At 43.1% G+C, this 57,671-nt stretch carries 41 protein-coding genes and 3 pseudogenes (2 of these 44 only partly in view); 23 read left to right on the top strand and 21 right to left on the bottom strand.

Annotated features, from left to right (window positions below; translation table 11 throughout):
* Window positions 1-799, top strand: the 3' portion of a protein-coding gene (locus tag MAS10914_RS0109585; protein WP_017314084.1) for an IS5/IS1182 family transposase. The gene continues 122 nt to the left of window position 1, outside the view; the window shows 799 of its 921 coding nt (coding positions 123-921); the start codon falls outside the window, past its left edge; the stop codon is at window positions 797-799.
* A gap of 204 nt (window positions 800-1,003) precedes the next feature.
* Here the strand turns inward: MAS10914_RS0109585 and MAS10914_RS0109580 are convergent, their stop codons facing one another.
* Window positions 1,004-2,263 (bottom strand): FAD-dependent hydroxylase, encoded by a 1,260-nt coding sequence (locus MAS10914_RS0109580; RefSeq protein WP_017315711.1) that lies wholly within the window; start codon window positions 2,261-2,263, stop codon window positions 1,004-1,006.
* A gap of 133 nt (window positions 2,264-2,396) precedes the next feature.
* A complete protein-coding gene (locus tag MAS10914_RS0109575) occupies window positions 2,397-3,152 on the bottom strand; it encodes a YebC/PmpR family DNA-binding transcriptional regulator (protein WP_017315710.1) in 756 nt (251 codons plus the stop codon).
* Window positions 3,153-3,375: 223 nt separating this feature from the next.
* Between MAS10914_RS0109575 and MAS10914_RS0109570 the strand changes: the two genes are divergently transcribed.
* From MAS10914_RS0109570 to MAS10914_RS29880, 3 genes are all read left to right on the top strand, one after another.
* Window positions 3,376-4,701, top strand: a complete 1,326-nt coding sequence (locus tag MAS10914_RS0109570) for an ABC transporter substrate-binding protein (RefSeq protein WP_017315709.1) — start codon at window positions 3,376-3,378, stop codon at window positions 4,699-4,701.
* A gap of 406 nt (window positions 4,702-5,107) precedes the next feature.
* The gene (locus tag MAS10914_RS0109565) at window positions 5,108-5,407 is read left to right on the top strand and encodes an RNA recognition motif domain-containing protein (RefSeq protein ID WP_017315708.1); all 300 of its coding nucleotides are present in this window, start codon (window positions 5,108-5,110) and stop codon (window positions 5,405-5,407) included.
* Between the two features lie 661 nt (window positions 5,408-6,068).
* Window positions 6,069-6,851: a carbonic anhydrase gene (locus MAS10914_RS29880; RefSeq protein WP_017315707.1), complete on the top strand. Its 783-nt coding sequence runs from the start codon at window positions 6,069-6,071 to the stop codon at window positions 6,849-6,851.
* 116 nt (window positions 6,852-6,967) lie between these two features.
* Here MAS10914_RS29880 and MAS10914_RS0109555 read toward each other — a convergent pair whose 3' ends face one another.
* From MAS10914_RS0109555 to MAS10914_RS0109530, 6 genes are all read right to left on the bottom strand, one after another.
* Window positions 6,968-7,570, bottom strand: a complete 603-nt coding sequence (locus MAS10914_RS0109555; protein ID WP_017315706.1) for a hypothetical protein — start codon at window positions 7,568-7,570, stop codon at window positions 6,968-6,970.
* Between the two features lie 44 nt (window positions 7,571-7,614).
* Window positions 7,615-8,670: a glucokinase gene (locus tag MAS10914_RS0109550; RefSeq protein ID WP_017315705.1), complete on the bottom strand. Its 1,056-nt coding sequence runs from the start codon at window positions 8,668-8,670 to the stop codon at window positions 7,615-7,617.
* 11 nt (window positions 8,671-8,681) lie between these two features.
* Entirely contained in the window at window positions 8,682-9,329 is a 648-nt protein-coding gene (locus tag MAS10914_RS0109545; RefSeq protein ID WP_017315704.1) for a histidine phosphatase family protein, read from the bottom strand.
* A gap of 262 nt (window positions 9,330-9,591) precedes the next feature.
* Window positions 9,592-10,764, bottom strand: coding sequence for a peptidoglycan-binding protein (locus MAS10914_RS0109540; protein WP_017315703.1), 1,173 nt, complete (start codon window positions 10,762-10,764; stop codon window positions 9,592-9,594).
* A 226-nt stretch (window positions 10,765-10,990) separates the two neighbouring features.
* Window positions 10,991-12,070: a DMT family transporter gene (locus MAS10914_RS0109535; RefSeq protein ID WP_017315702.1), complete on the bottom strand. Its 1,080-nt coding sequence runs from the start codon at window positions 12,068-12,070 to the stop codon at window positions 10,991-10,993.
* A 1,450-nt stretch (window positions 12,071-13,520) separates the two neighbouring features.
* Complete coding sequence (locus MAS10914_RS0109530; RefSeq protein WP_017315701.1) at window positions 13,521-15,170, bottom strand: Ppx/GppA phosphatase family protein; 1,650 nt, start codon at window positions 15,168-15,170, stop codon at window positions 13,521-13,523.
* Window positions 15,171-15,446: 276 nt separating this feature from the next.
* Here MAS10914_RS0109530 and MAS10914_RS0109525 point away from each other — a divergent pair, with 276 nt between their 5' ends.
* Entirely contained in the window at window positions 15,447-16,328 is an 882-nt protein-coding gene (locus tag MAS10914_RS0109525) for a 4-hydroxybenzoate solanesyltransferase (RefSeq protein WP_026082446.1), read from the top strand.
* Window positions 16,329-16,432: 104 nt separating this feature from the next.
* Here MAS10914_RS0109525 and nuoB read toward each other — a convergent pair whose 3' ends face one another.
* A complete protein-coding gene (gene nuoB / locus MAS10914_RS0109520; RefSeq protein WP_017315699.1) occupies window positions 16,433-17,140 on the bottom strand; it encodes an NADH-quinone oxidoreductase subunit NuoB in 708 nt (235 codons plus the stop codon).
* Between the two features lie 477 nt (window positions 17,141-17,617).
* On the opposite strand from nuoB, the gene MAS10914_RS0109515 reads away from it, so the two are divergent.
* The 7 genes and pseudogenes from MAS10914_RS0109515 to MAS10914_RS36625 form a co-directional block, all read left to right on the top strand.
* Window positions 17,618-17,914 (top strand): transposase, encoded by a 297-nt coding sequence (locus MAS10914_RS0109515; protein WP_017314682.1) that lies wholly within the window; start codon window positions 17,618-17,620, stop codon window positions 17,912-17,914.
* On the top strand, window positions 17,911-18,456 hold the full coding sequence (locus tag MAS10914_RS0109510; RefSeq protein ID WP_026082314.1) for a transposase: 546 nt from the start codon (window positions 17,911-17,913) through the stop codon (window positions 18,454-18,456). Before MAS10914_RS0109515 ends, MAS10914_RS0109510 begins: the two co-directional genes overlap by 4 nt.
* Before the next feature lie 305 nt (window positions 18,457-18,761).
* On the top strand, window positions 18,762-24,290 hold the full coding sequence (locus MAS10914_RS0109505; protein WP_026082445.1) for an AAA family ATPase: 5,529 nt from the start codon (window positions 18,762-18,764) through the stop codon (window positions 24,288-24,290).
* Between the two features lie 427 nt (window positions 24,291-24,717).
* Window positions 24,718-30,405 (top strand): trifunctional serine/threonine-protein kinase/ATP-binding protein/sensor histidine kinase, encoded by a 5,688-nt coding sequence (locus MAS10914_RS0109500; protein ID WP_017315697.1) that lies wholly within the window; start codon window positions 24,718-24,720, stop codon window positions 30,403-30,405.
* Window positions 30,406-30,415: 10 nt separating this feature from the next.
* Window positions 30,416-30,811, top strand: coding sequence for a response regulator (locus MAS10914_RS0109495; RefSeq protein ID WP_017315696.1), 396 nt, complete (start codon window positions 30,416-30,418; stop codon window positions 30,809-30,811).
* Window positions 30,808-31,635, top strand: a pseudogene (locus tag MAS10914_RS36630) (response regulator); the annotation flags it as partial. The gene MAS10914_RS0109495 and the pseudogene MAS10914_RS36630, both read left to right, overlap by 4 nt.
* 15 nt (window positions 31,636-31,650) lie before the next feature.
* A pseudogene (locus MAS10914_RS36625) lies at window positions 31,651-33,054 on the top strand (AAA-like domain-containing protein); the annotation flags it as partial.
* 98 nt (window positions 33,055-33,152) lie between these two features.
* On the opposite strand, the gene MAS10914_RS0109485 reads toward MAS10914_RS36625, so the two are convergent.
* The 8 genes and pseudogenes from MAS10914_RS0109485 to MAS10914_RS0109460 form a co-directional block, all read right to left on the bottom strand.
* Entirely contained in the window at window positions 33,153-35,213 is a 2,061-nt protein-coding gene (locus MAS10914_RS0109485; RefSeq protein ID WP_017315694.1) for a ribonuclease catalytic domain-containing protein, read from the bottom strand.
* Window positions 35,214-35,323: 110 nt separating this feature from the next.
* Entirely contained in the window at window positions 35,324-35,539 is a 216-nt protein-coding gene (gene rpsR / locus MAS10914_RS0109480; protein WP_017315693.1) for a 30S ribosomal protein S18, read from the bottom strand.
* A gap of 2 nt (window positions 35,540-35,541) precedes the next feature.
* Window positions 35,542-35,736, bottom strand: coding sequence for a 50S ribosomal protein L33 (gene rpmG / locus MAS10914_RS32690; protein ID WP_071599811.1), 195 nt, complete (start codon window positions 35,734-35,736; stop codon window positions 35,542-35,544).
* A 43-nt stretch (window positions 35,737-35,779) separates the two neighbouring features.
* Window positions 35,780-36,325, bottom strand: coding sequence for an RDD family protein (locus tag MAS10914_RS0109475; protein ID WP_017315692.1), 546 nt, complete (start codon window positions 36,323-36,325; stop codon window positions 35,780-35,782).
* A 209-nt stretch (window positions 36,326-36,534) separates the two neighbouring features.
* Window positions 36,535-38,094 (bottom strand): hybrid sensor histidine kinase/response regulator, encoded by a 1,560-nt coding sequence (locus tag MAS10914_RS0109470; RefSeq protein WP_017315691.1) that lies wholly within the window; start codon window positions 38,092-38,094, stop codon window positions 36,535-36,537.
* Between the two features lie 9 nt (window positions 38,095-38,103).
* Window positions 38,104-38,550, bottom strand: a complete 447-nt coding sequence (locus MAS10914_RS0109465; RefSeq protein ID WP_017315690.1) for a response regulator — start codon at window positions 38,548-38,550, stop codon at window positions 38,104-38,106.
* A 39-nt stretch (window positions 38,551-38,589) separates the two neighbouring features.
* A pseudogene (locus tag MAS10914_RS36620) lies at window positions 38,590-38,689 on the bottom strand (ATP-binding protein); the annotation flags it as partial.
* Complete coding sequence (locus MAS10914_RS0109460) at window positions 38,658-38,861, bottom strand: hypothetical protein (RefSeq protein WP_017315689.1); 204 nt, start codon at window positions 38,859-38,861, stop codon at window positions 38,658-38,660. The pseudogene MAS10914_RS36620 and the gene MAS10914_RS0109460, both read right to left, overlap by 32 nt.
* 104 nt (window positions 38,862-38,965) lie before the next feature.
* On the opposite strand from MAS10914_RS0109460, the gene MAS10914_RS0109455 reads away from it, so the two are divergent.
* The 3 genes from MAS10914_RS0109455 to MAS10914_RS0109445 all read left to right on the top strand — a co-directional run bounded on the left by MAS10914_RS0109455 (window position 38,966) and on the right by MAS10914_RS0109445 (window position 42,687).
* Window positions 38,966-40,207 (top strand): molybdopterin molybdotransferase MoeA, encoded by a 1,242-nt coding sequence (locus tag MAS10914_RS0109455; protein WP_017315688.1) that lies wholly within the window; start codon window positions 38,966-38,968, stop codon window positions 40,205-40,207.
* A 189-nt stretch (window positions 40,208-40,396) separates the two neighbouring features.
* Window positions 40,397-40,828: an arsenate reductase ArsC gene (locus MAS10914_RS0109450; protein WP_017315687.1), complete on the top strand. Its 432-nt coding sequence runs from the start codon at window positions 40,397-40,399 to the stop codon at window positions 40,826-40,828.
* A 23-nt stretch (window positions 40,829-40,851) separates the two neighbouring features.
* Window positions 40,852-42,687: a PAS domain-containing sensor histidine kinase gene (locus tag MAS10914_RS0109445; RefSeq protein WP_017315686.1), complete on the top strand. Its 1,836-nt coding sequence runs from the start codon at window positions 40,852-40,854 to the stop codon at window positions 42,685-42,687.
* A gap of 47 nt (window positions 42,688-42,734) precedes the next feature.
* Here the strand turns inward: MAS10914_RS0109445 and MAS10914_RS0109440 are convergent, their stop codons facing one another.
* Window positions 42,735-43,253, bottom strand: coding sequence for a phosphoribosyltransferase (locus tag MAS10914_RS0109440; protein WP_017315685.1), 519 nt, complete (start codon window positions 43,251-43,253; stop codon window positions 42,735-42,737).
* A 69-nt stretch (window positions 43,254-43,322) separates the two neighbouring features.
* Here MAS10914_RS0109440 and MAS10914_RS0109435 point away from each other — a divergent pair, with 69 nt between their 5' ends.
* Together MAS10914_RS0109435 and MAS10914_RS36140 are read left to right on the top strand one after the other, a co-directional pair.
* Window positions 43,323-44,783 carry an MFS transporter gene (locus tag MAS10914_RS0109435; RefSeq protein WP_017315684.1) on the top strand — a complete coding sequence of 487 codons (1,461 nt, stop codon included), beginning with the start codon at window positions 43,323-43,325 and terminating at the stop codon, window positions 44,781-44,783.
* Between the two features lie 171 nt (window positions 44,784-44,954).
* Complete coding sequence (locus MAS10914_RS36140; protein ID WP_017315683.1) at window positions 44,955-45,080, top strand: hypothetical protein; 126 nt, start codon at window positions 44,955-44,957, stop codon at window positions 45,078-45,080.
* Between the two features lie 172 nt (window positions 45,081-45,252).
* Here the strand turns inward: MAS10914_RS36140 and MAS10914_RS0109425 are convergent, their stop codons facing one another.
* Entirely contained in the window at window positions 45,253-45,822 is a 570-nt protein-coding gene (locus tag MAS10914_RS0109425; protein ID WP_017315682.1) for a fasciclin domain-containing protein, read from the bottom strand.
* A gap of 313 nt (window positions 45,823-46,135) precedes the next feature.
* Here MAS10914_RS0109425 and MAS10914_RS0109420 point away from each other — a divergent pair, with 313 nt between their 5' ends.
* The 4 genes from MAS10914_RS0109420 to MAS10914_RS0109405 all read left to right on the top strand — a co-directional run bounded on the left by MAS10914_RS0109420 (window position 46,136) and on the right by MAS10914_RS0109405 (window position 52,803).
* Window positions 46,136-46,810 carry a HEAT repeat domain-containing protein gene (locus MAS10914_RS0109420; protein ID WP_017315681.1) on the top strand — a complete coding sequence of 225 codons (675 nt, stop codon included), beginning with the start codon at window positions 46,136-46,138 and terminating at the stop codon, window positions 46,808-46,810.
* Between the two features lie 117 nt (window positions 46,811-46,927).
* Window positions 46,928-47,491 (top strand): phycobiliprotein lyase, encoded by a 564-nt coding sequence (locus tag MAS10914_RS0109415; protein WP_017315680.1) that lies wholly within the window; start codon window positions 46,928-46,930, stop codon window positions 47,489-47,491.
* A 690-nt stretch (window positions 47,492-48,181) separates the two neighbouring features.
* Window positions 48,182-51,166 carry a peptidase domain-containing ABC transporter gene (locus tag MAS10914_RS0109410; RefSeq protein WP_017315679.1) on the top strand — a complete coding sequence of 995 codons (2,985 nt, stop codon included), beginning with the start codon at window positions 48,182-48,184 and terminating at the stop codon, window positions 51,164-51,166.
* Window positions 51,167-51,240: 74 nt separating this feature from the next.
* A complete protein-coding gene (locus tag MAS10914_RS0109405; protein WP_232224137.1) occupies window positions 51,241-52,803 on the top strand; it encodes an HlyD family efflux transporter periplasmic adaptor subunit in 1,563 nt (520 codons plus the stop codon).
* 186 nt (window positions 52,804-52,989) lie between these two features.
* Here the strand turns inward: MAS10914_RS0109405 and MAS10914_RS0109400 are convergent, their stop codons facing one another.
* Window positions 52,990-54,468 carry a site-2 protease family protein gene (locus MAS10914_RS0109400; RefSeq protein ID WP_017315677.1) on the bottom strand — a complete coding sequence of 493 codons (1,479 nt, stop codon included), beginning with the start codon at window positions 54,466-54,468 and terminating at the stop codon, window positions 52,990-52,992.
* 196 nt (window positions 54,469-54,664) lie between these two features.
* Between MAS10914_RS0109400 and MAS10914_RS0109395 the strand changes: the two genes are divergently transcribed.
* Window positions 54,665-55,399: an MBL fold metallo-hydrolase gene (locus MAS10914_RS0109395; protein WP_017315676.1), complete on the top strand. Its 735-nt coding sequence runs from the start codon at window positions 54,665-54,667 to the stop codon at window positions 55,397-55,399.
* Window positions 55,400-55,468: 69 nt separating this feature from the next.
* On the opposite strand, the gene ctpA is transcribed toward MAS10914_RS0109395, so the two are convergent.
* Entirely contained in the window at window positions 55,469-56,713 is a 1,245-nt protein-coding gene (ctpA, locus tag MAS10914_RS0109390; RefSeq protein WP_026082444.1) for a carboxyl-terminal processing protease CtpA, read from the bottom strand.
* Window positions 56,714-57,127: 414 nt separating this feature from the next.
* Here ctpA and petB point away from each other — a divergent pair, with 414 nt between their 5' ends.
* A protein-coding gene (petB, locus tag MAS10914_RS0109385) for a cytochrome b6 (protein ID WP_017315674.1) crosses the window boundary here: on the top strand, window positions 57,128-57,671 show its 5' portion. It continues 104 nt past the right edge of the window; only the first 544 of its 648 coding nucleotides appear in the window; it begins with the start codon at window positions 57,128-57,130; its stop codon lies beyond the right edge, outside the window.

The raw sequence follows: 57,671 nt of genomic DNA, 5'->3' as shown, positions 1-57,671 counted from the left end.
AGAGGTGCATAACCAAAAACAAGTATCATCTGAGTCTAAAAAGGTAAGAATTATTGCGGGTGGAGGAGGTCGCAGACCTAAACTGTCGTTGGAAGAGCAAATAATTTTAACTTTGACATATCTCAGACATTTAACAACATTTCAATTGCTGGGCATCCAATTTGGGGTAAGTGAGACAACTGCAAACGATACATTCAATTATTGGTTTCCAATTCTAGGAGAATTATTACCACCAAGCCTACTTGAGCAGGTAAAAAAAAACTCAAGTGACTACCAAGTTGTTCAAGAAATTTTAACCGAGTTTGAGCTAATAGTAGATAGCTATGAACAGCCAAGAGAGCGGCCTGGGGAATATGAAGAGCAAAAAGAATATTACTCTGGCAAAAAGAAAAACCATACTATGAAAAATCAAATTATCGTTTTACCTGAGGGGAAAGATATTATTGATGTAGTAGCAGGAAAACCAGGAACAAAAAGTGACATCAATTTATTTCGGGAACATCAAAAAGGATTTGACCCCAATCAGAGGTTTCATGGTGACAAAGCATACGCAGGAGAAGAATCAATCAAGACCCCAACGAAAAAGCCAAAAAAACAAGAATTAACTCCGGAACAAAAAGAACGAAATAAAGAATTGGCCAAGGAACGAATATTTGTTGAACATTTAATTCGTGTCGTGAAAATATTCCGAGTAGCCCAAGAACGGTTTCGGTTAAATCCTAATAAATATGAACAAATAATTATGACTATTTGTGGACTTGTAAGACTCCGACTTGGAACCTTAGTTTTCTCATCATAAAAGAGCGGAATAATTCTCAAGTACAATTCCTGTACATAGCCACTTATTTTTGCCCTCTTCTTAATAAGAAACATCTCAAACCCTTATTGTTACGTGTTGTCTAGCTCACTTTTGGAATTGGCGATTGCGCGAAGCGCAGTGCCCCTTGGGCAATCGCACGCTAAAAGTCACTTCGGCAAACAATTTGAGTATTTTCGGAGATGTCTAATGCTGTGCTAATTTGGGAGTCCGCCCCTTCAAGCCAATCATCAGTTTGAGAGCAAATGTTTTGACCACAGGTATTCTTTGCATCATCCATAACCCGAGACGACGAACTAGCACAACTGGCAAGATGTTATTAGAAAATATCCGGTCTAACAAATCGGTGAAACCTAAAATTGTCAGGTTCTCCCGCTTACGCCAGCGTTCGTAGCCTTTGAGGATTTGAATGTTGCCGATATCTTCACCTTGAGCATGGGCTTCTTGCAGCACTTGCGCCAAAGCAGCAACATCCCGAATGCCTAAATTTAAACCTTGTCCGCCTACAGGATGGCAATTATGGGCTGCATCTCCAACTAAAGCTAGTCGGGGGAGAACATAGCGATCGCTTTGCATGAGTTGTACTTGAAAAACAAAGCGATCGCCCAGTAATTCCAACTTGCCCATCTGATTGCCATAACGCGCTTGTAATTCTACCAAAAATTGCTCATCATCCAAGGCACATAAGGCTTTTGCTTCTTCATGAGGCGCAGTCCACACAATCCGGCAACGATTCCCAGGTAAAGGTAAAATCGCAAATGGACCACTTGACCAAAATTTTTCGTATGCTGTGTTGTTGTGGGATTTTTCTGGTTGGACGAAAGCAACAATACAAGACTGCCAATATTTCCAGCCATGGGTTTTAATTCCAGCAGCTTCACGGATACGGGAACGCGAACCATCTGCGGCTACCAGTAATTTAGTGTAAACCGTCTGCATCTGGTCTGTCACTTTGATATCCATTGTCACTGTGTCCTGTTGATACTGGATATTAACCACTTCGGCAGGACACAGATATGTCACATTGGGACAATTTTTGACAAATTCTTGCAAGGGATGCAACAGTGCTTGGTGTTCTGCTACGTAACCTAAATCTTGTGTGCCTATATCCCCGGTTTCCCATTCCACCACATTAGGATAATCAGCATCCGAAAGACGCACACGACGGTAAGTCTCAATGTTGGGCAATATTTTGTCCCAAACTCCTATTCCCTGATAAATCAGCGCCGAAAGCATATGCACGGCATAGGCTTGCCCTTTGGCTACTGCTGCTGATTCTACTTTTGCTTCCACCAGCAGCACACTTAACCCAGAATTTTTCAATGCGGAGGCTAGGGTTAAGCCAACAATCCCGCCGCCGACGATGACCAAATCATAATCGTATTCCCGCTTCTGTGTCGATGTTTGGGGAGGGTAAAGGGTTTGAGAAAGCTGCGCTTGCGCCATTGTTAAGAGAGATTACAACAATTTAATTATTATTGTGACGCAAGCAAGCTCTGGAGGGCAAGTTGTGAAGGAGAGTGGGGGAGTAGGGGAAGTAGGGGGAGATAGGAAAATAATTTTTGACTATTGACTACCTTCAAGCCATCGCAGCCATCAGTTGTTCTGCCATTTCAAAATTGGCAGTGACATTTTGCACATCATCTAAACCTTCTAGAGTATCAACTAACTTGAGAAGCGATCGCGCCTGATCTGGATCACTTACTTCTACACTATTGCTGGGAAGCCAGCGCAGTTCGGCATCACTCACCTTGAAGCCCTTTTCTTTCAGGGTTTGGCTCAGGTTTTCTAAATCAACTACTTCGGTCAACACCTCAGCAGTCTGGTCTTCAATCATCTCATAAGACTCAGCACCGCCTTCTAGGGATGCTTCTAAAAGCTGTTCTTCATCAACGACTCCCTCAACAGTACAAACACCTTTTTGGGAAAACATCCAGCTGACACAACCTGTCTCACCAAGATTACCACCGTTTTTACTAAAGGCAGCACGCAAGTCAGCAGCGGTACGATTGCGATTATCTGTCAAGGCTTCAACAAGGATAGCAACTCCTCCAGGACCATAACCTTCGTAACGAATGGCTTCTAAACTAGAGGACTCGCCTGTGAGTGTCCCTGCACCTTTGGCGATCGCCCTTTCTATATTTTCATTAGGAAGACCCGCCTCCTTTGCTTTTTCAATTGCTGTGCGAAGTTGAAAATTTCCTGCTGGATCTGGAACTCCACTTCTGGCTGCTACGATAATCGCACGCGACCATTGGGTGAAAGTCTTACCCTTTTTTGCATCAACTACCGCTTTTTGGCGTTTAATATTTGCCCATTTACTATGTCCTGCCATATTCGGAAATTATTAGTACTTATCTACTCACCAGCTACGGTATAGCCAGATTCTAGCTTTTGCATACTCATCTTTAAGTTTCGCAAAAAGTGGTAACTCAATGTTGAACCATAGATGCACACAGATGGAATCATTAGTGGTGAAGAATGAGATATAGGATAATTATTTCGCGTCTTTGCGTGAGATTCAAAAATAATTCAGATAGGACTGCTATAGCGGACTAATGAAATTCATCAAATTCCCTACCTACCGTTTCCTTAGAGCAAGGTTATTGATTTTACTTATAGTAGGCATCCTGACTTTGACTGGATGTCAGGCAATATCTCGGAGTACGAACCAAGATAAAATCATTCATCTAACCCTATGGCAGGGGGTCAATCCGCCACCAAATAGGGATGTGTTCCAAAAGCTGGTAGACCGATTTAATCAAACCCACCGCACTATCCAGGTGGAATCGCTTTATGTAGGACAACCAGACCAGCAAATGCCAAAAATTTTATCAGCGGTGGTAGGAAATGCGCCTCCCGATTTGTTGTGGTATAACCCAACAATTGGCGGTCAACTAGTGGAACTGAGTGCGCTGATACCTTTAGATGAAAGGTTGGCAACCTCACCAGTAAAAGACGAAATTGACCCTACTTTGTTTGAGTCAATGGAATATCAGGGTAAGATTTGGTCGGTACCTTTTGCAACAAATAATGTTGGTATTTATTACAGACCTAGTTTGTTTAAAGCAGCAGGAATTACTGAATTACCGCGAACTTGGGAAGAGTTGCGCCAAGTTGCTAAAAAATTGACTCGTGATACAAATGGTGACGGAAAAATAGACCAACATGGCATCTTTTTGCCTTTGGGGAAGGGAGAATTCTCCGTGTTTATCTGGTTACCGTTTATGTGGAGTGGCGGCGGCGAGTTGGTCAGTGGTCATGTACAGCAAGCAGCAGCCGTAAAATTAAAAGATAATAAAGGCGCTATTGCCGCTTTGCAATTCTGGCGCAATTTAATAACAGATGGTTCAGTGGTTTTATCGGGACCGGAACGAGGTTATGAGACAGATAATTTCATTGCTGGTAAGGTGGCAATGCAAATAACAGGTCCTTGGACACTTGGATATTTGCAACAAGATATTCCTAATGGAGATTTTGCTGTTTTTCCGATTCCCGTTGGTGAACGTCCTGCTACCAGCATTGGCGGTGAAAATCTGTTTCTATTTAAAACCACACCAGAACGGGAAAAAGCAGCATTTACTTTTGCTGAATATGTTTTGAGTGAGGAGTTTCAGACAGAATGGGCGTTGGGGACTGGCTACTTACCTGCAAACATGAAGTCGCGACAAAATGCGAAATATATAGAATATGTTAAGGAACAACCAGCAGTGAAAGTGTTTTTAGACCAGGCAATGTATGGGCGATCGCGTCCAATTTTTCCGGGTTATAATCGGATTTCAGAAAATATAGGGCGAGCGTTGGAATCTGTCATGCTGGGGAAAAGTTCGCCCGCACAAGCACTAACACAATCCCAGCAGCGCTTGGATTTGATTTTTAAATAGAGTTAAGACGATACTTCCTTAGTGTGCCTCAGGCATTACGACAGCCTCTACGTGTTTACGAAGCAACTCTGCTGTAGCGTGACCATTGTCCTGCACTTAGTACGTCACGGCGTAAATAGGGCAACCATTTAAAATCCCTAAAAAGCCTATTCCATAATACTTTTGACTTTTGACTTTTGACTTTTGACTTCCGCCTTGCGGTACTTAGTGCGTCAACAACTTCCTGATCTTCCCTGACAAACGACTATAAATTTTTATAACAGTTTTTTCAACCTGCCCTTTTCAGGTTGCCTGTCTATGTCATCATGGGAGATGAGAATTAATTCGGTGACAGTGTGTTTTTAGTATTTACAGACTTCTCTCCGAAATCTCAATCTCTACACACTTACGATTTTGGAGATAATGTATGTCACTTTATGTAGGTAACCTCTCTTACGAAGTAACACAAGAGGATCTGAATGCTGTTTTTTCAGAATATGGTACTGTAAAACGGATTCAGCTACCTACCGATCGTGAAACAGGTCGTCTACGCGGCTTTGGTTTTGTGGAAATGGGTTCAGATGCTGAAGAAGCAGCTGCCATTGAAGCGCTGGATGGGGCTGAGTGGATGGGTCGTGACCTTAAAGTGAATAAGGCTAGACCTCGGGAAGACAGAGGTTCGTTTAATGCTAAGCGAGGCAACAACAACTTCCGTAACCGCTACTAAGTTTCAAGAATTCAACTCTTTTGCTTCTCAAGCCTAGAGGCAAAAGCTATAAGAGCATTCGACTACTTTATTACAGTTCAAATAAGCCCCAATCCAGAACCCGGTTTCTTTAAGAAGCCGGGTTTCTGTTTCGTCCGCAACGTTTAACCGAACTATATCAATTGGTTATCAATTGGTTGCACTCTACTTTTTGCAGTTGTTTTAGGAATGTTGATTTGGGGAGAGGATAAAATTTGGCAATCTTACAAAAATAGCAAGCTTTAAGCATAAACCTTATGTACTGGAGTTTAGTGGGTCATGAAAATAAGTACACTTCAAGTAAGACGGAATTAACGAACTGAGGTCGGTTTTAGTAGGCGTGCTGAGAGCGTGTGTTTAGTGGGATCTGGGATATTGGCGGTAGTACCAACTGTCGCTCCTTTTGGGAAATTTCGTGGAGTAGCTTATTCCTACCTTAATGGTGTTGGAATGTGGGAGCTTGAGGGGACTTCTCAGGTTACACAATGGAGTTTCAAGCCGATTTCACTCCTAAGTGCATAAGTTAATTTCACTAACAACTAATAAGTCATAAGAAAAGGTTAAACGTCTTCAACAAGAGCCTAAATTAAAAAGTTTATTGCTGAAGATGGATAAAAACATAGCCAAAGAAAAATAGAACTCAATGGTTACTACATCAGATCAACAATCTATCTTTTGCGACCCCAACTATTCTGAACCTATCTGGAGTTATGACGATTCTAGCGGACCAGATAATTGGGCTGAGTTAAATCCAGATTATCAAAAATGTGACCAAGGTCAGAAACAATCTCCCATTAATATCAACACAAAAGAGATAGTGAGAACTCCATGGAATGGAACACTACAGTTTCAATATAGTTGCCCTGACCTCAAATTGAAGAATACTGGTCGCGAAATAGAAATTGAATGCTGTGACCGCAGTAACAAACTGGTGATAGCTCAGCAAGAGTACGAGTTGAAAGAGTTTCACTTCCACACCCCGTCAGAACACGCAGTCGATCTCCACGCTTATCCAGTAGAGATACATTTAGTCCACGAGAAAGTAGGCAACCCCAGTAAACTAGTTGTGGTAGCGGTTTTCATTAATCAGGGTGAAGAAAACTCTTTCTTAGAACTGATTGCTTCTAATTTACCTGAGCAACCAGGATGTGAGATAAAGGTGAGCAATAGTGACGTTAGTGTTTTGAATTTACTACCTAAAACTCACGGCTTATACTACTACTCTGGCTCATTGACTACACCTCCTTGTAGTGAAAATGTTCACTGGATTGTATTCAAAGAAACAGTTTTTGCATCTGTGTCACAAATTTCTCGGCTCAGTTCAGTTTTCCCATTTTTCAATACCAGACCAGTTCAACCCACCAATAGTCGTTTGGTGAGGTTAATAGTGAGCAATGAACAATCAGGTGACAACAATGGCAATTGAGATTAGACTGATTGATTGAGATTCTCACAGTCAATCGCTTGTTGGTCACAACTGACTTGTACCTGTTAGCCTCACTTTTGCAGGCTCCTTTCTTATAAGTTGGACTAGTGCGGTTGTCAGTTTCTCAAAATAACTTGGAAAGAATTGAGATATCCTGTCATCGTTTTATTTAAAGTTTTTTCCTGTTTTTTCGTCGTCATAACCATGACTTGATACAAGCGCCCTTCTGCAAAATACATCCTGTTTTTAGTGATTTTGCCACCAGGATTTATGTACTCAATCTCTCTCCCAGGGTGACCATTAGAACTCCGAATATTTCGTTGCTTTACTAAATAACTTTGTGTAGTTCTTAAAGCCATATTTTGTGCATTATTAAATATTTCTTGAGGAGTTACCATTTGCCCGTAACTATCAGGAAAGTCATTATATGTCACTAAATATGCCACGTCCTGCTTGGGAGGTTGAGCCACAAATATCTGTAATTGAATTTCTCCCATCTGGGTTTTTTGAATTTGAGTTTCTGTTTTTGGTATTCCTGGCATTAAAACAGTAAAGCGCTTGTCTGGAGGTGTGAAGACCTTCCATTTTGGCTGCACAGGTTGACTCACCTTTGGTTTGCTTTGAGAAACTCGGTTTTTGGCTGGACGTGCTTCGACTCCTGTAGAAACACTTAATACTAAAATGGCTGCCATCAGTGGCAGCAATCTTCTAATTGTCATAGTTTGTGATTTTATGATGCTGATATCATATGTACTGCTAGTTGTTATAACCTAGCAGCAGCGATCGCAGCACCTATTAGTCCCACTTCTTGATTGAGGATAATATGCACGGGTATGTCTTCGAGTAGCTGACGCATCCTGCCTTTTTGGGTAAAGTTGAGTAAGAATCTGTCTTCTTGAATCAAGGGCAGTATTTTAGGAGCAATTCCACCAGCAACATACAAACCGCCGTAGGGTAGAAGTTTCAGCGCAAGATTACCTGCTTCTGCACCGTAAGCTTCTACAAATAATTGCATCGTCTGTTCACACAGGCGATCGCTTTTTTGCAATGCAGCTTTACCAATCACAGCACCTGGATCAACGCTTTTTTCTTGCCTTCCCGCCTCTTGTTCCCAGCTTCTGACAACTTGGGCAATTTCTGGTGATTCAGCAGCAATTTTGCGTTCGCCGCTTGCGGCGCCGTGCAAAGCGCGATCGCGTAGAAATTGATAAATTGCGACAATTCCCATACCAGAAACCACCCGTTCCACAGAAACCCGTTGGATATCATGTTTATCCAATAAGTATTTCAAAAGCTGAAACTCTAACTCAGTACGAGGGGCAAAGTCAGCGTGTCCACCTTCAGAAGGGAAGACTTGATAGTTGTCTCCTTGCTTGATTAAAAATCCTTGCCCTAAGCCAGTACCAGCACCAAGAATGGCAATGGGGGCTTCGGGGTTGAGTTTCCCCGGTTGCAATGTCAGCACTTCTTGCTTGTCTAAACCCAAAACACCATAACCAACAGCGGCAAAATCATTGATGAGAGAAATTTGGGGGATACCCAATTCTTGTTGTAAACGTTCCGTATCAAGGAACCAAACTAAATTGGTCAACTTAGCGGTATTTTTCACCACTGGTCCTGCAATGGCAAAACAGGCTTTTTGTGGTGTCGATGTGTCAGCTTTTAACAAAAACTGTTGTACCATCGGCACCAAATCGAGAAAATCTCCACTACGATAGGTTGCCTCATAGACAGTGCGTAATAGAGGCTGATCTGATGCCTCAACTAGACGCAAAATGGTTTTCGTGCCGCCGATGTCTCCTGCCAATAGTAATGTCATGTGAGTTATTCTTAATTAAACCGAATGACTTCTTCGACTTGGGTTAAATGGGAAATATCTCCCTTTAGTTCTAGCAACCACTCAGGTTCTTGACGCACAACTTTTACTAAGCAACATAGATTTGCCTTCACTTGTGTTCTGGCAATCTCACCTACTAACCCTATTGTCGTTCCCAGTACGGATGCTCCGTGTCCCACTAAAAGAATATCCTCTGGAGAGAATTCTTTAGTCAAACATTGAGCAGTTTGCGCTGAACGTTCCAGCATTTGTTCGTAGGTTTCAGGGTATCTCGCAGCAATGCGCGAAGTGTAACTAATGTCAATTCTGGGAAATAATTCTGCTAAAGCTGGGGTTGAGAGTCGCTGTGGTTCTTCTGTCATCCAAGCAGGATTAAGCCATTCACTCAAGCCTGTTTCCAGTTTTATGGGCAAATCAAGAACTTCTGCTACGGCGATCGCAGTTTGTACTGTCCGCAGGAAGGGGGAAGCAAAAATGTGGGCAATGTTTTCTCCCTTGAGGCGGTTCGCCAACTGCTGCGCTTGCACCATACCATCTTCAGAAAGCGGTGGATCATAGCGTCGTTCTGCTGTGAGAAACCAATCAGGGTTGACGAAATCGAGGCGGTTAGCGTGTCTTGCGATCCAGACTATTTGACTCATTGTATGGTGGTTATATTTCCCGTAGGCTAAAGCCTGTGGCTATAGGTGGTACAAAGCCACGCCTGCGCGGGCTGTAATTTAAATAATATGACAGACTAGGTAATAATTCGTAATAGGGGAATTTATTTAGTATCTCTGTAGAGTATAGAAGTGAAGTGGCTCAACAAGAGTGTCATCAACGGTAAATAGCACAACAGCAAGCAGCAGGCATGACACACTGACTTAAGCGATATCGTCAACTTTTTGGTAAATAACCAGCAACTTAATAATTCTCTGATTCCTTGTTCTCTTCCTCTGTGTCTGCATCCTTCTCCCCTGTTGTTGCATCACCAGGCAAGGCACGGATACGATTCATCTGAGAAAGAGCATACTTTGCTGATGCTTGCACGTCGGCATCAGGATCTTGCACGGCATGAGATAACATTTGGCTAGTTTGAGCCATCATATCATAGACGCGGGTTAAGTCCCGGATGGCATTTTGTCGCACTTGTGGACTTTCATCTTGTAGTGAGACTGCCAAAGCGCGGTTCATTGGTTTGAGTGTACGTGTGCCAATTTCTGATATGGCAGCTAAAATCAAGCTGCGTTGCTGAGAATCTGCATCCATCATCAGGTCAACCAACGGTTGAATTGCCCGCGAGTCTCCTTTCTGACCTAAATCCCAAATCGCCTTGCGTCGCTGTGTTGGATCAGGGCTATGTAAGTCTTCAATCAGTTGGTCAATAATATTAACTTTAGCAAGGCGAGAAGTTGTTTCCATAGGTAACAATTGTGTTGAAGGTGATACTGTTGTTTCTTGTGGACTGATGACACCAGCACCATGAGAATGCACATCCTTCCCCGTGTGGAACTCTTCCATGGTTGGCGGAACTAAACTGGTATTCACCTGACTATAACTTTCTGGGTATTTTGCAACTTTTTTACCCTGATCAAGCCATTTCACCACATACAGCAATGCCCCAACACCTCCCAAAACACCAATACCCACAAGTGACCACCAAAGTATGCCTCTTTGAGGCTCTTTGTTGGTGGTATTTTCAGGGGTAGAACTAATAGCAAGGGAAGAAGTCTGTAACTTTTTGTTGATTGTTGTCTGAAGATTCTGCCTGGTGGTGGTACCAAAAATCCCGTCTACTGTCAAACCTTTTGCTTGTTGAAATTGAGTTACAGCAAGGCGTGTATCGATGCCAAAACGTCCATCTATCTCGCCATCATAGTATCCTAACTTTTTGAGTAGGGTTTGCAGAGACTTCACTTCTGCACCTGTGCTACCAAGTCTCAGAATGGATTGATTGGTAGTGTCCTTGGAACCGGCTTGAGCAAGTTCTAAATTTCTGAAAACTGGGTCAGGTGTAAGTGTGCTTGCTGGACGTTGGTCAAATCCTAAGCAAGCAAGGCAGGCAATGAAAACAATTGAGGAATAGCGTAGCCTCATATAGCAAGTCTCAGCCAGAACGTGCATTGGAAGCCATTGATACCACGATAACTGTAAAGTTTAGATAAATATTAAATTTTTTTTCTTGGCTTCAGCATATTAAAAACACCCTGACCCATACTAAAATTCAAGCACATTACTGACGCTTATTATCCCTGAGTCAGTTATCTATTTTTTAGATATGTGTCTGTATTTTTAGAGGTTTTGTTTCGTTGCCCTTTGTTACTCAAGGCAGCATCTCTGGTTCAGATTTTCTCACACGTAGGGTAACTTGGTTCAGCTTCTTTGTATTTGCTTCTAAAACTTGTTGTTGCTGTGTCAGAGTTTTCTCACTTGTAGCACTCTTGTTGCTTGTTCCTGAGAGGGTTTCGCGCTGGTTAATGAGATAGATACTAACCAAAGTTAGGCTGACTCCTCCCCACTGCAACGGACTGAGAACTTCTTTGAGTAACAAATTGCCAAATAGCAAAGCAAAGACAGGTGTGAGGAAGGTCAGGGAACTGAGACTGGTGAGATTGCCGCTAGAGGCAAAATAGAAAAACAATCCGTAGGCGATCGCACTGCCAAACACTGTAGCGTAACTCAACGCTAACCAATCAGATGGGACAATGTTCTGCAACTGCCCAGATTCTGCAACTGATGAAATCCACCATAATGGCAAGCCACCTATAATCATGTGCCATCCCGTAGCCATGACAGGGTCAGCATGGCGGCTTACGAACCGGATCAACACAGTTCCCACTGCCATACTCAGCGCCGCTAACAGCATCAACCACTCGCCACTGGCAAACAACTGTTGGAGAGACATTGCTTGCAACGTTTCTACAATCGTACCTGACTCTAGAAAATGGAAAATCCACTCCTGCGGCAAGCCAATTAAACTAATGCCTATGACTCCCAAGGCGAGTCCCAACCATCCCCAAAATCCAATGTGTTCTTGGAATAACCACAAAGACAGCAATGCCACAGCCAAGGGTTGAGAGTCAATCATCACAGACCCCAAACCAGCACCCGTTCTGAGTAATCCCTCGGCTAAAAAGCCTTGAAATAGCGTTCCATCCACCAAGGCAAATAAGGCAATCCACAGCCATGCAATCCAACCCTTGGGTTGAGGTCTACCCATGAGTGCTGCTGCTATCAGAATAAGTACTCCAGCAGGTATTAAACGCACTCCCGCCATAAACAATGGTGTGGTGTGAGGGATGATTCCTTTCATCGCCACCATAGCTGTACCCCATAGGAAAAAGGGAGCTATCAAGAGTACTGTTGCGAGGGGTAGTCGAGATGCACTGGTCTTCAGTTGCATGGGATTGCTGACGCCTTGTTTTACAAATCGCGGAAATAGCTTTAACTAAATTTTACCTAATTATTTCGTTTTGTGAAGGAAATAATACTTATGTAGGTACGTCACTGCTGCTATGTTCAAAGCAATTTAAGTTAAGCCACTTACCAGTAAATAAATATCCAGCCGTAGTATGGTGGGTTGCGACTACGACGAGAGATCGCGCGTTTGACGGTGAACCAGTCCTGCAGGAGGGTTAGCCCGACCTAGGGAACTGGTGTTGGCGCAGCCTCTGGGGAGGAGATACCCGAAGGGCTAGATATTTATTTTTGATAGAGTCGATGCCCTTGTTACCAAGGGACACCTCTCCTTCAGAACCGGACGTGCAGCTTTGACCGCATCCGGCTCCTAGCATTGTATGGAAAGGATTTTCACCTGATATCCACTCCTAGATTGTAGGGTTTGCATCTTTTCAGAACTTGTTCATTACTGAACTTTTCTTACTTAGGTTACTTGTATCTAGGTTTTCTCTATCGTCATCAGTCAAGTGCCTTACTACCCGCCTTGGGCTTTCTTAACCGTTCGACGCTTTCCACTCGCCTTTACCACCGGGGAATTATCCCAAACGCAGGCTTTCACCTGCTTTGGTCGGTTTTACTTGCCTGTACGCAGTTTTAGGTATCTTCGCTACTCAATAAGAGTGCGTCTAAGCATCATCTTGTCGATGTACAGTGATTCTGCAATGCCGTGGGCAGTTTCATTCCCACATCCTACCCGTACCTTTGTGTTAAACGGTTAATCATGCCGCTCCACTACCTCTGTTGGGAACCCTCCCATCTCAATCTTCACTCAGGTGGACTGAGTAGGGTAGAAGTTAGATACGTTTTTCCTCGTTCCGATTGATAGATTGTTGTGCCGATTTAGGTTTCTCCAATTCGCCCACTAGCTTCTCAGGACGGCATCTTTTTCCATAAGAAAGAGTGCGAGAATATTGCTAGTGTACAGGGTAGGCTGTAGCTTGTGCTAACATCGGTTTTCCCTGATAGGGAGTAGGACGCTTTTTTAGGAGATTTGCGTAAGCTAACCTCATAGAGGCTCCCTATTAGCGCCAGTGTGACCTCAACCGAGGAAGTCTCTGATTGCGCCCTGTTACCAGCTTCGCTTTGGTGATTAACCTCTACGTGGTCAGATAAGGAGTCACGTTGTCCTTCACGGATGGGATTTTCACCCATATCCATCAATCAGTTATGAGATTTTCAAGGTTCTAACTTGATACTCTCACCTAGAGCTATGTATTTACTCTAGAACGAGTCGCACTATGGATCTCCCTAAGAGGGCGATCGCTTATGGAAAAATTGGAGTAGCCAGCGCTTTGAGTGAGTGCTCGAAGAGATAAAATATTTAAATAATGGGAATACCACTCTTTCCCATTAGTCAATTATCTGCTTGAAGTTTAATGAACGCATCCTACTTCCTAATTAAGGACAGCGGTATTCATCTCTAAATTCGCCATTAATTTCACACCAAATTCTGCTTCAAATAAAACTTTTTTGTAATCCAAACTCCAAATTTCTAAAGCACAGTCATCATCGGCGCGGGATGGAAAAAGTCTGAGTTTAAATTCCTGTTTTTCAGACAAATGTTCACATTGCACTCGTGTAATTGCTCCAATTTGTCGCCTATCTAAAGCCACTGCCAATCTTAAAATAGCGCTCAACTGATTGACGATTTGCCGAGCAGTTTTACTCACCAAATTACGGTAATTTTCGTGCTTTTTCTTGGGATTCGATTTGCGATGATAACGCGCTAAATTAGCAATAATTTCTATCTCTGTTTCGTTATAGCCAAGTAATTCACTATTGCGAATGAGATAGTAAGAGTGTTTGTGATGCGAAGAATGACTGACATAATGACCGCAATTGTGTAATATCGCCGCAGCCTGAAGTAGTTGCCGTTCTTCTGCTCCCCAGTTGTGGAGTGTCCCTTTGGTCTGGTCAAATATGCTGAGGGCAAAAACTGCCACCCTATCGCTGTGTTCTAAATTGACGTGGTACTTGTTCGCAATTTTGAGAACACTTCGGTGACGCACTGAACCTTGGTAGCGCAGGCGATTTTCAATGAAGCCGTGGGCAAGCATCCAGTCTACAATGACACCTTCCCTAAGAGAACGCTCGCACACCGTGATCGACTCAACCCCCAAAAGGTTCATTGCTTCTTGTAGGATGACTGCGCCTGCAAGTATAACTTCAGACCGTTTCTCTGGCATACCGGGAATCGCAGTGCGTTCTGAATGACTCATTTTCCGCAAGCGATTAACCCACTCCCGCAAGTCTTTTAGACTTAGTTCATAACCATTGAGTGTTGAAGGAACGGAACTCTGTTTCTCTCGCGCTTGAATCATTACCAGAGTTTCAATTGTGCCGGAAGTTCCTACCAAACGGGGAATTTCGTCTACCTTGAGGTTCGCCAGCACCTCTTCAACGGAACGTTCTAACATTGCGCGTGGGTATGCTTGTAAATACTGAAACTCAGCGTTGCTGATAGGATCAGTGGTGATTAACTCGCTAGTGAGTCTAACTGCGCCAACTTTTGTACTGGTGAGGGTTCGCGCTTCGTGAGAGTCGCCCAAAATTAATTCTGTGGAACCGCCACCGATATCTATAATGATGTGGGGTTGGTTGTTAAATTCCATCCCCGACAGCACGCCTAGGTAAATTCGCCGCGCTTCTTCTTGACCAGAAATCAGGTCAACGCTTAAACCCAATTCGTCTTCTACTCTTTGCAAAAAATCTTTGCCGTTGGGGGATTCTCGCACAGCACTAGTTGCGACAGCAATGATGGTTTCGGCATTGAGAGTTTGTGCTATCTCTTGAAAACGTCTTAAGGTAGCGATCGCCCTTTTCATCACTTCTGCTTTCAAATTCCCCGTGTCAAGATCGCGATCGCCGAGTCTTACGGTTTCTTTTTCTCGGGCGATAATGGTAAAAGACGGCAATATGGGTTCAATTCGCACGATTACCATATGTAGTGAATTGGTTCCCAAGTCAATAGCAGCAATAATCGGGTGTTGCTTAACTGTTTGAGTTGGAAGACTCTCCCAGCTAGCTGAAACTAAATTCACCATCTATCGTTTCTCTCTATTAAGGATGGCAAAGGCTGGCAATACTGACTGTATCGGCATAATGTATATATTGTGAACATCAAAATTGTTATCAGGTAGAACGAATGCGTGACCCTAACTGAGCCACCTGAGGCATCCTGTTACCCACAACGAAAGTGACTCATTGGTTGTATCCAAACTTGCCACTTGTAGTTGTGATTTTACAAATAGCAAATAAAGATATTGTATAGATGTGAATATGTGTGAACGAATCTATCTCTAGACATTGTTTTGCTGCCTATGCTTACTACGCCAGAAAGCAACACCGAACCCATGTTGTTTGTGATTATCCGGCTTTTGCGGTGGCATAAACCAGAAGGACGGTTAATTTTGATGATTCCCGCTCTTTGGGCTGTGTTTTTGGCAGCCGCTGGAAAACCACCTTTACCCCTGGTTGGCGTTATCGTCCTAGGTACTCTTGCCACAAGTGCTGCTGGGTGTGTTGTCAATGATTTGTGGGATAGAGATATAGATCCACAAGTGGAAAGAACTCGCGATCGCCCTCTTGCTTCCCGTGCGCTTTCTATAAAAGTCGGCATCATAGTTGCCATAGTGGCGATGGCATGTGCTGCAGTTCTTGCTTTTTATCTTAACCCACTCTCATTTTGGTTGTGTGTAGCAGCAGTTCCAGTCATTTTGCTTTATCCAGGTGCAAAACGGGTGTTTCCTATCCCGCAACTGGTTCTTTCTATCGCTTGGGGTTTTGGTGTTTTGATTAGCTGGAGTGCGGTAACGCATAACCTTTCACTTCCCACCTGGCTCCTTTGGAGTGCCACTTTACTATGGACATTAGGATTTGATACTGTTTACGCTATGAGTGACAGAGAGGATGACCAGCGAGTTGGTATCAATTCTAGCGCTCTGTTTTTCGGTGAATACGCGGCTGTTGCGATTGGGATTTTCTTTGCAGGTACCGTGTTTTTACTCGGTTGGCTAGGCGTGATTATGCACTTGCGCCCTACCTTTTGGATAAGTCTTGCTATTGCTACTGTGGGTTGGGCTTGGCAGTATACACGCTTAAGACAGAAAGACTTACCTAACTCTGCTTATGGAGAAATGTTCCGGCAAAATGTGTGGATTGGTTTTATCGTACTTGCTGGAATGATTGTTGGAAGCTTGTAGTTTTCTTGAGAAACCCGGCTTCTTGAAGAAACTGGGTTTCTTTATTTTTACTGTCTCTTCTTAGACTTACGCAGAAACCGGAATTATCTGAGAAAATTGCCATTTCAGCCATGAGTCTGTGTTGATAAATCCGATTTCTGGTGTTGAAGCGCCAAGGGTAAAGGCAATCCTGTTGCTTCAGTCATTTCCTTGGATGGAGCTTCCCGTGATACATTCCTCAAGTATTGCCCATTGTGGATGGGAGACACGACCTTCATGCAGTGAGGAATGCTGTAATAGCGGTGTGTTTGTTGGGTTCTCTGCCGTTCCTGGATGCTTTCGTTGGCAATCTTCTTACGTAGTTTAATAATCGCATCTATGACTGCCTCTGGTCGGGGTGGACATCCCGGAATGTAGACATCGACTGGAATTAACTTATCCACGCCTCGAACAGTGGTGGGAGAATCTACGCTGAACATCCCGCCTGTAATTGTGCAAGCTCCCATTGCAATGACGTACTTGGGTTCTGGCATTTGTTCATAAAGTCGCACCAGGTTAGGAGCGTACTTCATCGTGATTGTACCTGCGGTAATCAACAAGTCTGCCTGTCGGGGAGTGGCACGGGGAATCATCCCATATCGCTCCATGTCAAACCGAGAAGCATAGGCAGCCATAAACTCCATGAAGCAGCAAGCTGTGCCAAACATTAATGGATACAGACTGGACATTTTTGCCCAGTCATAGAGGTCATCTAGGGTTGTGAAGATGACATTTTCCGAAAGTTGTTGCGTTACTTCAGCACGCTCAATTGAATGAATAACAGAGTTAGTCATGGGTTGAATCCCCCATAATTATAAAGATTTGTTGCGAAAATGCGCTTTTTGTGTATAACTCAAGCGCTTGGAAGAGCAGATTTTCTCTTGTAGGAATTTCTCCTGTCAGATCTTCCAAATCACAAATAACTACATCGTCGATAACTACAGTTTCTGATGACGTTTTGATCTGTACCAGTAAAGATAGAGATCTTAAGGCGCTAGCTTAAGCTTAGTATCGCAGTTGAGCAGAAATAGTTTGTCTGCTCCAAGATTACCAGAACATTCCCTCCCAGTAACCTCTAAAGACGGCAATTTTTAAGGAATTTAGCCGTCTTTTTACTTGGAGAAAGACCACTTCATCTACAACTACCAGCCCTTCTTCAAAGTTCATGATTCACGCTTGAGTGAAGCCATCTATAGAACCCATTTGAGATCTTTGAGGTGAAGAAGTAAAATCGGCACAAACAGTGGAATAGAATCAGGTCAGGGCGAAAAATGGGATATTCAAGCGACGTGACAGACTTGGAATGGGAAATTATCGAGCCGTTATTGCCGACCAAGAAGAAAACAAGACCTCCTGTGTGGACAAAGAGGCAAATATTGAACGGGATATTTTATCAACTTAAGAATGGTTGCAACTGGGCAGACTTACCCAGAGATTTGCCGCCCTATTCTACTGTGTTCTGGCATTACAAGCAGTGGTGTGAAGATGGCATCCTGGACTCAATTATGGCTAATTTACATCAGGGAGTGCGTGAACAAGTAAAAAAAAACCACACTGGACAACCCTGATCCTGATTGATTCACAAGCGGTCAAAAATACTTGTAATGCCAGTGTTGAGTCGAAAGGGTTTTGTTTTTACAAAGCAACCAACGGGATTAAAAGACATCTAGCAGTGGATATATTGGGTTTCCCTTTCTTCACTCACTGCACCACCGCCAACGTATCTGATGACCAGGGGTTGATTGAAATGCTCTCACAAAATATCGATTATTTCCAATCTAAACCACTGGAATTGCCCAAAACAACTATCTTGGTAGATCATGGCTATCATCCTGAAAAAATTATCCCGGCCTTAGAGCAAATTTATCCCCAGATCATGACCAAAATCCAATTTGAACTCTCTGCCAAGCCATCAAAAGCTGAAAAGCAAGCCAAAGGACAATCCGGATTTGTTCCGGTGGCTGCTAGATGGGTGATAGAGAGATCCAATGCTTGGGTAGAGCGATGTAAAAGTTTAGTCAAAAACTTTGACCGCACACTCGCTCGTGCCAATGCCAAGCTCAAACTTTGTTTTATCCGATTGATGCTCAAACGATTAGCTGCTAGCTAGCAAAAAGATCTCAAATGGGTTCTATAGGCAAATTTTATCAAGATTTGATAAAATTTTTACTAGATAAAAATCTAAACAGAACTTAATAGAACTTTTCCAAAGGTTTTTCAGAATTTAGCTATATTTACCATACTAATTAGAGCTAACAGATCAAGGAAACCTAATGAATTTAATCTCATTGTGGAATGGGCAAATAGATAGAATACTAAACACTCTCACAATACCAGTGGGGCAGCCAAAGCAGTATTCTATTTCAAATAGATAACTTTAATCATGTAGAATAAATTTCACTTGAGATGCCAGGTATGATTTCCATAAGTAGCATTGTTGTTCAAGTAAAAATCTACGAAAGCACCAATTCTCTTGTTTATCGAGCTATCAGAAAACAGGATAATATACCTGTTATTCTCAAGGTTCTTAAGGATGACTATCCTACTCAAAATCAACTGACTCGCTACAAGCAGGAGTATAAAATTACCCGTTTTCTGAATCAAGAAGGGGTTATTGGGGTAATCCAGGCAGAAAGTATACAAGAATATCAGAGAACCCTAGTTATTATTCTTGAGGATTTTGGGGGAGAGTCCTTAGAAAAGTTGATGAAGGCATCAGTAGGGGCTTATTGCCCAATGCCCTTACCCGAATTTTTGAGCCTCGCCATTAAAATCACAGATATTCTGGGCAAAATTCACGCTACTAATGTCATCCACAAAGATATTAACCCCAGCAATATTGTTCTCAATCCAAAAACAGGACTGCTCAAAATTATCGATTTTGGCATTGCCACTGTTTTAACTCGTGAAAATCCTACCTTCAAAAATCCCAACGTCATAGAAGGCACATTAGCCTATATGTCACCAGAGCAAACCGGCAGGATGAATCGCACTCTGGATTATCGCACGGATTTTTACTCGCTAGGTGTCACGTTTTATGAACTGCTGACTGGAAAACTACCATTTGCCACTGATGACGTTTTGGAATTGGTGCATTGTCATATTGCTCAACAGCCACTTCCCCCCCACATAGTAAATTCAGAAATCCCCCTAATCGTGTCAGATATTGTTATGAAGTTGATGGCAAAAAATGCCGAACAACGATATCAAAGTGCTTGGGGATTACTAGCAGACTTAGAGGAGTGCCTATCTCAAATACAGCGTAACGGTAAGATCACAGAATTTCCACTCTTCAGTCTAGATATATCTGATAAATTTCAAATTCCCCAAAAACTGTATGGACGGGAAACAGAAATTGCCACCTTACTGACAGCATTTGAGAGAGTGGCGTCTTTGCAGGAGAAACGAGTCAGTGAAAGGCAACAGTGGCAAGTAGAGGTATCTTACCCACTCTCGGCGCACCATTCCCCATTTCCATCTCACAGCGAAATGATGCTGGTGACAGGGTATGCTGGCATCGGTAAGTCAGCGTTGGTACAAGAAGTCTATAAACCGATTACACAAAAACGCGGCTATTTTATTGTGGGGAAATTTGACCAATTAGGGCGCAATGTTCCTTACTCTGCTCTAGTGAACGCCTTTCAACGATTAGTGCGGCAACTGTTGAGTGAAACTGAGGTTCAACTGCAAAAATGGCGAGAAAAAATATTAGCAGCTGTGGGTGCGAATGGACAGGTGATTATTGATTTTATTCCCGAAGTAGAACTGATTATTGGCAAACAATTAGCTGTGCCAGAATTAGGACCAACCGCGTCACAAAATCGCTTTAACCTAGTCTTTCAAAACTTCATTCGGGTGTTCTGCTCACAAGAGCATCCCTTGGTCATCTTTCTGGATGATTTGCAGTGGGTAGACTCAGCAACGCTCAAATTAATTGAGTTAATGATGACCGATAGCGAGACGCAATACCTATTTTTCATAGGAGCGTATCGCGATAACGAAGTCAACCCAACTCATGGGTTGATGATGACACTTGAGGAGCTAAGAAAACAAGGAGCAACTATCAACTCTGTTACCTTAGCGCCATTAGAACTTGAGCCAATGTGTCACCTGCTTGCCGAAACGTTGCATAGTGATATCAGCACAGCTAGACCTTTAGCTGAGTTAGTACTGCATAAAACTCTTGGCAATCCTTTTTTTATCAACGAATTTCTCAAAACGCTACATACTGAAAATCTCATTACTTTTCAATCCCCTCACTTTGGAAACAAAGGGGGGTTCTGGCAATGGAATTTGGAGCAAATTAAAGCGAAGAACATCACTGACAATGTAGTGGAGTTGATGATTGGCAAGTTGAAGAAACTGCCCGATGTGACACAGCATATTTTACAATTGGCAGCTTGTGTGGGCACAGATTTCGACTTAAATACGCTTTCTATGATCTGTGAAAAATCACAAAGCGAAATTTTTACAGATTTATTGTTAGCAGTTCATGATGGATTAATTTTGCCCACATCCGAGTTAGACGAAGCTTTATTGATTCAAAATTATCAATTCCTGCATGACCGAGTTCAACAATCAGCTTATGCCTTAATTGATGAGAACCAAAAACAAGGTGTTCACTTACAAATTGGTCGCAATCTCCTACAGAATACGTCTTCACAGACATTATCAGACAGACTATTTGAGATAGTAGATCATCTCAATTTTGGGGTGGCACTTATCACTCATCCAGCAGAACGAGATGAAATAGCCAGATTGAATTTGCTGGCGGGTAGAAAAGCGAAGGCGGCGACAGCTTATAACGCTGCCAAAAGATATTTAACCACAGGCATAGAATTGCTGACAGCTTCTAGCTGGCAACGCCAGTATGACCTCACCTTGGCGCTGCATGAGTTAGCTGCAGAAGTGGCGTACTTGTGCGGCGACTTCGACCAGATGGACAGATGGGCAACGCTTGTCCTGCAACAAGCAAAAACTATTCTGGATAAAGTAAAAGTTTATGAGGTCAAAATCCAAACCTGTGTGGCGCAAAATAAACACCTCGAAGCTGTCAGGATTGGGCTAGAAGTTTTAGAGAAGCTGGGGGTGAGTTTACCCTCCTCGCTGACCCAAGTGGATGTTCAGCGGCGACTCGAGGAAACAAAGACTTCTTTGAGGGGGAAGAACCTAGAGGACTTGGTCAACCTGCCTGTTATGACAGATGCCTACAAGCTGGCAGCCATGCGTATCTTATCAAGCACGTCTTCTCCTGCCTATATAAGTGTGCCTGTACTATTGCCACTGATTATCTGTGAACAGGTGAATTTATCTATTAAACATGGAAATACTTCCTTTTCAGCCTTTGCCTATGCTACTTACGGCATGATCTTGAACGCGGTAGTCCAAGACATTGAAGGAGCTGATCAATTTGGTCAATTAGCTTTAAGTTTAGTGGAACGGCTCAATGCCAAGGAAATTAAGAGTAAGACATTGATTACTGTTGCATACGGCATAATTCATGGAAAACATCATATAAAGGAAACCATATCACTTCTCCAAAAGGGGTATCAAAGCGGAATAGAAAACGGAGATTTTGAATTTGCCAGCTATGCAGCAGCAGCTAAATGTCAATGTTCATATTTTTGTGGTTTAGAATTGACACAGCTAAAACAAGAGATAGCTTTCTACAGTCATGTCCTCACTCAACTTAAACAAGAAGCTCCTTTGAGTCATGCTCAAATCTGTCGTCAGGCAGTCCTTAACTTACTCTCGACAGTTGAAAATCAGTGCTGTTTACAGGGTGAGGCATACAACGAAGAGAAATTTCTACCGCTTTATTTGGCAGCAAATGACAGAACTGGACTTCACTACTTTTATATCCATAAACTTATCCTCTGCTATCTATTTGGGGATTTCGTTCAAGCTGTGGAAAATGCGACTTCTGCTGAACAGTATTTAGAGGGTGGGACAGGGCAGCCAACTGTGCCTGTGTTTTATTTCTACGATTCTTTAGCGCAGTTGGCGGTGTATCCATCTGTTCTTGATTCAGAAGGAAAACATTTGCTCCTTAAAGTGACAAGCAATCAGGAAAAGATGCTCAAATGGGCGCATCATGCCCCAATGAATTATCTGCATAAATTTTATTTAGTAGAGGCAGAGAAAGCGCGAGTTTTAGGTCAAATCCTTGAGGCTGAGGAGTTTTATGAACGAGCCATTCAAGGTGCAAATGACAACGGATACATTCAAGAAGAAGCATTGGCATATGAGTTAGCTGCAAAGTTTTACTTGGCGCGTGGTAGGGAGAAGTTTGCCCAAACTTATATGCAAGAGGCACACTATTGCTACAGCCGCTGGGGAGCAGCTGCCTTGGTCAAAGATTTGGAAGCTAAATACCCACAGTTACTGACGCGGGTCATGGCGACGACTCACACAAAAAACTCGCCCAGGACAAAGGGTACTACCACTGGTGATCGCTCTGGGGAAGCATTAGATTTAGCAACGATAATGAAAGCATCCCAAGCAATGTCCCGTGAAATCGTACTGGATAAGTTACTCGGTTTGTTTGTCAAGATATTAATCGAAAATGCTGGAGCGCAAACAGGCTTTCTAATTTTGGATAAAGCAGGGGAATGGGTGATTGAAGCCTCAGGGGAAATGGATACAACAGCCAGTAGAGATGGTTGTAACATTACGGTGTTGCAATCACTCCCAGTTAATAACCGCCTACCTACATCCATCATCAACTATGTTGTCCGCACTTATGAAAGTGTCGTCTTAAATGATGCCACGCGCGAGGGCAACTTCACACTTGACCCTTACATCCAAGAGCATCAGAGCAAATCTATCTTGTGTACGCCGCTTGTCAATCAAGGTCAACTGATAGGAATTGCGTATCTGGAAAATAATCTCAGTACTGGAGCATTTACACAGGAGCGATTGAAACTCCTGAAACTGTTATCCTCCCAAGCTGCCATTTTTATTGAAAATGCTGCTACTCAAGAAGAACTGATTCAATCGGAAAAAATGGCAGAACTGGGACAGTTAATTGCTGGCGTGGCTCATGAAATCAATACACCACTGGGAGCAATTCGCTCCTGTGCAGGTAATATTTGTCAATTCTTGAATCAAACTCTGTTAGAGTTACCTGCACTCTTGCAATCCCTCTCCCCACAACAAGTAGAGAATTTTTTAGCTTTAGTGCAAAGGTCACTGCAAAAACAATCTACATTATCCGCCAAACAAGAGCGTCAATTGAAGCGAGCCTTAAAGCAGCAACTAGAAGAATCTGAGATTGAAAATGCAGATACGCTTGCCGATACGCTCACAGATATGGGCATTTACGACGAAATCGATGGCTTTTTGCCGTTGTTCCAAAGACCAGATAGTTCACAAATCCTAGAAATCGCCTATAAACTTTCGGGAGTCAAAAGAGGCATTCAGACCATCAACACCGCTACAGAACGTGCCGCCAAAGTAGTGTTTGCCTTAAAAAATTATGCCCGTTATGATTCCTCAGGTCAAATGAGGTCAGCAGATCTGATTGAGGGGATTGAAACCGTACTCACCCTTTATCATAATCAACTCAAATATGGGGTAGAGGTGAGAAGGAACTATGGTGAGTTACCCCCAGTACTATGTTATCCTGATGAGCTCAATCAGGTGTGGACAAACCTCATCCAGAATGCCTTACAAGCGATGGATTATCAGGGCACTTTAACTATTGATGTCTCTGTGCAATCCCAGCAAGTGAAGATTAGCTTCAACGACACAGGCAAGGGAATACCACCAGAGATTCAAAAGAGAATTTTTGAGCCATTTTTCACGACTAAACCTCCAGGGGAGGGGAGTGGATTGGGCTTGGATATTGTCAGGAAGATTATTGAGAAACATCAGGGGATAATTGAGGTGGAGTCAGTGCCAGGAAAGACTACATTTTGTGTGTTCCTGCCACTGCGTTTGTAAGCCTAAAAGCTGTCAGCTAGCAAGCTGTCAATATCAGACAGATTAACTTTATTAAAGATTAGAAATTATGCACTTTACAAATAGGTCTTTGTGTGAATTAACTCCAAGGCGATGGCACAGAGCGCCATCGCCGCAAGCAGCGCGCTTACTTTGCCTAATCGCCTACTCGTTAATATATTTGGTTATTCCTAGTTACTTATGACAGTAGCAGTGATTATCTTAAGCTTTATGCATTTTATCTAAAAAAGTGCATGCATAAATTGACTTTGCCAACACTAAATATAAACATATAGGGGACAGATGTCCCAGCTTAACTTCTCTTTAATAAAGAAGCTAGGACTTCACTCAACATAATCTAACTTTTGTGAATGGGTAAGTCCTACAAATCTCAATGATACTGTAGCAAAGCAATTCCTGGTTACTGCTTATGATTAACGTTCCCGGCTACCAGATTCTTGCCCAAATTTACGAAAGCGCCAATTCACTCGTTTATCGTGGCATCCGAGAACAAGATAACAAAGTAGTTATCCTCAAGGTGCTAAAAGAAGACTATCCCACCCCAGAGGAACTCCGCAGATATAAGCAGGAATATTGCATCACCTGCCATCTAAATTGCAATGGTGCTATCCAGGCTTATGGCATCGAAAACTATCACAGAACTCTGGTCATTATCCTTGAGGATTTTGGTGCTTCTTCCTTAAATATGTTGATGCGTGAGCGCGACTTTACCCTGGCTGAATGTCTCAATATCGCCATTGCTGTGACTGAGAGTTTAAGTTATATCCACGCAGCCAATATCATCCACAAAGATATTAACCCCAGCAACATTGTTCTCAACCCAGAAACAGGACTGCTCAAAATCATCGACTTTGGCATTGCCACTGTTTTAACTCGTGAAAATCCTACCTTCAAAAATCCCAACGTCATAGAAGGCACATTAGCCTATATGTCACCAGAACAAATCGGCAGGATGAACCGCACTCTGGATTATCGTACGGATTTTTACTCGCTAGGCGTCACCTTTTACAAACTGCTTACCAAACAACTACCGTTTACAACTGATGATGTTTTGGAATTGGTGCATTGTCATATCGCCAAACAACCACCTCCACCCCACATAGTAAATTCAGAAATCCCCCTAGTCGTGTCAGATATTGTTATGAAGTTGATGGCAAAAAATGCCGAACAGCGATATCAAAGCGCTTGGGGATTACTAGCTGATTTGCACGAATGTATCACCCAGTTGCAAGCATCAGGAACTATCTGTGAATTTCCGCTAGCAACTCAAGATATTTCTGACAAATTTCACATCCCACAAAAACTGTATGGACGGGAGGCGGAAGTTCGGGCTTTACTGGCAGCTTTTGAGAGAGTTGCCACTGATGTTAACTTAACCTCTCCACGCCAGTCGCCTCAATGGGAGGAACCCTCGGTGCCTCCTGCGGAGGAGCAACGCTTACGCATAGCGTACATAGAGAGCACAGTTCGCTCCGAGGGAAACCCTCGTCTCCTGGTGGCACAGAAGAGCCAAACTCCCGCCTTCCCTAGCACTGAAGGTAGACAGGGAGGGTTAGGTCGAGTCGAAATGATGTTGGTAGCAGGGTATTCCGGTATCGGTAAGTCAGCTCTTGTGCAAGAAATTTATAAACCAATTACTTCTAAGCGCGGCTATTTCATTTCCGGTAAGTTTGACCAATTTGGGCGCAACATCCCCTACTCTGCTATCGTGAGTGCCTTTAAGGAATTGGTACGACAACTGTTGACAGAAACCGAAGACCTACTGCAACATTGGCGAGAAAAAATTTTAGCGGCTGTGGGTCCGTATGGACAGGTAATTATTGATGTGATTCCCGAAGTCGAACTCATTATTGGCAAACAGCCAGATGTTCCAGAGGTGGAACCAACTGAATCACAAAATCGTTTTAATCGAGTCTTTCAAAACTTTATTCGGGTGTTTTGTGCCAAAGAACATCCCTTGGTGATCTTTTTAGATGATTTGCAGTGGGTAGACTCAGCAACTCTCAAATTAATTGAGTTGATGATGACCGATAGCGAGACGCAATACCTATTTCTCATAGGGGCATATCGAGATAATGAAGTCAATGCAACTCATCTGTTGATGATGACACTTGAGAAGCTAAGAAAACAAGGGCAAACTATCAATTCTATTACCTTAGCTCCGTTAGGACTCGAGTCGATTAGCCAACTGATTGCTGAAACGTTGCACAGTGATATCAGCACAGTTAGACCTTTGGCTGAGTTAGTACTGCGTAAAACTTTTGGTAATCCTTTTTTTGTCAATGAATTCCTTAAAACACTACACACCGAATATCTCATCACCTTTAATTTTGCATACCACAGATGGGAATGGAATCTAGCTCAAATAGAAGCGAAGGACATCACTGATAATGTGGTGGAATTGATGATTGGCAAGTTGAAGAAACTGCCAGAGTCAACTCAGCAAGTTTTACGTTTAGCGGCTTGTGTAGGTGCTCAGTTTGACTTAAATACCCTCTGTGTCATCTGTGAAAAATCAACCAGCGAAATTTTTTCAGATCTAGTGACGGCAGTTCAAGCTGGGTTAATCCTGCCCACATCTGAGTTAGATAAAGACCTATTTATTCAAAATTATAAATTCCTGCATGACCGAGTTCAACAAGCAGCTTATGCTTTGATTGATGAGAATCAAAAACAGGCTGTTCATTTACAAATTGGTCGCAATCTTCTTCAGAAAAATTCACCACAGATATTATTCAACAAACTATTTGAGATTGTGGATCATCTCAATTTTGGTGTGGCACTTGTCACCCATCAAGCAGAACGAGATGAAATCGCCAGATTGAACTTAATGGCAGGTCAGAAAGCAAAAGCGGCTGTCGCTTATGTTGCTGCTGTCAGGTATTTAACTGTAGGAATGGAATTTCTGGCAATTAATAGTTGGCAAACGAATTATGAGCTAACATTGGCATTGTATGTAGAAGCAACAGAAGCAGCGTACCTTAGCCTTAACTTTGAGCAGATGGAGCAATGGGCAACAGTTGTCCTGCAACAGGCAAAAAACCTTCTGGACAAAGTGAAAGTTTATGAGGTGAAAATCCAAAGCAGCCGAGCGCAAAGACAACAACTCCAAGCGCTCAAGATTGGGCTACAAGTGCTGGAGCTACTAGGTGTAGCTCTACCCTCCTCGCCTACTCAATCGGATGTTCAACAAGCACTCTTAGAAACAAAGCTAGCTTTGAGTGGAAAGAACATTCAGGACTTAAGCAATTTACCACCCATGACAGATGCCAATAAGCTGGCAAGCGCAACCATGCGGATCTTAAATAGTCTGTTGTCTTCTGCCTATCAAGCTGCGCCTGCATTGTACCCGCTGCTTGCGTGCAAACAGGTGAATTTATCGCTCAAACATGGCAATGCTCCCCTTTCTGCCATTGGTTATGCCATGTACGGAGTCATCTTAAACGGGGTAGTTCAAGACGTTGAGGGAGCCGAGCAATTTGGCTCTTTAGCTTTAAGTCTCATTGAGCGGTTCAATGCTAATTCCCTCAAGAATAAGGCATTATTGACAATAGCAGGATGCATAATTCATGGAAAACATCATGTTAGAGAAAGCATATCACTTGCACAGGAGGCTTACTCTAGCGCGGTAGAAAATGGAGATTTTGAAATGGCAGCCTATGCTGCCGCCTTTGAATGTAGTTACTCATATTTGACCGGTCTGGAATTAACGAAGTTAGAGCAAAAGATAGCCAACTATAATGATGCCTTCCCTCAACTTAAGCAAGAAATGAACTTAAGCCATCAAATTTGTCACCAGGTAGTCATTAACTTGTTGGAACGAACTGAAAACCCTTGCCATTTATTGGGTGAAGAGCAATTGCTACCGCTTCTTTTGGCAACCGAACGATGCAGTATTTCCCCCTTTTATGTCTACAAACTTATGCTTTGTTTTCTATTTGGGGAACTTACTGAAGCTTTAAAAAATGCCGCCTCTGCCGAACAGTATCTACATGAAGTGCCAGGGGTACTACAGGTTCCTCTATTTCATTTTTACGATTCTTTGGTGCAGCTGGCGGTGTATCCATCTGTACCTTATTCTGAACAAGAACAGCTGCTCCTTAAAGTGACAAGTCACCAAGAAAAGATGCTCAAATGGGCGCATCATGCCCCAATGAACTTTCAGCACAAATATGACTTAGTAGAAGCTGAGAAAGCACGAGTCTTGGGTCAAGTTTTTGAGGCGGAAGAGTTTTATGAACGAGCCATTCAAGGTGCAAATGACAACGAATATATCCAAGAAGAAGCATTAGCTTATGAGTTAGCGGCAAAGTTTTATCTAGCGCGTGCTAGGGAGAAGATTGCCCGAACCTATATGCAAGAGGCACACTATTGCTACAGACGCTGGGGCGCTACTGCCAAGGTTAAAGATTTGGAAGCAAAATACCCACAGTTACTGACGAAATCACCTGTGGTGAGTCACACACAAGACACGCGCATAACAAATCCCACTACCACAACTGCCAGTCGTTCTAAGGAAGGTTTGGATTTAGCGACAGTGATGAAAGCTAGCCTTGCGATTTCCGGTGAAATTGTTCTGGATAAGTTACTCAGTTCCTTAATGAAAATTCTCATTGAGAATGCTGGGGCGCAAAAAGGATTTTTGATTTTAGAAACCTCAGGTCAACTGCTGATTGAAGCCTCTGGAGAAGTAAATTCCTCAATCGAAGGAAACACCTACCAGACAAAGGTGTTGCAGTCAATTCCCATTGACAATCGCCTACCTGCATCAATTATTAATTATGTAGTCCGCACTAAAGAAAGTGTAGTTTTAAATGATGCAACTAGTGAGGGAAACTTTACACTTGACCTGTATATCCAACAGCATCAGACCAAATCTGTTTTATGTGCGCCACTTGTTAATCAAGGTCAACTGCAAGGTATTATCTATCTGGAAAATAATCTAATTACTAATGCCTTTACCCCTAATGAATTGAAATTTATCAAAATCTTATCTTCTCAAGCTGCTATTTCCATTGAAAATGCACGGCTCTATAACAATTTAGAAGAATATAATCGTACTTTGGAAACTAAAGTAGAAGAACGTACCCAAGAACTCTCACAAGCACTTGAGCACCTCAAAGCCACTCAAGAAGAGCTGATTCAATCAGAAAAAATGGCAGCACTGGGACAACTGATTGCTGGGGTAGCCCATGAAATTAATACGCCATTGGGAGTTATTCGCTCCTGTGCGGGGAATATTTCTAATTTCCTAAATCAAACTTTGTTAGAGTTACCCTCATTATTCCAATCTCTGTCTGTAGAACAAAAGCAGGATTTTTTAGCTTTAGTGCAAAAGTCAATCACAAGAGAATCAACTTTCTCTGCTAGAGAAGAGCGCCAATTCAAGCGAAATTTAATTCATCAATTAGAAGAATTGAAGATTGAAAACGCCGATACTCTTGCCGATACCCTAACAGATATGCGGATTTATCACGACATTAATGCTTTCTTGCCCCTGTTAGAAAGACCAGATAGTTTACATTTGTTAAACATTGCGTATAAACTTTCAGGATTATACAGAGGCACTCAGACAATCAACACTGCCATAGACCGCGCTGCAAAAGTGGTATTTGCTCTGAAAACTTATGCCCGATATGACTCGTCCGGTGAAATGACTCCTGCTCATCTAAGCGAAGGGATTGAAACCGTGTTAACCCTCTATCACAATCAATTCAAACGTGGTGTGGAGGTGAAACGAAATTATGCTGATTTACCTGCTGTACTATGTTATCCCGATGAACTCAACCAAGTGTGGACTAATCTCATCCATAACGCTTTACAAGCAATGGAGAACCAAGGCACTTTAACGATTGATGTCACACTGCTTCCCCAGTCTATAAAGATTAGTATGACTGATACGGGTAAGGGGATACCACCAGAGATTCAATCGAAAATTTTTGAGCCATTTTTTACCACTAAACCTTTGGGAGAAGGTAGTGGTTTGGGACTTTATATTGTCAAAAAAATTGTTGAAAAGCATTCTGGTAATATCACCGTAGAAAGCCAACCAGGTCGAACAAGCTTTCATGTTTTTCTACCTGTTCAACCAATTTAGGAAATACCGAATGTCTAAACCAGTTATTTTATGTGTTGACGATGAAAAAGTCATCTTAGAAAGTCTGAAAGCTCAACTTAAATCAGCATTTGGGAATGCTTATCAATATGAAGTAGCTGAAGATGCTAATGAGGCTTTAGAGTTAATTTACGAATTGACTGAGGAACGCATCAAAATTATTCTTATTGTCTCTGATTGGTTAATGCCTGGTATGAAGGGGGATGATTTTCTGATTCGCGTCCATCGGGAATTTCCCTATATTATTAAAATTATGCTGACAGGTCAAGCTGATGAAGCATCAATTGAGCGTGCGAAAAAATACGCTGATCTACATTGTTGCATATCTAAACCTTGGTCGGAAGCTGATTTAGTGGAAGCTATTAAATCTGCTATGGCTAAACTATGACTAAACAGGTAATTATCTGTGTCGATGATGAAAGAACTATACTCATGAGCCTCAAAGCTGAACTGAAAGAGGCACTTGGTAAAGATTACCTCATCGAAATTGCTGAAGGGGGTGAAGAGGCTTTAGAGCTAGTTGAAGAATTGCTAGAAGATGGGTATGGGATTCCCTTGATTATTTCCGACCATATTATGCCTGGTATGAATGGAGATGATCTGTTAAAGCGCATTCATTTGCTCTCTCCAAAAACCCTCAAGGTGATGCTAACTGGACAAGCAAATCTTGATGTTGTAGGCAATGCAATTAAGTATGCAAAACTATATCGTTATATTGCCAAACCTTGGGAAGCTGAAGACTTAAAATTGACGGTAAAAGAAGCAGTCAATAGCTATCTTCAAGAAAAAAAGATAGCTGAAAAGAATGCTCAACTCGAGCAAATGAACCAAGCATTGGAAGAATTAAACCGTCAACAAACTGTACTCATTGAAGCACTTAAGAAAGCAGAACAGAAATATCGCAGTATCTTTGAAAATTCGTTAGAAGGAATTTTTCAGATTACACCTGACGGATTTTATATCAATGCTAATCCTGCCTTAGCATACCTCTACGGCTATAACTCGCCTGAAGAGTTAATTCCAACTATTAATAATAACCAGCATCAATTGTACGTCGAGGTACATCGTCGTACGGAGTTTTTCACCCTAATACAAAAGTACGATGCCGTATCAGCGTTTGAATCTCAGGTTTATCGCAAAGATGGCAATATCATCTGGATTAGTGAGAACGCGCGTGCTATCCGCGATGCTAATGGGGTACTCCTCTACTATCAAGGTTTTATCGTGGACATCACAGCACGCAAACAAGCAGAAGCCGAGCGAATTCAGTTTACCCAGGATTTAGCACTCAAAAATGTTGCCCTACAGCAAGCAAAAGATGCGTTAGCCGAATCCAACCTCACTTTAGAAAACAAAGTTCAAGAACGTACTCAAGAACTATCACAAACCTTAGAAATTCTTAAAGCAACTCAAGCAGAATTGCTATTTGAAAATGCTCTGCTTAGAAGTGAAGAAGACTCTTACATCTTTGACTATCAAGTTGGGGGAAGTTTGCCCTTAGATGCTCCTACATATGTGGTGCGTTCTGCAGATCGTCACCTTTACAAGGCGTTGCAACGTGGGGAGTTTTGTTACATTCTCAATACACGGCAAATGGGTAAGTCCAGCCTTATGGTACGCATGATGCATCATCTTCAGCAAGAGGGGTTTTGCTGTGCAGCGATTGATATGAGCCGCATTGGCAGCGAAAATATTAGCCCACAACAATGGTATAAGGGATTGGCAGTAGAGTTATGGCAAACTTTTAACTTAGTCGGCAAGGTTAATCTTAAAGCTTGGTGGAATGAGCAACTTGATATTTCTCCAGTTCAACGGTTAAGTCGATTTCTTGAAGAAGTCTTACTAGTTCAAGTGAGATTAGAAAATGATGCACCTCCAAAAAAATTAGTGATTTTTTTAGATGAAATTGATAGCGTCTTAGGTTTAAATTTCCCTGTAGATGACTTTTTTGCTATGGTTCGCTTCTGCTATAATCAACGCTGTATCAATTCAGAATATCAGCGTTTAACCTTTGCTTTGTTTGGAGTTGCAGCACCATCAAGTTTGATTAATAATTACCAGAGAACCCCCTTTAATATTGGTCGGGCAATTCAACTTAGTGGTTTTCAATTGCATGAAGCTCAACCTTTACTTCAAGGATTAACACACAAAGTTAGCAATCCTCAAGTCGTACTTAAAGAAGTGTTGTCCTGGACGAATGGTCAGCCTTTTTTAACTCAAAAGCTCTGTAAACTCATCCGTAATTCTTCATCTCCTATTCCTACAAATAGTGAAGCAGAGTGGATTGAAAATTTGGTACGAACAAAGGTGATAGAAAATTGGGAATCACAGGATGAACCAGAACACCTGAAAACCATTCGCGATCGCCTTTGTCGGTGCGCTCCACGCAATTGGGCTTTACCCAGCGCCGGAGGCGATGAGCGCCTCTTCGAGATTAATGAACAAGCTACTAAACTTTTAGGGCTGTATAGACAAATTTTGCACGAAGGAGAAGTTATCTCAGTTGATAGTCCTGAGGAAAGGGAATTGCTTTTGTCGGGGCTAGTGGTTAAGAAACAGGGCATCCTAAGAGTCTATAACCGGATTTATGAATTAATCTTTAACAGCAATTGGATTGCGCTGCATATCTAGATCAGTTGATCTTCAAATAGGGTTTGTGCAAATTCTCTACACATCGAGGACAACTCTTGAAGTTCCCCTTTCCGCTAGCAAACACAGGTGGTGAGTTTTTAATTCGTCGCAGGTTGCGCTTCTTGATAAACGATTTCCTGAAACTGAATCACATCTTTGTGTGGATCGGCATGAAAAACTTTAACTAATAGCTGTTCGCCCAATTTCACAGACCGTTTGAAAAACATGGGTAACTGCAAGCCCAAATCTTCTAACAGAATGAGTGCCAAGCCACTGTCTTCTCTCAACCACATCAGCACTGTTACTTCCCAAACTTGCTCGGGGTAACGACGCAGATACTCCAAAGCCCAATATCTGTTTGTTTGCCGTTCTACCATCGTCACCTCTTGGGTGATAGAAGAAACGGTCATCATGACTTCTTTCAATTGTTCTGCTGAAAAGGGCAAAACTTCACCACGCAGGTGAGCTTTAAGTTGAAAGTGAGTCAGTAAATCGCTGTAGCGGCGGATAGGTGAAGTTGCTTGAGTGTAGGTATCTAAACCTAAGCCAGAATGACGCACAGGAGTGATGCTCATTTCGCTCTTGGGCATACAACGCCGCATAGCACAGGCACGGACGAATCCTGCGGGTAGCTGTAGCAATTCTTGCTCAGGGGGTAATTCTGGCTGTGGCTGACCGCGAAATGGTAACGGAATATTATGCTTTTGACCGTAGCGGGCAGCAACTTCACCAGCAACAATCATCATCTCGGCGACCAATTGCCGTGCTTTGGAGTCTTCTAAGATTTCAATATTGATATCATCGCCTTTGACTTTTATCATCGCCTCCGGCATATTAATGCTAATGGCTCCTTGGGCGTACCGCCAAGCTTTACGTCGTTGTGCCCAATTTGCGATCGCTGCAATTTCTGATTCCGCCTGCACGCCTAAATCTAACATTTCATCTACATCTTCGTAGGTCAGGCGATAGGTCGGTTTAATGAAACTTGGGTGGATACTGTAATCTTCGACTGCCCCAGTGTCATCTAAAACAATCCCAAAACTCAGGGCGTAACAAACCTTTCCCTGCACCAGACTCATTGGTCCTGTTGCCAAGACCTCAGGGAACATGGGAACCATGCCTGTGGGCAAATAAACTGTACTACCCCGCTTTCTCGCTTCTAGGTCTAACTCATCTTCTGGCATCAACCAGCGCGTAGGATCAGCGATATGCACCCACAACTGCTCCTTACCATTGGGGAGTAATTCCCAACTTAGACCATCATCTATCTCGGTAGTACTTTCATCATCGATTGTGTACACCTTCAGGTAGGTCAGATCCAGGCGGTTGATATCTCGATCTGGCACATATGATTCCAATCGCTGTTGCGCCACTTCTAATACCTTGCTAGCGAACTGTACGGGAATTGACGAACGACGCAGAAATAAGTTCTCATGCGGACTCCACCAACCCAAGTCCACTAACAGTTGAAAGGCTCCTTGGGGGGTTGCGGTGCGTCCCAGCATATTCATCGTTTCCAAGACTAACGCTGGCGGAGGATAGGCGCGAGCCAGAGAGTCATAACTTAACCCCACACGTATAACATCAGCTAGTAGGGCTGCATATTTTTCTAGGGCTTCCAAGCGGTGGCGGTCGTGGCGTTGCCACTCAACTGGTTCTCCTTTGAGCGCCGCCTCTACTTTAGCCAAAAATTCTTGCTGTCCCTTAGCTTTTAGCGCTTCCACCTCTAGCTGGTGTTTGCGTTCTGCTACTTGAGCTGCACTGCGCGGCTCGTAAGCTTCTCCCTTCTGCTTAAAGTAGATTTTATCCTCTGATAACAAGTGATACGCAGCGTAGCGATGAGCCGCTTGTGATTCTGAAAACAGCAGATTTGCCATCTGGATTGGCGTCACTGTTTCCCCACTTTCTACTAGTAATTCCCAAGCCACCTCTAAACTGGAGGGATCTAAATAAGGCTTGACCTGCTCTAGAAACTCGAATATTTGCGAAGGCTTGTAGGGTTGCCCGGTCACTGCGTAGGTGATTTGCCGAGGTGCGAGACTGTGGGACTGACCCCGTTCATCTATCACAAATAAACGAGCTTTGCCGTCTGGACGGTCTACTACACCCAAACGGCGATCGCTACCAAGTCTAAATTCAACTAGCGTCCCCTTCTCCACAAGCCTCGCAGTTATTGATAAAGTTTTGAATTTTGATTTTTGATTTAGTTACGAGTTAGGAGTTAGGAGTCAATAACTCATCACTCTTAACTCATCACTCTTAACTATTATTAGCCTTCCGCATTAATAAACGGCAACAAAGCCACAATACGAGCGCGTTTAATCGCTGATGTCAACGCTCGCTGTTGCTGAGCTGTCAGTCCAGTAATCCTCCGAGGGAGTATCTTACCCCGTTCGGTAACAAACTTACGCAACAAATCCACATCTTTGTAATCAATTGGTTCTCCCGGCTTAATCGGGGATAAACGACGACGGTAATAGCTCATGTTTACTTGATTTCCTTGTGATCAGTATGTTTGTTGCAGTGAGGGCAGAACTTTTTTAGTTCTAGTCTATTGGTGGTGTTGCGACGGTTTTTAGTCGTGGTATACCGTGAAACACCAGGAGAACGCTTGTTTGCGTTAGTGCGACACTCGGTACATTCTAGTGTCACTACTATGCGGACACCTTTACTCTTAGCCATAATCTTACAAAAATTGTTGTCTGAAGAGAATTAACACAAATATCTATTGTCTCATATTACGTCGCCCTTTTTCAACTAATCGCTTAACTTTTATGTCCAGCGAATAGCCACGATGGGACGAAACGACCATAGTCTTGGCGTAACGGTCATGCAAAGCTTGCCGCTGCTGGGTATCAGATAAAGCTGCACCACAGTCAATTGCCAAGGGAATCAATAGCAGTATAGCAGTGGGATTGCGTAGGATATTACTTAGAGCAACAGAAACTAGAAGCGCACTCAGCCCAACTATCCCTTCTCGCTTCAAAAGAGATTGCATATCAGGAATTTTACCGCGTTCGAGTTCCAGCACCTTTATATCAAAAGCATAACGCCCTAAACTCTGCCCCTGATTGTTGTAAGGCACAATGATCCGCAAAATGCCCCAACCAATAGCAAAGACTAGTATTTGAACAATTTGCACACCGAGTTGAGAACTTCCCAATAACGAACTCACTATCCATACACAAAGGAAATCAATCCCTAATGCCAGACCTCTTCGCCCAAACTCTACCTTGGGATAGTGTTTGGGGGGAACTTGTTCAATAGACATATATAGAGTTTGGGGGTTGGTTTTGTTTTTCCGTCTACCTCAATGTTAAGGGGTTAACCAACAGTTCCAAAACCAAGTATTCGTGTCACTAAAACAGCCCTAAGTACGGATTGCCAAGTTCTAGAGGTGTCATTTTTTGTTTTCCATTCTTCAAAGGACTTGAACACGAATGTATTCACAACTTAAAATTCAAGGCTTCAGTACTGCGATTACGCTAGTTTCTGCGAATCCCAATAACTTCCAACAAGTTCCAAAGACGGTAATATGCCATGATTATTCAATGGGAGTTTGATGGTAAATGTTGTGCCGACTCCCACTTGGCTTTCTAACTGAATCTGACCTTGATGTAAATCAACACACTTTTTAACTATCGACAGCCCTAGTCCTGTTCCTGGAATACTACCCACATTGGTAGCGCGGTGGAAGGTTTCAAACAAACGTTGTTGGTCTTTCAATGGGATACCAATCCCAAAATCTTGGATTTGGAAAGTTGCTGTATCATCCTCACAGATAACGTCAAATCGAATTGTACCGCCTTGAGGAGAATACTTGATGGCATTAGAAAGTAAGTTAGTCAAAATGAAACGTAACAGGTTTTCGTCTACTTCAACTGAGGTCTGTTCACCTTGAAAGCTAAAGATAATTTCGTGTTTACTATTAGCACTCAGTTGCAAACTTTGTGTGAGTTCGCTACAGAAATTTTCTAAATTTAGCAGTGTAGGTTCACATTGTAGTTTACCTACATCACTTCTGCCCAAAAATAAGACTTCATCTAATAATTGCAGCATATGACGAATGGCAGTTTGAATCTTGCCAAAGTATTTACTTTTTTGCTGCTCAGTCAACTGCTGGTTGTATAATTCGAGTAGTTCTACTGCCGTCCGAATCACAGTCATCGGATTGCGGAACTCGTGAGAAACCATTGAAACAAAGCTAGATTTCATCTCGTTGAGTTCCCGTTCCTGTTCCCACGCCTTGACAACTTCTGCTTCAGCACGTTTGCGATCGCTCATATCCCGACCTTCGACGATTAGCAGCACCACTTTTCCTGTTTCATCTTTTAAAGGTTTGAGGGAAAAATCAATCCACACGATCACATCATTTGCGCCACACACCTGCAATTCCTGGCGGACAAATTCACCATCAGCCGCCTTGGCAATCACAGTTTTGAACCACTCCTGATTTCCCGAAGAGTGACTCCAGTTTTTGAGTTCCCACAACGGTTTACCAACACAATCTTGTTGTTGACTATCGCACAAGTTAAGGGCAGTTTGGTTAATTTCTAGAACAATTCCCTCTGGAGTGAGCAATACCATTGATTGGAATGTTTGTTCAAAAATCCCCCGCAAGCGACGTTCACTTTCTCGCAGCTGTTTAACAATTTGTCCCCGTTCCATAGCGTAGCGAATAGTACGCATAAGTAAGTTGGGTGTGATTTGTCCCTTAACCAGATAATCCTGTGCCTTTTTTGCTACTGCTTGTAAGGCAATGTCTTCATCGTCAAACCCCGTTAACACCACAATTGGGATATTTGGTACTGCGGCGTGAAATTCTGCTATAGTGTTTAATCCCTCGGAATCTGGGAGAGAAAGGTCTAACAAAACTACGTCAAAAGTGCTTTTGCTACATGCATCAACAGCGTCACTCAGCCGCTCGAATTGTAACACCTGCCATCTTTCCCCACCCAAGTGCCAAAGTGTTTGCTGCAGCAACTTGGCATCGCTGGGAGAATCTTCTACTAATAGAATACTAATTGATGCCGTGTTCATAAAATCAATTTATTTTGGTGGTAACTTAACTGCTGCTAGCCAAAAATCATTAATCAACTGTACGATGTGAATAAACTGATGAATATCAATTGGCTTAGTAACGTAGCAATTGGCATTCAGGTCATAAGACCTCAATATATCCTGTTCATCCATGCTCGTGGTGAGAACAACCACTGGAATTCGTCTGAGATCAGGGTCTAATTTTATTTCTGTCAGCACTTCCCGACCATCCATACCAGGTAGATTGAGATCAAGTAAGATCAGGTCTGGACGTGTAGCCGTGGCATACTCACCTTGACGAGTCAAATACTCGATAGCCGTTTCGCCATCCTCTACCCAGTTTATGTTGTTAGTAATCTTGGCTTGAGTCAAGCCTTTGATGGTGAGGTGAGCATCGCTGTATGAGTCTTCTACTAACAAAATTTCAATTGGTTGTAAGGTCTGGCTGTCATCCATATGTATTTGTCAGACTTGTCAAGTGATGGCTCTTGCAGTTTAGGGAATGGTAAAGTAAAATGTTGTTCCTGCTCCAGATTTATCCACCGTGGTGCTGGACAATTTTTTTACAAATAGCCAGACCAATACCAGTACCAGGAAGTGGCATGACTTTGTGTCATCTCCATCTGCAAATTGCTGACTACGTGCCGCAGTATAGCATTGCAGTCAGTGGGAGCAAAGCCGATGACGCTAGAACCAACGCGGTGATTAACCAGCAAGTTGCCAACTAATTGCTGCATCCACGTTGCTCCTTCCACAATGTAACTCATGTATTGCCGTGCTGGCGAGTCCAGACAGTCTTGGTAGTAGACTAAAACTTAACGAGTAGCCAATACTAACGATAAAGAACGTTACAAAGTTCAGAGGCGATACCATGCTGTCAGTCAGCGATGCAGAAGCAATTATTTTAGATTTGGTGCAACCCCTGAAGACTCCACAGGATACAGAATTTGTTGATTTGCTAACGGCGATCGCTCGCATTCTGGCATCTCCCGTCACTAGTCAACTGGATTTTCCTCACTGGGACAACTCAGCGATGGATGGCTACGCAGTGCGATACGAAGATGTGCAAGGTTGTAGCGAGGAAAAGCCAGCGGTTTTAGAAATTGTTGAGGAAATTCCTGCTGGGGTTCAACCTAAATCTACAATTCAACCAGGGCAAGCAGCACGGATATTGACAGGTGCGGTGATGCCTACGGGTGCAGATACGGTTGTCATGCAAGAAAGAACACGCAGGGAAGAAAACCGTGTCATTATCCTTGCAGCCCCAAAACCACAAGAATTTGTCAGACATCGGGGATGTTACTATCGAGCCGAGACAAAATTACTACCAGCAGGGACTTTGTTGGATGCTCCAAAAATTGCTGTATTAGCTGCAGTGCAGTGTACCCAATTGAGGGTTTTTCGTCGCCCTCGTGTCGCTATTTTGTCTACTGGTAATGAACTGGTCACACCTGATAAACCGTTGCAACCAGGACAAATTGTGGATTCAAATCAATATGCACTCTTGGCTTTGGTTAGGCAAAGTGCTGGGGAACCCTTAATGTTAGGAATTGTGAAGGATGAACCAGAGGCGCTAAAGAAAGCGATCGCCGATGCTATAGCTCAAGCTGATGTCGTTGTCTCTTCAGGTGGTGTCTCTGTGGGAGATTATGACTATGTTGAGCAAATTATAGAGTCGCTGGGAGGTAAAATTCATATTCGTGCCGTTGCGCTCAAACCTGGTAAACCCATGACAGTTGCCACATTTGACAACGATGCACGTCCAGTTTTGTACTTTGGTTTGCCAGGAAACCCTGTTTCTGCTTTAGTCACGTTTTGGCGATTTGTACAACCAGCCATTAAAAAACTTTCAGGGCTTGCTAAAGGTTGGCAACCAGTGTTTGTGAAAGCGCTGGCGTGTCATGAGTTGCGATCAGATGGTAAACGCGAAACTTACATTTGGGGCCAGTTGCGCTTAAAACATGGAGTTTACGAATTTCAGTCAGCAGGTGGTCTTCAAAATGCTGGCAACTTAATTAATTTAGCTCAAACCAACGCCTTAGCTATTCTACCAATAGGTAAGACACTGATTTGTCAAGGAGAAGAGGTGCAAGTATTACAAGTAGGAGCTTAGAGGCTGTTTTGATAGCAATATAAATCTGTAGTGAGTACAAGAGTTCTCTTGTTCTTTGAAAGCAAGGACTAAAATCCTTACTACAAACAATTTGTTAACCGTAAGATCTTTAAAATGAATCTGCGTATTGTTACTGGAGATAATTGTTTTTTAGGTATCTAAAATTTATAGCAATACATTTATAGTAAAATGCAAAAACCACTTCTGTTAATCCTGTGTACTGGTAATTCCTGTCGCAGCCAAATGGCTGAAGGATTGCTCAAGGAGTTAGCTGGTGATTTACTGACAGTGGAGAGTGCAGGAATGAACCCGGCTGTGGAAGTGCATCCTTTGGCTGTTAAGGTTATGGGAGAGATAGGGATAGACATTTCCAAAAACTCTTGCAAGCACATCAACCAGTTTCTCGACCAAAAAATTGATACAGTCATCACTGTATGTGATAATGCTGACCAAAGTTGCCCTAGTTTGCCCGCAACTATTAAGCGTCATCACTTTAATTTCCCTGATCCAGCCCAAGCCACAGGAACAGAAACAGAAAAGCTGCAAGTCTTCCGTAAGATTCGTGATGATATAGCTCAGTTATTTTTGGCGTATATAGCCGGGAGACGCGATGCACTCTAATTCTTGTTACAGGAGTTAGGGGTATGCAAACTAACTCACTCAGTCTGCCTATGACCATGTTTACTGCCTTGGCTGATCGCACAGATTTATTAATGGCGTTGACGGATAGAGCTGGGCGCCTTGAGTGGGTCAATCAAGCATTTGCTGAACGCACGGATTTCGCAATTGAGCAGCTCATTGGACAAAAATTTTTTTCTGTACTTGCATCTAACTCTCAAGTCGATACTCAACAAGCTTATATCCGTGAACAACTGCTCAAAGGAGAGAGCTTTAAGTTTGAACTTTCGTGCGTGTCACGTAACCAGAGTGAGTGCTGGCTGTTAATAGATGGGCAGCCCATCTATGATGAGGAAGGGATAGCCACTCGATACACTGTACTGGCAACTGACATCACCTTACGCAAGTTTACAGAACAAGATTTAGAGCAAACTCGGCAGCGGCTGAAGCGACTGGTAGAGAGTGTCAAATTAGTACCTTGGGAAGCTCAGGCTGTGACTCACCAGTTCACCTATGTAGGACCACAGGTCGTTCATTTATTCGGTTATGACCAACAGCAGTGGTATGAACCAAACTTTTGGCACAAGCACGTTCACCCAGAAGATTTGCCGCAGGTTCTTGACCATCACCAAGGCACTTTACAGGAGGAAGACGATTACATAGTTGAGTATCGATTGTTGAGTGCTGATGGACAATGGGTTTGGGTGAAAGATATGGTGACTGTTGTGCGAAATCAGGGCAAAGTCACGCAGTTACTTGGTTTTCTCATTGAGATTAACGAGCGCAAACAGGCTGAACTCTCTTTACAAGAAGCCCTCAAAGCATTAGAAACAGCCAATGAGAAACTGGAAATACGAGTGCAGCAACGCACTGTTGCGTTGAGTCAAGAAAAGGAAAAATTAGAACAAGCTTTGCAGCAATTGCAGAAAGCTCAAACTCAACTGATTCAAAGTGAGAAAATGTCTAGTCTAGGGCAACTTGTAGCAGGAGTCGCGCACGAAATCAATAACCCGATTAGTTTCATCTACGGTAACCTCACCCCCGCCACTGAATATACCCAAAACCTGCTGCATATACTGCAATGCTATCAGCAGCACTACCCCAATCCCATTCCTGCACTACAAGCAGAAATTAAGGCTGCCGATCTCGATTTCATTATGGAAGACTTACCCAAGTTGTTATCTTCTATGAAAATCGGTGCTGAACGTATTGCTGAAATTGTCCTGTCCCTACGTACTTTCTCCCATTTAGATAAAGCCGAAGTTAAACAGGTTGATATCCATGATGGTATTGACAGCACCCTGATGATTCTGCAAAACCGCCTCAAAGGTAAACTTGAGTATAGAGAAATTCAAGTCATTAAAGAATACGGCAACCTACCCCTAGTGGAGTGCTACCCGGGACAACTCAACCAGGTGTTGATGAACATTATTGTTAATGCCATTGATGCCTTGGAAGAACGTGACTCGAAGCGATCGCCTCAAGACATCAAAGATCATCCCAGCATAATCACCATCCGCACGGAAATCAGAGAGGGAGTGGGGGAAATGGAAAGTAGAGAAGTATACGACCCAAAACCCCGCACCCAAAACCCTGTATCCGAGATGGTTATCCGGATTATAGACAATGGTCCTGGTATTAGCGAGGCAGTCAAAACTCGCCTGTTTGATCCCTTCTTCACCACTAAACCGATTGGCAAAGGCACAGGGTTAGGTTTGTCTATTAGTTACCAAATTGTTGTTGAAAAGCATCAAGGCAAACTGGAATGTTACTCTACTTTAGGCAAAGGTACAGAATTTGCGATTGTGATTCCGCTGCGGCGGACAAAGAAAGTGTCGGCGTCGAGTCATCAATTAACGTGAGTTCGATGTATGCTGATTTGACCCCTCTCCAAACTCCTCACTCCCCGCTAGCACAACTGACTCACCTTTGCCACAAGATCTGCAGGGTTCATCAATTCGTAGGGTTCAAATGGTTGGTGTATCCAAGGGTTGTCAGGTAAGTAATCGACGTAGTAATCAGGTGCTATCACTGAACAGGCTTTATACCAGATGACAGCAGTACGAATTTCCTCTATTGGCGACTCAGTGTATTGTTGGAGCCAAGGTATAGTTTGCTTGAGTGTGACTCCAGAGTCTACTAAATCATCCACCAAAAGAATATGCGAACCAAGATTTTCAGTGGTCATCGTTAAGTGATGGGAAAATGTTAACTCTCCTCTTTCTTGCTTGCCGGAACCACTGTATGATGATGTTGCCAAAATCGCCAAAGGTTGCTTATAAATACGTGAGAGGATATCTCCCACTCTTAGTCCTCCTCTGGCAAGGCAAACAATTTGGTTGAATTCCCACCCAGATTGATAAATTTGAGCAGCCAGTTTTTCAATTTTTTGGTGATAATCTGACCAAGAAACGTAAAGGTCTGGCATAAGGTACTTAGATTTATTACTAAATAATGGATAGCAAATAGTTTGATTTTAGTATGAGTGCAAAGTATTATGAACAATTCTGACCCTGATACCTATCCCCAACAGACATCTGAAAGTGAAAAACTAGACTTAAAAACAAAATTGGCTTTTGGTGCAGGCGATTTAGGACCAGCGATTACTGCGAATATATCCATATTTTTTCTGCTAGTTTTCTTTACTAATGTCGCTGGTATTCCAGCGGGTTTAGCTGGAATTATATTACTCATTGGCAAGATTTGGGATGCCGTGAACGACCCATTTGTGGGGGTACTAACAGACAAAACAAAATCTCGTTGGGGGCGTCGCCTTCCTTGGCTGTTTTATGGCGCGATTCCCTTTGGGGTTTTCTTCTTCCTACAGTGGATTGTACCGCGATTTAGTAGTAACGCGAGTGTCAACTTTTGGGGGGTGTTTTGGTATTACGTGGCAATTGGGGTCATATCTCAGGTCTTTTACACTGTTGTCAATTTACCATACACAGCAATGACTCCTGAACTTACTCAGGACTACGACGAACGCACAAGCCTGAACAGCTTTCGCTTTGCTTTTTCTATTGGTGGTAGTATTGTGTCGCTGCTGTTAGCGAAAGTCATTTTTGAGAACATTGCCGATCGCCAGCAGCAGTATCTAGTACTTGCAGCTATTTGTGGTGTGATTTCAGTGTTGGGATTATATTGGTGCGTTTGGGGAACACGCGATCGCATCATGGCTTTTGAAGGAAAACGCACTCAAACAGAGGAAAGCGCACCTATACCTATCAGGGAACAGCTAAAAATCGTTTTCAGCAACCGACCTTTTTTGTTTGTGATCGGTATCTATCTTTTTTCCTGGTTAGCTGTGCAGGTGACAGCAAGTATCATTCCCTATTTCGCAGTTAATTGGATGCGCCTCAAAGAATCAGACGTACCGACAGTACTCATTGGGGTGCAGGGAACTGCCCTTTTAATGCTATTTGTTTGGAGTGCTTTGAGTAAGAGAGTGGGGAAAAAAGCTGTTTATTTTACGGGAATGAGCTTATGGCTTATTGCACAAATAGGACTCTTTTTCTTACAGCCCGGTCAAATAGGCTTAATGTACGTTTTGGCAGTCATGGCAGGTTTTGGTGTTTCCACAGCTTATCTTGTTCCTTGGTCAATGATGCCAGATGTGATTGAACTCGATGAACTCCAAACCGGACAACGCCGCGAAGGGATTTTTTATGGCTTCATGGTGTTGCTGCAAAAGTTCGGTTTAGCGTTTGGGCTGTTTGTAGTAGGAATGGCATTGGAAGCGTCTGGTTTTAAAGAAGCCGTTTCAGGACAAAGTGCGCTACCCGTACAACCAGACTCAGCACTGTTTGCCATCCGCATTGCTACTGGTCCTTTACCTACCATTTTTCTGATTTGTGGCTTAGTTTTAACGTATTTTTACCCACTGACCCGCGAGATGCATGCACAAGTGTTACTGCAACTTAAGGAACGTCAGAATAAAGTAGAGAATAGAGATTTTTAGTTGATTATTAATAGTTAGTGGTTAATTGCGAACAAGTCCCGCTAATACCAATTCTGTATGAAGATGCGCCAAAATAAGAGGAGGTGGGAGCATTTGGTAAAAGCGTTATGGGTCTTAGATTGCAACTCGAGATACAACAGAGCCAAGAAGAATTGGAAAAAGCCCTTAAACATGCCACACAGGCAAGCACTACGTCAAAAGTTAGCTGAGGTTTTGGAAACTATTACACCTGAGGTGATAGCTTCTCTCACTTCTTACGACTTCATTCTTGAAGCTTTATTTAGCGCAGCTTCATAAAGAATTGGTATCAAGTTTTAAGCATGGGAAGTTTTTGCAACACAAACCATGTTTGAGTCATTATCAAATAGATTCCCCTTGCCCATCTTTATTAAAGGGCGCAGGGGAGTTTTCAGGAGTGAACATATAGCCGAGATGTAGATGCATTGCCCTGTCTATTCTTTTCAAGACACTACAGTTTCAGTCCAGCAGGAAGAATCACTTTATCAATCACGTGAATCACGCCATTAGTAGCTTTGATATCTGCTTTGGTGACTTTTGCCTTATCTACCATGACACTTCCCCGATTAACCTTAACGTTAACTGGGCTACCTTGAACTGTCTTCACTTGACCTGATTTGATGGTTTTGGAATCAATTGAACCAGGCACAACATGGTAGGTCAAAATCTTTTGCAAGGTTACCTTGTTTTCCGGCTTAAGCAGTTTTTCCAAGGTTCCCTTTGGTAGAGATGCGAATGCAGCATCCGTAGGGGCAAATACAGTAAATGGACCATTACCAGACAGTGTTTCTACAAGATCTGCTGCCTTCAAAGCTGTTACCAGAGTCTTGAAAGAACTATTGGCGCTGGCAACATCTACGATTGTACCTGCACTCGTTGCTTGAGTAACCGATGTGGCAGGCTTGCTTGTTGCAGCTGGGTGAGATCCAGCAAAAGTTGGAACGCTGATCAAAACACTAGCTGTAGCAATTGCAATACTGAGTGTTTTACTAAAAAAGCGTTGAGATTGTTCGGTACTCATGGGTGTTAGCCGTAACTTAAAGAACTCTTATGTAAAGACAAGACTACTTTTATTACAAATTGTTTCCGACTTTTTTAAGAAAATTTAAGGAGAAGCCCAAAAGCTAATCTGGGCTAAAGATTTACACTAGGGCGGGCATTGCAATGTCCACCCTACTATATCGCCGGGTATTTTTGGCGAAGGGATGCTCCCTGTAGTTGTCTGTCTGAATCAACTCGGTACGGATATACTCACCACTGTATTTCGCTCATTTGTCTGAGAATTTGTAATGATACTTAATAGAAACATAAATAGAAAAAGCACTTTAAACTAAATGGCAGCCCCAAGCATACAAGAAATTTCCACACAGTTAGAAAGTTCAAATTTGCGCGATCGCATGGTAGCCCTTGCTTCCTTAAGGAATGTTCCCGCAGAGGACGCAGTCCCTTTGATTAAAAAAGTCTTAGATGACGAATCCCTCCAACTGAGATCAATGGCAATTTTTGCCTTGGGAATCAAGCAAACAGCAGAATGTTACTCAATTTTGGTGCGAACACTGGAAACCGACCCGGATTATGGCATTCGGGCTGATGCTGCTGGTGCTTTGGGATACTTAGGTGATATCAGAGCTTTTGAACCACTAGTGCGATCATTTTATGAAGATACTGATTGGCTGGTGCGCTTTAGCGCGGCAGTTTCCCTAGGTAATCTTAAAGACCCCCGTGCCCGTGAGGTACTGATTAGTGCATTAGATAGCGAAGAAGTCGTCATACAACAAGCCGCGATCGCAGCAATAGGAGAAATCAAAGATATCGAGTCAGTAGATCAAATTCTGCGCTTTGCCCAAGCAGATGATTGGTTAGTGCGCCAGCGTCTTGCAGAAGCCTTGGGCAATCTCCCTACTCCTAAGAGTATTTCGGCTTTGAAGTACCTGGAAAAAGATAGCCATCATCACGTTTCTGAAGCGGCGAGAATTTCCCTCAAACGATTAGAGGAGGCTAGCAATTAGGGGAGAGGAGGGAGATAACTGCCTCATCTTCCTCATCTTCTTCATCCCTCCTACCTGCCTCCTGCTACCTTGGAATAAGTGAGATAAAAAGGATTTTGAAGAAAGGTCATTTCGTTCATGAATATTGAAGAGTTTTTTCAAATGAGCGCTGGTAAATGGTTTTCCCATCGTACCAGTCACCATTTGGCTTTTAAGCAATCAGAAGACGGCAAATCAGACATCATCATAGAGATGCTGGCTGCTGATCATCCAGATGTTGTCAAACTTTGTCAACAACATGAAGTTGACCCAAGCCGCGCTTCGTGTGGTGCCAGAGTCACCTGGAACGGTACGATGGAATGGGATGAAGAAAAACATAGCGGTTCTACAGTGTTGGTGACTGTTCCAGACGAAGGTAATCCCCATGAAGGCAAGTTGCTGCGGGAAATGGGTTATGCCGAGAAGGCTCCAGTCGCCGGACGCTATAAGATGGGCAGTGATGACGCATTGACTCTAACAACAGAGTATGAAACTATGTGGTCTGAGGAGCGGCTATGGTTTGCCAGTCCTAATTTGCGAATGCGGGTGGGTGTCCTGAAGCGTTTCGGTGGCTTTAGTATGGCTTCCTTCACTTCTGAAATTCGCATGGGTGGAAAGCCTACAGAGCAAGCTTCTGAAGCGACTAGTTCAGCATCAAGTTAGTTTTGCTGGCTGACAAATACTTTACGATAGTCCTAGTTGTGATTGAAATAGCCTCCGCTAGCGGGGGCTATAAAATTGGTAAAGTTTTAATAGAAACTTTTGATATAGCATCTGCTTGAAGAATATTTTAGTTCACAGTAAAAGCACTGACACTGATCTGAATCTTTGCGGAATGAGCAGTACTTGTACGGTACAATCTGCATGAAATCACACCTAAGATAGAGAAAGAGTTTTCATTCCTGACACAGTAAAAGAAAGTTCACGCAGGAGTGCCTACCAAGCAATAGCCAGGGTCATTTCAATCTGCCACATACCAACTAGAAAAGCAAGTAACACAACAGGGGAGAACACTACTGAAAGTGCTCCATTCGATGTTGGTGCATATACTTTCCATTCAGTCAACGAAGTTAACTTTGACGTTATATTCACATGGGAGATTGATGTGTGCTTATGCGGCTAGAAAAATTTATCTTTGCACAGTTAGAACAACTGATGTACTAGCGATCGTTGAACAAACTGTTTAAAATTATGCCCTTATCAGCTCATACCCCCTTCTTAATCCAGGTAGACAGATGGGGGGAACTCGGAGTTCCCATTGCCATGAAGTGGGGATTAAAGGTAGTGGGGTGAAAGTCAAAAGTCTTTGATTTTTGACTCATGAATAAGGACTAGTAACTAATCCAAAATCGCATGACTTATAGGGCTTCCATACAAGAATTCATATCTGAATTATTCCCCTTCAATCAGCTGCCGACGCTAGAACTGGCAAAATTAATTCCAAAGTTTGAGCTATTGCGCTACCGCATGGGTCAAAGCGTTTTGGTGCGGGAACAAATGCCTGCTCAAATATCAATTATTTATGAAGGACAGGCTCGCTTGCTGAGTTACGACCCTAATACTCAGATGCCTGAAACACTGCAATTAGTCAAAAAAGGAGAAATCCTGGGTTGGATTAGTTTGCTAAGGGGGATTCCTTGCGAAACAGTCATAGCCTCTACAGAAACCATTTGTCTGACTCTAAGCGCCACAGACTTTTTAGCGCTCTTAAGAAATTCTCCTGCTGTTGCTATTTGCTTTGAAAATAGCTGTAGTGCTGTTGAAGTTTTTGAACTACTGAGTGCTGAATTAAAACCGCGAGCCGATAGTGACGCTGTGCTGGTTTCCTATGGGGCGACAGATATCAAAGAATTGACACTGAAAGTTTTAGAAGAAGCTGTTGTCTGCACATTCTTAGAGGAAAGAATACCTTTGGAGCAGCTAGACCCTGAACTGGTCTGGTTTGTCAGTGGCGGGACGCTCAAAGGTTTTCCTGTGGGAAGTCGCTTACAACTAGACGATGTCGTAACCTATCTGGAGGTACAGAGTTTTGGTTATGTTCGCTTGGTAGGTTTGCCACGAGCAACCCTTTCTGCGTCTGCGTCTGCAACCAGAGATGCACTGAAGATCAACCCCTTGTTAGAACAAGTACCTTATGCACCTGATTATCCTCCCCATCTAGAAAAAGAATCTGCTAGTGAATCACACTCACCAAACTATCCTCATGTTCATGGCAGAGGTCCTGTAAACGCCACTTTGGCTTGCTTCCAAATGCTGAGTCAGCATTTAAATATGCCCTTTCGCCGGGATGTGATTCATCAAGTTCTAACCAATCAGATAGAGCGCACTCAAACCCTTTCATTACAGCTTTGCGGTGCTGTTGCTGAACTCATTGGGTTAAATACTCAACTGATAAATGTGTCAGCTATAGCAATAACAAAACTGCCAGTTCCTGCTATGATTCGCTGGCAAGATACTTTCGCTATCCTTTATGAAATTAGCGAAAAAAAGCTGGTGCTGGGTGTACCAGAAATTGGTCTTGTCGAACAAGAGCCTGACTATTTTGTTGAGAATTGGGGCGAAGAAGGTCAGGTATTGCTCCTTAAGCTTGCCAAATATACACCTAGACAGCGGTTTAGTTTACGTTGGTTTCTCCCTTCCCTCCTGCAATACCGCAAAGTTCTACTAGAAGTCCTGATTGCTTCCTTTTTTGTCCAAGTCTTTGGTCTAGCTAATCCCTTAGTTGTCCAGATCATTATTGACAAAGTGATTATTCAAAACGGCTTTCAAACCCTGAATGTATTGGGGATTTTGCTATTCATCATGGCTGTTTTTGAAGGACTTTTAACCAGTGTCCGCACTTATTTATTTGTCGATACGACTAACCGGATTGACCTGACTTTAGGCTCAGAAATTATTGATCGTCTGTTCCGTCTACCCTTGCGCTATTTTGAACGGCGTCCGGTAGGGGAGCTAGCAACTCGCGCCAATGAACTGGAAAACATTCGCTCTTTTCTCACAGGAACTGCTTTAACAGTGGTCTTGGATGCAGTTTTTAGTGCAATCTACATCATGGTGATGCTGTTCTACAGTTGGCTGCTCACTGTTGTCGCTTTGGCTACTGTACCCTTGTTTGCTGGTCTGACGATACTTTTTTCCTCCATCATGCGCCGACAGTTGCGTTTCAAAGCTGAACGTTATTCCGAAACACAATCTTATTTGGTAGAGGCGCTGTCAGGTATTCAAACAGTGAAAGCGCAAAATATTGAATTGCGATCGCGTTGGCAGTGGCAAGAACACTATAGTAACTATGTGGCTGCTGGTTTTCAAACTGTGATCACTTCCACTGCTGCTAGTGTCACCAGCAATTTTCTTAACCAAGTCTCTTCCTTGTTTGTGTTATGGGTGGGAGCGTACTTAGTCCTACAAGGAAAACTCAGCCTAGGGCAACTCATTGCCTTCCGTATTATTGCTGGCTACGTCACTGCTCCTTTGTTACGATTAACTCAATTGTGGCAGAACTTCCAAGAAACGGCTTTGTCTCTCGAACGCCTCGCTGACATCCTGGATACTCCATCGGAGGCTGACGAAGAAGACCGCAAAAACATTTCACTACCCCTCATTAAAGGCGCTGTCAAGTATGAAAATGTCTCGTTTCGCTTCACACCCAATGGTCCACTTCAGTTGAATAATATTAATCTGGATTTTCCAAGTGGAAAATTTGTCGGCATTGTAGGACAGAGTGGTTCTGGTAAAAGCACTTTGATGAAGCTTTTACCGCGACTGTATGATCTAGATTCTGGCAGAATTCTCGTCGATGGCTACGACATCGCCAAAATAGAACTCTATTCTCTGCGCCGTCAAATTGGCATGGTGCTTCAAGACTCTCTTTTATTTGACGGTACTGTGCAGGAAAATATTGCGCTGACAAATCCCGATGCCACAACCGACGAAATTATCGCAGCAGCTGAAATTGCTGCTGCCCATGACTTTATCATGTCTCTGCCCAACGGCTACAACACCAGAGTAGGGGAGAGAGGTTCAGCCTTATCTGGAGGACAGCGCCAGCGTATTGCGATCGCTCGTACAGTTTTGCAAAACCCCCGCTTGCTAATTCTCGATGAAGCAACCAGTGCCCTTGACTACCAATCTGAACGGCAAGTCTGCCAGAATTTGGCAGCGGCATTTCGGGGGCAGACAGTGTTTTTTATTACCCATCGTTTAAGTACAATTAAGAATGCTGATATCATTTTGCTATTAGAAAAAGGGTTAGTTGTGGAACAGGGAACTCACGATGAACTGATGATGCAAAAAGGGCGTTACTACTGCCTTTATCAACAACAAGAAGAACAACTATAAGTAGTGGTTAGCAGTTAATAGTTGTTAGACAACTACCAACTATCAACTACCAACAATCAACTATCCAATGACTAATGACTACGGCTATGAGTGAAATGAACGGAATCAAATTTGAGGAAAAGCCTTTACTTTCTCGAAAAGTACTAGAGAGTGAAATCAAAGTACCTATAAAATTTTCTGCTGAAAGTAGCGAATTTACACCATCTGTTGTTCTGAGACAGTCACCTTTATGGTCACGAGCTATTCTTTGGGGACTGATAGGAATGACAACTTTGGTGGTCATTTGGGCGAATTTAGCCAAAATTGAGGAAGCTATTCCGGCTCAAGGGAAGTTAGAACCCCAAGGTTCTGTCAAGGAAGTACAAACGCCAGTCAACGGGGTTGTTAAAACTGTTTATGTTCAGGAAGGGCAAAAAGTACACCGTGGCGATATCCTCTTAAGACTAGATCCAACAGCAGCACGCTCTCAACTGCTTTCTCTACAAAAAATTCGCAATACATTGAGGCAGGAAATTCAATTTTACCGCGCCCAACTGATTGCAAAAAATGCTTTATCAAATACACAGATCTCCAAATCGCAACTCAATATACCACCAGGACTAGCTCCTCTCAGCAGAAGCCGAATGGCAGTGCTTGCAGAAAATCAATTGTATCGCGCTCAGTTAGGTGGAGTATCTCAAAATATTCAGTTAGCGCAAGAGGAGGAAGCTCGTCTAGAATTTAGCCAAGCTGAATTAAACTCTCGAGTCGCAGATGTTGAATTGGAAACAGAAAAATTAAAAAGGCAGCTAAGTCAGGCTCAAAGTCAGCTATCCTCCGCTCAAGAAATTAAGACTGTTAGTGAGAGTCTTCTTAAGAATATTGAGACACTTGCCAAAGAAGGAGGAATTTCTCGTCTGCAATACCTTCAGCAAAAACAGCAAGTTATCCAGCGCCAAGCTGAGGTGGAACACTGGAGTGAGGAGCAAGCGCGTTTAAAATTTGCGATCGCCCAATCAAAACAAAAGCTGCAAAATACGATAGCTACTGCAAAAAAGGATTTACTCACGAAAATTGCTGACAACGACAAACAGATTGCTACCCTCAATAGTGAGTTTAACAAGGCAATAATAGAAAATGAGAAGCAGATTGCTCAACTTGATGCTCAAATAAGCCAAGCTCAGTTAAACTTAAAATATCAAGAACTCCGTTCTCCTACTGATGGAGTTGTTTTCGATTTGCAAGCCATATCTCCAGGCTCTGTTACTAATTCCAGTCAACCAATTCTCAAAATTGTCCCGGAAGAAGCTCTGACTGCTAAAGTTTATATCTCTAATAAAGACATTGGTTTTGTGAAAAAGGGCATGAAAGTAGATGTTAGAATCGACTCTTTTCCCTTTAGTGAGTTTGGTGATATTAAAGGAAAGTTAGATTGGGTTGGCTCTGATTCTCTACCACCTGAGCAAAGCCGTCCTTACGACAGTTTTCCTGCCAAAATTCGCTTATATCAGCAATCTCTCCTTGTCGAGAATCAGGAATTACCTCTGCGCTCAGGAATGTCAGTCACTGTCAATATTAAGGTACGCGATCGCACTGTCATGAGCATTTTTAGTGATTTGTTTACAAAGCAAATTGATAGCTTGAAGACTGCAAGATGACGCTAAGAATAGATTTTTTGCAAAAGTCTGTATTTAGTATTTGGAGCAGATAGACACAGATACTTCATCTGTGTTTATCTCTAGTTTTATTTTCTTATTCCCTTCGAGATCGTCTCCAATTGCCACAGCCTTCCAGAAGCGTTCTGACAGGGGGTTATTTTTGAAAGATTGGCTACCCTTGTATTGTTAAACCTGTAACAAGCGAGCGAGCAATTGGGGCAGTGGTAGCACAATTATGACTAACAAAGCCATGACTACCAACCCCCAGATGTCACGTCCATTATCAAGTTCGGTGACATCATTGAGAGCTGGCTCATCAATCAATGGTAGGAATAATAAGATAATCGCCCACGGTAAAAATTCTGGCTGTACTAAAGACAGTAATAGCAGTAACAGGCGAGAAATTTGACCAATGACGACTGCTGTTCTTTGCCCGAACATTGCATGGACAATGTGACCTCCATCCAGTTGTCCTACTGGCATTAAATTCAATGCTGTCACGATGAGTCCCAGAAATCCAGCGACCGCCACTGGATGCATATCAATAGCTGATGTTGGGGTTAGCTGATTTCCCAGTGCTAGCTTTGACAGCAGCGCCAGTAAGATTGAATATTTTGGACTGAGCGCATCTGGGTTTAAAAGTCCTGTTTTTTCAGTCTGGGGAACTATCTCAGAATTAGCTAAACCCCATAGCAGAAGTGGCAAGGTTGCTATAAAGCCAGCAATTGGTCCGGCGATACTTAGGTCAAATAAAGCTTTGCGGTTGGGAATCGGACTACGCATTTGAATAAATGCACCAAAAGTTCCCAAAAGGAAAGGCATCGGGATAAAGTAAGGGAGCGTCGAGCGAATTTTGTAGTACCGGGCCGTTAAATAGTGACCAAGTTCGTGGATTCCCAAAATCGTTATCAGCGCTAAGGCATAGGGCAATCCTTTGAGAAGTTCGGCTGGGGTCGTTTGCAGTGTCGTAGGATTCACACCAGCAATTCTCGCTCCCACCAAGGTAGTGGTTACTAGCGTCACTGTTAGCAGCATAAATGCTAATCCAGGTCGCGTAATTTTCTCCTGCTCCTGTGGATGAGCTTTTGCCGTTTGAGTATTGGGAACAAGCACAAAGAAAGGTTTACTATTGAACCCTTCTTGAAAGATAACTAAGAAGCGATCGCCAAAATGCGCTTCGATATTCGCCTTAATTCGTTGGTAAGCGTTAGTTGGTGTCGTTCTTAACTGCCCTCGACAAATGACTGCCTGGGGTCGATACTCAATGTTTTGAATGTAGTATACAGACCAGGGAAAACAATTTCTTAGCTGGGTTTCTTCAGTAGGCTCAATGGGACGCACTGGGACTGCTTCTGCGGTAGGATGTATATCCGATTGTAATTCTGAAGATGCTTGGAGTTCAGTCTGTGTTTTCTTGAGCGAGCGACGCCCCCACTGAAACAACATCCAGTATAACAGAGGACAAATAATTAACGGCAAGAGCACCAGCGATCGGGGTAGAGGATGTTTTCCTCCGTATATGGCTGTCCAAGCCGTCCACAGCAGTGCTGGTGTCATCAATACTAGCCACAACAGCCAAACAGGCGTTCTGGTGATGTGAGCGACACTGCGTTGCACCATGAAATAAGTCAATAGTCCCAGTAGAAGAAGAAACCAAAAAGTCATGTTATCTTTAGTTGTTCTGATATGTTAAGTCTTGCTTGTCGTCGGAAGGTCTACAGAACTTTCCACAACCATATGCCCCCAAAATTCGATTTTGATGACAACCATCAACAGTACTGGTATTTCTAGTTTCCATTTCACAAGTCGAACACTGTAAACCGATTTTTTACAACTCCTCTATAAGAGCGCAGTTTTTCTCATGTGTCCCTTACCTCAAGAGTCAAGTTCTACAGCCAAGCTACCACGGGCAGTCTTGTGTGACGAAGTTCCAAGCGGAGGAATCCTGCAATCAAACTTCACGCTAAATACACTTTTTGCATTTCCACCAAATAGGGACACATTAGGGGGAACTGCTTATTTTATTGTAGGAAACGAAGGCAATATCCTGATAGATTGTCCGGCTTGGGATCAAATGAATCACGATTTTCTGCGATCGCATGGAGGCGTGCGCTATCTATTTCTCACTCATCGCGGCGCTATTGGGAAAACAGCAGAAATTCAGCAAACCTTTAGTTGTGAGGTTCTGATTCAAGAGCAAGAAGCTTACTTATTACCTGGACTTGCCGTAACTACCTTTGGTATAGAGTTTACCTTAAATTCAAAAGCACAATTGATTTGGACACCTGGTCATTCTCCTGGCTCATCTTGCCTTTACTACCATGACCAAGGAGGCGTGCTATTTACTGGACGCCATCTCATCCCTAAGGAGCAAGGTGAACCTGTACCCCTACGAACTGCCAAAACTTTTCACTGGCTGCGACAAATTAAGAGTCTCAAGTTACTACTAGAACGCTTCACACCAGAAACACTCCAGTACATTTGCCCTGGTGCCAACACAGGCTTCCTACGAGGAAAGCGGGTCATAGATAATGCTTATGACCGCCTCGCCTCTCTGGATTTAACGGCGTTAATACAATCACAGCCCCTCTTTTGAGAAATATGGGGTGATGGAGTGATGGGGTGAAAACAACTGAAGCACTCTCCCCAACTCCCCACCTTCTTCTCACGCTGCACCCGCCACTACGGAGTTTTTCGCTAAAAGTTCCAGGGCTGCTTGATATTGCACATCTGCTTGAGTGCCAATCTGTTCGCGCGTGATTGGTTCAGAGGGAATCATGGTGTCTGGCTTTATACCTTGTTTATTGATATCGCGGTGGTTTGGTGTTTCATACTTAGCAATGGTGACAGCTAAACCAGAACCATCCGACAATTCAAATAAAGACTGAATTAAGCCTTTGCCAAAGGTGGTTTCTCCTACCAAAACGGCACGACCGTTATCCTGCAATGCACCAGCCAGAATCTCGCTAGCACTGGCAGTTCCTTGATTGACTAAAACAACTAAGGGGTCATGAGTTATGGCTGAACCAAATGCTTCAAAGCTCCCTTGAATGCCTTGTCGATTCACAGTGTAGACAATGGTACCAGACTCTAACCACAAGCGGGCAATCTCAATTCCTGCTTGCAACAGTCCGCCTGGATTATTTCGCAAATCCAGAATGTAGGCATCAGCCCCTTTTTTTTCTAAACTAGAAATGGCGTGTGCCAACTCAATTGGAGCGTTGGCATTAAATTGAGTGAGGCGCAGGTAGCCGATAGATGTTCCTTGAGAGGAAGAGCGTAATTCGGCAACAACTGGGTTAAGCGAAATGCGATCGCGCACCAGTTGAATTTCCAATTCGTCCTCTGTGTCTCGTTGAATAGACAAGATGACAGCACTACCTATGGGTCCGCGCATCCTGGCTGCTGCTTCGTCTAAGGTAAGTTTTTCTGTAGAGACGCCCTCAATTTTCACGATGCGATCGCGTGGTCTAATCCCAGCTTTTTCTGCTGGTGAACCCGCTATGGGAGCCACAACTTCCAATTTACCAGTCTCGGAATTGAGAGCGATTTGCAATCCAACTCCCGTGAGTTCCCCAGAAGTATTTACCTGCAGACTGCGGTACTGTTCTGGGTTTAAAAAACGGGTAAAAGGGTCGTCAAGGCTCTTAAGCATCCTTTGAATGGCTGAATAAGCCGATTGCTGGTCTTTGAATGGCTTTTCCAAAGCCTTTTGCCGCACCGACGCCCAGTTTTGATGATTAAATGTCTCGTCTAGATAAGTCCGATTAACAATTCTCCATACTTCTGATACCAGCTTTTGTTCTTCGCTCAAAGCCAAGGCAGGTTGACAAAAGCTGCCTAAACCTACCCAAAACGCTAATAGCAGTGATAATCCCGCCCGAAAAACTTGTTTGTGCATGAACCCCATTTTCACTTCCACTTTCAACCCAAATTGCCAGAGTTTGCCCAAGCTTCCTTGCTTTTATATGAAATCTATCTCTCGACTATGTTACTTTTTTTATAGAAGTGGTGCATTGCTTTGATCAAGTTGTTCGCTCAACAGAGCAAAGCGCATTCCACTTCCAAAACGATAAAATCTACTTTGTGTCTACCACCGAAGCGTGTTTGGATGCCAGGAGAGCGCAATATATACCCTCTTTTCAAAGTGTGAAGTTTTTTTTAAACTATTAACACTCTGACCACTTAAAAGTAAACGAGCAAATGCTTCTTTGCTAAAATCCCAAAACTGAATAATTTGGGAGAAGTCTAAGCGGCGGCTTCCGTCGCTTAGAACTTGGGAAATTTATCAACCGCGAACCTATTTCTAGGAATTTGAGATTGTATGGCTAACGTCTACGACTGGTTTGAGGAGCGCTTGGAGATTCAAGCGCTTGCTGAGGACGTCACCAGCAAGTACGTCCCTCCTCACGTCAATATCTTCTACTGCTTGGGTGGAATTACTCTGACGTGCTTTCTTATCCAGTTTGCGACTGGATTCGCCATGACATTCTACTACAGACCAACCGTCACCGAAGCGTATGCCTCCGTGCAGCACATCATGAATGATGTTAACTTCGGTTGGCTGATTCGCTCCATCCACCGCTGGTCTGCCAGCATGATGGTACTGATGATGATTTTGCACACCTTCCGGGTTTACCTGACTGGTGGCTTCAAAAAGCCCCGCGAACTGACTTGGGTCACAGGTGTCATTTTGGCAGTGATTACCGTTTCCTTTGGCGTGACCGGCTACTCTCTGCCTTGGGACCAAGTTGGCTACTGGGCTGTGAAAATCGTAAGCGGTGTACCAGAAGCCATTCCCGTGGTCGGCACCCTCATAGCTGACTTGCTGCGCGGCGGTTCAAGCGTTGGTCAAGCTACGCTGACTC

This window comes from Mastigocladopsis repens PCC 10914, assembly GCF_000315565.1.
GTDB lineage: Bacteria > Cyanobacteriota > Cyanobacteriia > Cyanobacteriales > Nostocaceae > Mastigocladopsis > Mastigocladopsis repens.
This window is presented reverse-complemented; position numbering and strand designations above follow the sequence as displayed.

Excerpts from the sequence above, each read along its gene's own strand:
- MAS10914_RS0109580 (WP_017315711.1), bottom strand. The coding sequence starts at position 2,263 with ATGGCGCAAGCGCAGCTTTCTCAAACCCTTTACCCTCCCCAAACATCG.
- MAS10914_RS0109575 (WP_017315710.1), bottom strand. The coding sequence starts at position 3,152 with ATGGCAGGACATAGTAAATGGGCAAATATTAAACGCCAAAAAGCGGTA.
- MAS10914_RS0109570 (WP_017315709.1), top strand. The coding sequence starts at position 3,376 with ATGAAATTCATCAAATTCCCTACCTACCGTTTCCTTAGAGCAAGGTTA.
- MAS10914_RS0109565 (WP_017315708.1), top strand. The coding sequence starts at position 5,108 with ATGTCACTTTATGTAGGTAACCTCTCTTACGAAGTAACACAAGAGGAT.
- MAS10914_RS29880 (WP_017315707.1), top strand. The coding sequence starts at position 6,069 with ATGGTTACTACATCAGATCAACAATCTATCTTTTGCGACCCCAACTAT.
- MAS10914_RS0109555 (WP_017315706.1), bottom strand. The coding sequence starts at position 7,570 with ATGACAATTAGAAGATTGCTGCCACTGATGGCAGCCATTTTAGTATTA.
- MAS10914_RS0109550 (WP_017315705.1), bottom strand. The coding sequence starts at position 8,670 with ATGACATTACTATTGGCAGGAGACATCGGCGGCACGAAAACCATTTTG.
- MAS10914_RS0109545 (WP_017315704.1), bottom strand. The coding sequence starts at position 9,329 with ATGAGTCAAATAGTCTGGATCGCAAGACACGCTAACCGCCTCGATTTC.
- MAS10914_RS0109540 (WP_017315703.1), bottom strand. The coding sequence starts at position 10,764 with ATGAGGCTACGCTATTCCTCAATTGTTTTCATTGCCTGCCTTGCTTGC.
- MAS10914_RS0109535 (WP_017315702.1), bottom strand. The coding sequence starts at position 12,070 with ATGCAACTGAAGACCAGTGCATCTCGACTACCCCTCGCAACAGTACTC.
- MAS10914_RS0109530 (WP_017315701.1), bottom strand. The coding sequence starts at position 15,170 with ATGGTGAATTTAGTTTCAGCTAGCTGGGAGAGTCTTCCAACTCAAACA.
- MAS10914_RS0109525 (WP_026082446.1), top strand. The coding sequence starts at position 15,447 with ATGCTTACTACGCCAGAAAGCAACACCGAACCCATGTTGTTTGTGATT.
- nuoB (WP_017315699.1), bottom strand. The coding sequence starts at position 17,140 with ATGACTAACTCTGTTATTCATTCAATTGAGCGTGCTGAAGTAACGCAA.
- MAS10914_RS0109515 (WP_017314682.1), top strand. The coding sequence starts at position 17,618 with ATGGGATATTCAAGCGACGTGACAGACTTGGAATGGGAAATTATCGAG.
- MAS10914_RS0109505 (WP_026082445.1), top strand. The coding sequence starts at position 18,762 with ATGATTTCCATAAGTAGCATTGTTGTTCAAGTAAAAATCTACGAAAGC.
- MAS10914_RS0109500 (WP_017315697.1), top strand. The coding sequence starts at position 24,718 with ATGATTAACGTTCCCGGCTACCAGATTCTTGCCCAAATTTACGAAAGC.
- MAS10914_RS0109495 (WP_017315696.1), top strand. The coding sequence starts at position 30,416 with ATGTCTAAACCAGTTATTTTATGTGTTGACGATGAAAAAGTCATCTTA.
- rpsR (WP_017315693.1), bottom strand. The coding sequence starts at position 35,539 with ATGAGCTATTACCGTCGTCGTTTATCCCCGATTAAGCCGGGAGAACCA.
- rpmG (WP_071599811.1), bottom strand. The coding sequence starts at position 35,736 with ATGGCTAAGAGTAAAGGTGTCCGCATAGTAGTGACACTAGAATGTACC.
- MAS10914_RS0109475 (WP_017315692.1), bottom strand. The coding sequence starts at position 36,325 with ATGTCTATTGAACAAGTTCCCCCCAAACACTATCCCAAGGTAGAGTTT.
- MAS10914_RS0109470 (WP_017315691.1), bottom strand. The coding sequence starts at position 38,094 with ATGAACACGGCATCAATTAGTATTCTATTAGTAGAAGATTCTCCCAGC.
- MAS10914_RS0109465 (WP_017315690.1), bottom strand. The coding sequence starts at position 38,550 with ATGGATGACAGCCAGACCTTACAACCAATTGAAATTTTGTTAGTAGAA.
- MAS10914_RS0109460 (WP_017315689.1), bottom strand. The coding sequence starts at position 38,861 with ATGAGTTACATTGTGGAAGGAGCAACGTGGATGCAGCAATTAGTTGGC.
- MAS10914_RS0109455 (WP_017315688.1), top strand. The coding sequence starts at position 38,966 with ATGCTGTCAGTCAGCGATGCAGAAGCAATTATTTTAGATTTGGTGCAA.
- MAS10914_RS0109450 (WP_017315687.1), top strand. The coding sequence starts at position 40,397 with ATGCAAAAACCACTTCTGTTAATCCTGTGTACTGGTAATTCCTGTCGC.
- MAS10914_RS0109445 (WP_017315686.1), top strand. The coding sequence starts at position 40,852 with ATGCAAACTAACTCACTCAGTCTGCCTATGACCATGTTTACTGCCTTG.
- MAS10914_RS0109440 (WP_017315685.1), bottom strand. The coding sequence starts at position 43,253 with ATGCCAGACCTTTACGTTTCTTGGTCAGATTATCACCAAAAAATTGAA.
- MAS10914_RS0109435 (WP_017315684.1), top strand. The coding sequence starts at position 43,323 with ATGAACAATTCTGACCCTGATACCTATCCCCAACAGACATCTGAAAGT.
- MAS10914_RS36140 (WP_017315683.1), top strand. The coding sequence starts at position 44,955 with ATGCCACACAGGCAAGCACTACGTCAAAAGTTAGCTGAGGTTTTGGAA.
- MAS10914_RS0109425 (WP_017315682.1), bottom strand. The coding sequence starts at position 45,822 with ATGAGTACCGAACAATCTCAACGCTTTTTTAGTAAAACACTCAGTATT.
- MAS10914_RS0109420 (WP_017315681.1), top strand. The coding sequence starts at position 46,136 with ATGGCAGCCCCAAGCATACAAGAAATTTCCACACAGTTAGAAAGTTCA.
- MAS10914_RS0109415 (WP_017315680.1), top strand. The coding sequence starts at position 46,928 with ATGAATATTGAAGAGTTTTTTCAAATGAGCGCTGGTAAATGGTTTTCC.
- MAS10914_RS0109410 (WP_017315679.1), top strand. The coding sequence starts at position 48,182 with ATGACTTATAGGGCTTCCATACAAGAATTCATATCTGAATTATTCCCC.
- MAS10914_RS0109405 (WP_232224137.1), top strand. The coding sequence starts at position 51,241 with ATGACTACGGCTATGAGTGAAATGAACGGAATCAAATTTGAGGAAAAG.
- MAS10914_RS0109400 (WP_017315677.1), bottom strand. The coding sequence starts at position 54,468 with ATGACTTTTTGGTTTCTTCTTCTACTGGGACTATTGACTTATTTCATG.
- MAS10914_RS0109395 (WP_017315676.1), top strand. The coding sequence starts at position 54,665 with ATGTGTCCCTTACCTCAAGAGTCAAGTTCTACAGCCAAGCTACCACGG.
- ctpA (WP_026082444.1), bottom strand. The coding sequence starts at position 56,713 with ATGGGGTTCATGCACAAACAAGTTTTTCGGGCGGGATTATCACTGCTA.